The 56330-nt window shown below is 41.5% G+C and carries 64 protein-coding genes, 2 tRNA genes and 1 rRNA gene (2 of these 67 cut by a window edge); 15 read left to right on the top strand and 52 right to left on the bottom strand.

All coding sequences use genetic code 11. From position 1 onward, the window contains the following. A protein-coding gene (gene topA / locus Q8N22_02950) for a type I DNA topoisomerase (GenBank protein ID MDP3052885.1) crosses the window boundary here: on the top strand, positions 1 to 1930 show its 3' portion. 242 nt of this gene lie to the left of the window's left edge; only the last 1930 of its 2172 coding nucleotides appear in the window; its start codon lies off the left edge, out of view; its stop codon occupies positions 1928 to 1930. Between the two features lie 34 nt (positions 1931 to 1964). Here topA and Q8N22_02945 read toward each other — a convergent pair whose 3' ends face one another. The 30 genes from Q8N22_02945 to Q8N22_02800 all read right to left on the bottom strand — a co-directional run bounded on the left by Q8N22_02945 (position 1965) and on the right by Q8N22_02800 (position 20511). Next, a complete protein-coding gene (locus tag Q8N22_02945) occupies positions 1965 to 2474 on the bottom strand; it encodes a hypothetical protein (GenBank protein MDP3052884.1) in 510 nt (169 codons plus the stop codon). 83 nt (positions 2475 to 2557) lie between these two features. Beyond that, positions 2558 to 3316 carry a type I methionyl aminopeptidase gene (gene map / locus Q8N22_02940; protein ID MDP3052883.1) on the bottom strand — a complete coding sequence of 253 codons (759 nt, stop codon included), beginning with the start codon at positions 3314 to 3316 and terminating at the stop codon, positions 2558 to 2560. Position 3317: 1 nt separating this feature from the next. Further along, complete coding sequence (locus Q8N22_02935) at positions 3318 to 4019, bottom strand: nucleoside monophosphate kinase (GenBank protein ID MDP3052882.1); 702 nt, start codon at positions 4017 to 4019, stop codon at positions 3318 to 3320. Beyond that, positions 4003 to 5274, bottom strand: a complete 1272-nt coding sequence (gene secY, locus Q8N22_02930; GenBank protein MDP3052881.1) for a preprotein translocase subunit SecY — start codon at positions 5272 to 5274, stop codon at positions 4003 to 4005. The genes Q8N22_02935 and secY overlap by 17 nt, the downstream gene beginning before the upstream one ends. Positions 5275 to 5331: 57 nt before the next feature. Continuing rightward, positions 5332 to 5754, bottom strand: a complete 423-nt coding sequence (rplO, locus tag Q8N22_02925) for a 50S ribosomal protein L15 (protein MDP3052880.1) — start codon at positions 5752 to 5754, stop codon at positions 5332 to 5334. Positions 5755 to 5789: 35 nt separating this feature from the next. Continuing rightward, positions 5790 to 6233, bottom strand: coding sequence for a 30S ribosomal protein S5 (locus Q8N22_02920; GenBank protein MDP3052879.1), 444 nt, complete (start codon positions 6231 to 6233; stop codon positions 5790 to 5792). A gap of 10 nt (positions 6234 to 6243) precedes the next feature. Beyond that, the gene (gene rplR, locus Q8N22_02915) at positions 6244 to 6591 is read right to left on the bottom strand and encodes a 50S ribosomal protein L18 (protein MDP3052878.1); all 348 of its coding nucleotides are present in this window, start codon (positions 6589 to 6591) and stop codon (positions 6244 to 6246) included. A gap of 2 nt (positions 6592 to 6593) precedes the next feature. After that, a complete protein-coding gene (gene rplF / locus Q8N22_02910; GenBank protein ID MDP3052877.1) occupies positions 6594 to 7166 on the bottom strand; it encodes a 50S ribosomal protein L6 in 573 nt (190 codons plus the stop codon). A gap of 17 nt (positions 7167 to 7183) precedes the next feature. Beyond that, complete coding sequence (gene rpsH / locus Q8N22_02905) at positions 7184 to 7555, bottom strand: 30S ribosomal protein S8 (GenBank protein MDP3052876.1); 372 nt, start codon at positions 7553 to 7555, stop codon at positions 7184 to 7186. Between the two features lie 3 nt (positions 7556 to 7558). Beyond that, the gene (locus Q8N22_02900) at positions 7559 to 7744 is read right to left on the bottom strand and encodes a type Z 30S ribosomal protein S14 (protein ID MDP3052875.1); all 186 of its coding nucleotides are present in this window, start codon (positions 7742 to 7744) and stop codon (positions 7559 to 7561) included. Between the two features lie 4 nt (positions 7745 to 7748). Then, a complete protein-coding gene (rplE, locus tag Q8N22_02895; protein ID MDP3052874.1) occupies positions 7749 to 8246 on the bottom strand; it encodes a 50S ribosomal protein L5 in 498 nt (165 codons plus the stop codon). Next, complete coding sequence (gene rplX, locus Q8N22_02890; GenBank protein ID MDP3052873.1) at positions 8228 to 8533, bottom strand: 50S ribosomal protein L24; 306 nt, start codon at positions 8531 to 8533, stop codon at positions 8228 to 8230. The genes rplE and rplX overlap by 19 nt, the downstream gene beginning before the upstream one ends. A gap of 2 nt (positions 8534 to 8535) precedes the next feature. Continuing rightward, positions 8536 to 8904: a 50S ribosomal protein L14 gene (gene rplN, locus Q8N22_02885; protein ID MDP3052872.1), complete on the bottom strand. Its 369-nt coding sequence runs from the start codon at positions 8902 to 8904 to the stop codon at positions 8536 to 8538. 18 nt (positions 8905 to 8922) lie between these two features. Continuing rightward, a complete protein-coding gene (gene rpsQ, locus Q8N22_02880) occupies positions 8923 to 9165 on the bottom strand; it encodes a 30S ribosomal protein S17 (protein MDP3052871.1) in 243 nt (80 codons plus the stop codon). 10 nt (positions 9166 to 9175) lie between these two features. Next, complete coding sequence (rpmC, locus tag Q8N22_02875) at positions 9176 to 9367, bottom strand: 50S ribosomal protein L29 (protein ID MDP3052870.1); 192 nt, start codon at positions 9365 to 9367, stop codon at positions 9176 to 9178. 3 nt (positions 9368 to 9370) lie between these two features. Then, positions 9371 to 9781: a 50S ribosomal protein L16 gene (gene rplP / locus Q8N22_02870; GenBank protein MDP3052869.1), complete on the bottom strand. Its 411-nt coding sequence runs from the start codon at positions 9779 to 9781 to the stop codon at positions 9371 to 9373. 9 nt (positions 9782 to 9790) lie between these two features. Further along, the gene (gene rpsC, locus Q8N22_02865) at positions 9791 to 10477 is read right to left on the bottom strand and encodes a 30S ribosomal protein S3 (GenBank protein MDP3052868.1); all 687 of its coding nucleotides are present in this window, start codon (positions 10475 to 10477) and stop codon (positions 9791 to 9793) included. Positions 10478 to 10486: 9 nt separating this feature from the next. Then, positions 10487 to 11032, bottom strand: a complete 546-nt coding sequence (gene rplV, locus Q8N22_02860; GenBank protein ID MDP3052867.1) for a 50S ribosomal protein L22 — start codon at positions 11030 to 11032, stop codon at positions 10487 to 10489. A gap of 10 nt (positions 11033 to 11042) precedes the next feature. Then, positions 11043 to 11366, bottom strand: a complete 324-nt coding sequence (gene rpsS, locus Q8N22_02855) for a 30S ribosomal protein S19 (GenBank protein ID MDP3052866.1) — start codon at positions 11364 to 11366, stop codon at positions 11043 to 11045. A gap of 7 nt (positions 11367 to 11373) precedes the next feature. Next, positions 11374 to 12117 (bottom strand): 50S ribosomal protein L2, encoded by a 744-nt coding sequence (rplB, locus tag Q8N22_02850; GenBank protein ID MDP3052865.1) that lies wholly within the window; start codon positions 12115 to 12117, stop codon positions 11374 to 11376. Between the two features lie 4 nt (positions 12118 to 12121). Continuing rightward, positions 12122 to 12397 carry a 50S ribosomal protein L23 gene (gene rplW / locus Q8N22_02845; GenBank protein ID MDP3052864.1) on the bottom strand — a complete coding sequence of 92 codons (276 nt, stop codon included), beginning with the start codon at positions 12395 to 12397 and terminating at the stop codon, positions 12122 to 12124. A 26-nt stretch (positions 12398 to 12423) separates the two neighbouring features. After that, positions 12424 to 13062, bottom strand: a complete 639-nt coding sequence (gene rplD, locus Q8N22_02840) for a 50S ribosomal protein L4 (protein MDP3052863.1) — start codon at positions 13060 to 13062, stop codon at positions 12424 to 12426. A gap of 33 nt (positions 13063 to 13095) precedes the next feature. Further along, a complete protein-coding gene (gene rplC / locus Q8N22_02835; protein MDP3052862.1) occupies positions 13096 to 13545 on the bottom strand; it encodes a 50S ribosomal protein L3 in 450 nt (149 codons plus the stop codon). A gap of 216 nt (positions 13546 to 13761) precedes the next feature. After that, positions 13762 to 14103, bottom strand: coding sequence for a 30S ribosomal protein S10 (gene rpsJ / locus Q8N22_02830; GenBank protein ID MDP3052861.1), 342 nt, complete (start codon positions 14101 to 14103; stop codon positions 13762 to 13764). A 6-nt stretch (positions 14104 to 14109) separates the two neighbouring features. After that, positions 14110 to 15309, bottom strand: coding sequence for an elongation factor Tu (gene tuf / locus Q8N22_02825; protein MDP3052860.1), 1200 nt, complete (start codon positions 15307 to 15309; stop codon positions 14110 to 14112). Between the two features lie 244 nt (positions 15310 to 15553). Further along, the gene (gene fusA / locus Q8N22_02820) at positions 15554 to 17680 is read right to left on the bottom strand and encodes an elongation factor G (protein MDP3052859.1); all 2127 of its coding nucleotides are present in this window, start codon (positions 17678 to 17680) and stop codon (positions 15554 to 15556) included. 65 nt (positions 17681 to 17745) lie between these two features. Next, positions 17746 to 18219, bottom strand: coding sequence for a 30S ribosomal protein S7 (gene rpsG, locus Q8N22_02815; GenBank protein MDP3052858.1), 474 nt, complete (start codon positions 18217 to 18219; stop codon positions 17746 to 17748). Then, a complete protein-coding gene (gene rpsL, locus Q8N22_02810; protein MDP3052857.1) occupies positions 18212 to 18631 on the bottom strand; it encodes a 30S ribosomal protein S12 in 420 nt (139 codons plus the stop codon). Before rpsL ends, rpsG begins: the two co-directional genes overlap by 8 nt. A gap of 229 nt (positions 18632 to 18860) precedes the next feature. Further along, positions 18861 to 19487, bottom strand: coding sequence for a site-2 protease family protein (locus Q8N22_02805; GenBank protein ID MDP3052856.1), 627 nt, complete (start codon positions 19485 to 19487; stop codon positions 18861 to 18863). 262 nt (positions 19488 to 19749) lie between these two features. Then, positions 19750 to 20511: a hypothetical protein gene (locus Q8N22_02800; GenBank protein MDP3052855.1), complete on the bottom strand. Its 762-nt coding sequence runs from the start codon at positions 20509 to 20511 to the stop codon at positions 19750 to 19752. A 24-nt stretch (positions 20512 to 20535) separates the two neighbouring features. Between Q8N22_02800 and Q8N22_02795 the strand changes: the two genes are divergently transcribed. Further along, a tRNA-Pro gene (locus Q8N22_02795) sits at positions 20536 to 20609 on the top strand. A gap of 213 nt (positions 20610 to 20822) precedes the next feature. Beyond that, a complete protein-coding gene (locus tag Q8N22_02790; GenBank protein MDP3052854.1) occupies positions 20823 to 21605 on the top strand; it encodes a TatD family hydrolase in 783 nt (260 codons plus the stop codon). A gap of 233 nt (positions 21606 to 21838) precedes the next feature. Here the strand turns inward: Q8N22_02790 and Q8N22_02785 are convergent, their stop codons facing one another. From Q8N22_02785 to Q8N22_02700, 18 genes are all read right to left on the bottom strand, one after another. Continuing rightward, complete coding sequence (locus Q8N22_02785; GenBank protein MDP3052853.1) at positions 21839 to 22252, bottom strand: hypothetical protein; 414 nt, start codon at positions 22250 to 22252, stop codon at positions 21839 to 21841. Between the two features lie 147 nt (positions 22253 to 22399). Next, the gene (locus tag Q8N22_02780) at positions 22400 to 22795 is read right to left on the bottom strand and encodes a hypothetical protein (GenBank protein MDP3052852.1); all 396 of its coding nucleotides are present in this window, start codon (positions 22793 to 22795) and stop codon (positions 22400 to 22402) included. An 83-nt stretch (positions 22796 to 22878) separates the two neighbouring features. After that, the gene (locus Q8N22_02775) at positions 22879 to 24288 is read right to left on the bottom strand and encodes an amino acid--tRNA ligase-related protein (protein MDP3052851.1); all 1410 of its coding nucleotides are present in this window, start codon (positions 24286 to 24288) and stop codon (positions 22879 to 22881) included. Between the two features lie 34 nt (positions 24289 to 24322). Beyond that, a complete protein-coding gene (locus Q8N22_02770) occupies positions 24323 to 25177 on the bottom strand; it encodes an MBL fold metallo-hydrolase (GenBank protein ID MDP3052850.1) in 855 nt (284 codons plus the stop codon). Continuing rightward, positions 25167 to 26063, bottom strand: coding sequence for a hypothetical protein (locus tag Q8N22_02765; GenBank protein ID MDP3052849.1), 897 nt, complete (start codon positions 26061 to 26063; stop codon positions 25167 to 25169). The genes Q8N22_02770 and Q8N22_02765 overlap by 11 nt, the downstream gene beginning before the upstream one ends. Then, positions 26047 to 27093 (bottom strand): DNA recombination protein RmuC, encoded by a 1047-nt coding sequence (locus Q8N22_02760; GenBank protein ID MDP3052848.1) that lies wholly within the window; start codon positions 27091 to 27093, stop codon positions 26047 to 26049. The genes Q8N22_02765 and Q8N22_02760 overlap by 17 nt, the downstream gene beginning before the upstream one ends. Positions 27094 to 27230: 137 nt before the next feature. Then, entirely contained in the window at positions 27231 to 28364 is a 1134-nt protein-coding gene (locus tag Q8N22_02755) for a DnaJ C-terminal domain-containing protein (protein ID MDP3052847.1), read from the bottom strand. A gap of 21 nt (positions 28365 to 28385) precedes the next feature. After that, on the bottom strand, positions 28386 to 29372 hold the full coding sequence (locus tag Q8N22_02750; GenBank protein MDP3052846.1) for a hypothetical protein: 987 nt from the start codon (positions 29370 to 29372) through the stop codon (positions 28386 to 28388). A 3-nt stretch (positions 29373 to 29375) separates the two neighbouring features. After that, positions 29376 to 31178 (bottom strand): molecular chaperone DnaK, encoded by a 1803-nt coding sequence (gene dnaK / locus Q8N22_02745; protein MDP3052845.1) that lies wholly within the window; start codon positions 31176 to 31178, stop codon positions 29376 to 29378. Positions 31179 to 31186: 8 nt separating this feature from the next. After that, positions 31187 to 31744 (bottom strand): nucleotide exchange factor GrpE, encoded by a 558-nt coding sequence (locus Q8N22_02740; protein MDP3052844.1) that lies wholly within the window; start codon positions 31742 to 31744, stop codon positions 31187 to 31189. A gap of 310 nt (positions 31745 to 32054) precedes the next feature. Continuing rightward, positions 32055 to 32681 (bottom strand): prepilin-type N-terminal cleavage/methylation domain-containing protein, encoded by a 627-nt coding sequence (locus Q8N22_02735; protein ID MDP3052843.1) that lies wholly within the window; start codon positions 32679 to 32681, stop codon positions 32055 to 32057. A gap of 55 nt (positions 32682 to 32736) precedes the next feature. Beyond that, positions 32737 to 33228: a prepilin-type N-terminal cleavage/methylation domain-containing protein gene (locus tag Q8N22_02730; protein MDP3052842.1), complete on the bottom strand. Its 492-nt coding sequence runs from the start codon at positions 33226 to 33228 to the stop codon at positions 32737 to 32739. 2 nt (positions 33229 to 33230) lie between these two features. Beyond that, positions 33231 to 34439 (bottom strand): type II secretion system F family protein, encoded by a 1209-nt coding sequence (locus Q8N22_02725; GenBank protein ID MDP3052841.1) that lies wholly within the window; start codon positions 34437 to 34439, stop codon positions 33231 to 33233. Positions 34440 to 34553: 114 nt separating this feature from the next. Further along, the gene (locus tag Q8N22_02720; protein ID MDP3052840.1) at positions 34554 to 36275 is read right to left on the bottom strand and encodes a GspE/PulE family protein; all 1722 of its coding nucleotides are present in this window, start codon (positions 36273 to 36275) and stop codon (positions 34554 to 34556) included. Between the two features lie 114 nt (positions 36276 to 36389). Next, positions 36390 to 36974 carry a hypothetical protein gene (locus Q8N22_02715; protein ID MDP3052839.1) on the bottom strand — a complete coding sequence of 195 codons (585 nt, stop codon included), beginning with the start codon at positions 36972 to 36974 and terminating at the stop codon, positions 36390 to 36392. A gap of 13 nt (positions 36975 to 36987) precedes the next feature. Further along, a complete protein-coding gene (locus Q8N22_02710; GenBank protein ID MDP3052838.1) occupies positions 36988 to 37515 on the bottom strand; it encodes a type II secretion system protein in 528 nt (175 codons plus the stop codon). A gap of 318 nt (positions 37516 to 37833) precedes the next feature. Beyond that, on the bottom strand, positions 37834 to 38298 hold the full coding sequence (locus Q8N22_02705; GenBank protein MDP3052837.1) for a response regulator: 465 nt from the start codon (positions 38296 to 38298) through the stop codon (positions 37834 to 37836). A 486-nt stretch (positions 38299 to 38784) separates the two neighbouring features. Next, a 16S ribosomal RNA gene (locus Q8N22_02700) occupies positions 38785 to 40399 on the bottom strand. Positions 40400 to 40679: 280 nt separating this feature from the next. On the opposite strand from Q8N22_02700, the gene rpmE reads away from it, so the two are divergent. The 12 genes from rpmE (at position 40680) to Q8N22_02640 (ending at position 51104) form a co-directional block, all read left to right on the top strand. Beyond that, entirely contained in the window at positions 40680 to 40928 is a 249-nt protein-coding gene (gene rpmE / locus Q8N22_02695; GenBank protein MDP3052836.1) for a 50S ribosomal protein L31, read from the top strand. 50 nt (positions 40929 to 40978) lie between these two features. Next, positions 40979 to 41647, top strand: coding sequence for a 50S ribosomal protein L25 (locus tag Q8N22_02690; GenBank protein ID MDP3052835.1), 669 nt, complete (start codon positions 40979 to 40981; stop codon positions 41645 to 41647). A gap of 132 nt (positions 41648 to 41779) precedes the next feature. Then, positions 41780 to 43186 (top strand): lytic murein transglycosylase, encoded by a 1407-nt coding sequence (locus Q8N22_02685; GenBank protein MDP3052834.1) that lies wholly within the window; start codon positions 41780 to 41782, stop codon positions 43184 to 43186. Positions 43187 to 43188: 2 nt separating this feature from the next. Continuing rightward, positions 43189 to 44769, top strand: coding sequence for a 2,3-bisphosphoglycerate-independent phosphoglycerate mutase (gene gpmI / locus Q8N22_02680; protein MDP3052833.1), 1581 nt, complete (start codon positions 43189 to 43191; stop codon positions 44767 to 44769). Beyond that, positions 44766 to 45125 carry a phage holin family protein gene (locus Q8N22_02675; protein ID MDP3052832.1) on the top strand — a complete coding sequence of 120 codons (360 nt, stop codon included), beginning with the start codon at positions 44766 to 44768 and terminating at the stop codon, positions 45123 to 45125. Before gpmI ends, Q8N22_02675 begins: the two co-directional genes overlap by 4 nt. Before the next feature lie 18 nt (positions 45126 to 45143). Further along, positions 45144 to 45356 carry a preprotein translocase subunit SecG gene (gene secG / locus Q8N22_02670; protein MDP3052831.1) on the top strand — a complete coding sequence of 71 codons (213 nt, stop codon included), beginning with the start codon at positions 45144 to 45146 and terminating at the stop codon, positions 45354 to 45356. A gap of 82 nt (positions 45357 to 45438) precedes the next feature. Continuing rightward, complete coding sequence (locus tag Q8N22_02665) at positions 45439 to 46980, top strand: peptide ABC transporter substrate-binding protein (GenBank protein ID MDP3052830.1); 1542 nt, start codon at positions 45439 to 45441, stop codon at positions 46978 to 46980. A 48-nt stretch (positions 46981 to 47028) separates the two neighbouring features. Continuing rightward, positions 47029 to 47619: a glucose-6-phosphate isomerase family protein gene (locus tag Q8N22_02660; protein ID MDP3052829.1), complete on the top strand. Its 591-nt coding sequence runs from the start codon at positions 47029 to 47031 to the stop codon at positions 47617 to 47619. 13 nt (positions 47620 to 47632) lie between these two features. Beyond that, positions 47633 to 47714: transfer RNA gene (locus Q8N22_02655), tRNA-Leu, on the top strand. Positions 47715 to 47790: 76 nt separating this feature from the next. Further along, positions 47791 to 49488 carry a ribonuclease J gene (locus Q8N22_02650; GenBank protein ID MDP3052828.1) on the top strand — a complete coding sequence of 566 codons (1698 nt, stop codon included), beginning with the start codon at positions 47791 to 47793 and terminating at the stop codon, positions 49486 to 49488. A 6-nt stretch (positions 49489 to 49494) separates the two neighbouring features. Continuing rightward, the gene (gene trpS / locus Q8N22_02645; GenBank protein MDP3052827.1) at positions 49495 to 50484 is read left to right on the top strand and encodes a tryptophan--tRNA ligase; all 990 of its coding nucleotides are present in this window, start codon (positions 49495 to 49497) and stop codon (positions 50482 to 50484) included. A 182-nt stretch (positions 50485 to 50666) separates the two neighbouring features. Continuing rightward, on the top strand, positions 50667 to 51104 hold the full coding sequence (locus tag Q8N22_02640) for a Trp family transcriptional regulator (protein ID MDP3052826.1): 438 nt from the start codon (positions 50667 to 50669) through the stop codon (positions 51102 to 51104). A gap of 66 nt (positions 51105 to 51170) precedes the next feature. On the opposite strand, the gene Q8N22_02635 is transcribed toward Q8N22_02640, so the two are convergent. The 4 genes in view from Q8N22_02635 to Q8N22_02620 are tightly spaced (at most 47 nt apart) and all read right to left on the bottom strand, a layout consistent with a single transcriptional unit that may run on beyond the window. Next, positions 51171 to 51521, bottom strand: a complete 351-nt coding sequence (locus Q8N22_02635; GenBank protein MDP3052825.1) for a DUF5915 domain-containing protein — start codon at positions 51519 to 51521, stop codon at positions 51171 to 51173. Continuing rightward, positions 51505 to 54609, bottom strand: coding sequence for a class I tRNA ligase family protein (locus tag Q8N22_02630; GenBank protein ID MDP3052824.1), 3105 nt, complete (start codon positions 54607 to 54609; stop codon positions 51505 to 51507). Before Q8N22_02630 ends, Q8N22_02635 begins: the two co-directional genes overlap by 17 nt. Before the next feature lie 47 nt (positions 54610 to 54656). Continuing rightward, positions 54657 to 55664, bottom strand: coding sequence for a redox-regulated ATPase YchF (locus Q8N22_02625; protein ID MDP3052823.1), 1008 nt, complete (start codon positions 55662 to 55664; stop codon positions 54657 to 54659). A gap of 24 nt (positions 55665 to 55688) precedes the next feature. Further along, positions 55689 to 56330, bottom strand: partial view of a glycosyltransferase family 39 protein gene (locus Q8N22_02620; GenBank protein MDP3052822.1) — the final stretch only. Its footprint extends 1149 nt past the window's final position; 642 of the gene's 1791 nt are visible here — the last part of the coding sequence; its start codon lies off the right edge, out of view — the gene reads right to left on this strand; it ends in the stop codon at positions 55689 to 55691.

Below are 56330 nucleotides of genomic sequence, written 5' to 3'. Positions count from 1 at the left end.
CCCTGACCGCGAAGGCGAAGCCATCGCCTGGCACATCGCCGAGGCCTTAGGCCTTAAAGGAAAAAAAATAAAAAGAATATCTTTTCATGAAATCACGCAAGAAGCAGTGGAAGAAGCGCTGCAACATCCGCGGAAAATTGATGAAAATTTAAGAAAAGCGCAGGAAGCCCGCCGGGTCTTAGACCGGCTGGTCGGCTACGATTTAAGCGGCCTTATCTGGAAAAAAGTCAGATACGGGCTTTCGGCCGGCCGCGTCCAATCCCCCGCCCTCCGCATTATTATGGAGCGCGAGCGGGAAATCCGCGCGTTTAAGCCGGAAAATTATTGGACTATAACGGCTGACTTTAAAAACGATAAAAAAGAAACGCTCTCGCTGGTGTGTTCTAAGGAACCGCGCAGTGAAAAAGATGTAAATGAAATTCTTGAAAAAGGAAAAAAAGAAGGCTGGTCTGTAATCGGCGTTGAAGAAAAAGAAACCAAACGCTCGCCTTTGCCGCCGTTTATCACATCCACTTTACAGCAAACCGCGAGCTCCCGGCTGGGCTTCTCGCCGTCACGAACAATGTATTTTGCTCAAAGACTTTACGAAGCGGGACATATCACTTATATGCGAACCGACAGTTTGAATATGGCGACAAAAGCGATTGAAGAAATATCAAAAACCATATTAAAAAAACTGGGGAAAAATTATCTGGAAAACAGGGTTTATAAAACCCAAAGCAAAAATGCCCAGGAAGCGCACGAAGCCGTCCGGCCAAGCAATTTTTCCGTGGAATCAGCCGGTAATACCGAGGAAGAAGAAAAACTTTATAAATTAATCTGGAAACGGGCCGTGGCTTCCCAAATGAGCGACTCAAAAATACTGAAAACAAAAATTTCCGCCAATATAAAAAGCAAAGATATCCCCGACTTTACCGTGACCGGTTCGCGGACGCTCTTTGACGGCTGGCTCGCGGTTGACCCGGAAGCAAGCGGCAAAGAAATAGAACTCCCCAAAACCAACGAAGGTGATGCTCTGGCTCTGGAAAAAATTGAATCAGAGAAAAAAGAAACCATGCCGTTGTCAAGATATACCGAGGCCGGATTGGTCAAGGAACTGGAAAAACGCGGCATCGGCAGACCAAGCACTTACGCGACAATCATCAAAACAATCCAGGACCGCGGCTACGTGGAAAAAATTCAAAAAACACTTCACCCTACCGACACCGGCGAAGTTGTCAGCGACTTTCTGGAAAAAAATTTCGGCAACATCATTGCCGACTCTTTCACGGCTAAAATGGAAGATGAGCTTGACGAAATCGCGGCAGGGAAAAGAGAATACGCAAAAACACTGGGCGATTTTTATAAACCCTTTTCGGAACAGGTTAAAGAAAAAAGTAGCGCCGAAAAAATAACCACCCTGGGCGAAGCGGATAAAAGCATTGTCTGCCCGGAATGCGGCGGCAATATGGTCATTAAGCTTGGCCGCAAGGGAAAATTCTTGAGTTGTTCGCGATTCCCCGATTGCGCCGGCGCCCGCACAATTGACGGCAAAGCGATGGAACCGCCCAAAGAAACCGGAGAGGCCTGTCCGAAATGTAAAGAAGGCAAACTCATTGAACGCGAGGGAAAATTCGGCAAATTCATATCCTGCAACAGATATCCGAAATGCCGTTATATTAAAAAAGACGAAGCCGCCGAGGCGGCGAAAAGAACCAATGTAACCTGCCCTATCTGTAAAAAAGGAGTTCTGGTTGAGAAGCGAGGCCGGTTTGGGATATTTTACGGCTGTTCGGAATATCCGAACTGCAAATATATTATGAAAACCAAACCCACGGGAAATATCTGCAAAGATTGCGGTTCGCTTATGATGGAAGGCACGAAAACAATCCCGGAACGATGCAGTAATAAAATCTGCCCCAATCACAATCCGCACAAAATAAAATCTTAAAGAAAAAACCGTTCCGATGAATATCGGAACGGTTTCAAACAAAAACCGGAAGGAGTTCTTTGAGCAAATCTTTGCTTGTCTGGCCTGGCTGGTAGAGAATGGCTCGGCATTTTCCGTTGCTGGCGTTATTGATAGCCCGGACTATTTCTTCTTTATCGTCAATATAGAAATTGCAAATGCCCGGAACAACCCTTGCTTTGTAATCAACGCCTTCTTCGTAAAAACTTTCTTTCAGTATCAGATCGTCAACAGAAAAATTATGAAACTTCAGCCATATCTTCAGTTCTTCCCGGTAACTAACATTGGAAGCTGAAATAATCACCAACCGGATTCCCTTCAGCCGCAGCTCGTCCATCAGATTTTTTATTTCCAGGTTCGGCTTGCGAATCAAGAAGTTAAAACCTCTTTGCATAATCCAAGATTCCTGCAAGCGGTAAAGACTTCTTTCGTTGGCCGAATTCAGCTTAGCCGGTTTCAGGTTAAAAGGCAGCAAACTGACAACTCCGTCCAAGTCAGTACCGAATACCACTTCGTCTGAAAACATCTCATATCACCTCCTTTCTAAAATTTACTGGTTATTTTAAAGAGCTTTCATACCTATAATAATAGCATATTTTAGGAATTTGGTCAAAGCGTTAGAATCCGCGGGCCGTTTTCCGTAATCGCTACCGTATGCTCAAAATGAGCCGTTAAACTGCCGTCAGCGGTGGCGAAACTGTCATCTGACCTCTGGACTATCCTCTCTTTGCCAAGGCAAGCCATCGGCTCAATCGCCAAAACCATGCCCGATTTTAAGGCCAATCCTTCGCCTTTATTTCCGTAATTAAAAATGGTCGGATCTTCATGAAGTTTAAAACCAACGCCGTGTCCGGTCAATCCTTTAATGACGCTGAAACCGGATTTTTTAATAATTGTTTCAATAACATATCCCAAGTCGCCCAGATATTTCCCCGGCCGGGCTTCGTTAACGGCGGCTTCCAGCGATTTTTTGACGGCTTCAATTAATTTTTGAGCAACCAGCGAAATCTTCCCGATCCCCAAACTAACCGCGGCATCGCTGATATAGCCCTTATAATCCACCCCCAAATCAATTTTCAGCAAATCGCCGGAACGCAATTTATAAGGCGACGGTAAGCCGTGGACCACCTGTTCGTTTAAGGATAGGCAAAGCGCCGCCGGAAACGGCTTATCGCTGCTTGACGGACGATAGCCCAGGAAAGCCGGCTTAGCGCCGGCTGTTTTGATTAAACGCCTGGCCGAATTTTCCAAAGAATCAAGAGCAACGCCGACCCTGGCTTCCCGGGAAATTTTTTCCAGAACTTCAGCCAGAATCCGGCCCGATTCGGCAATCATTTCAATATCGCGCCCGGTTTTTAATTTAATCATTTTAAAGCTTAAGCTTGGAAACTATTTTCTCAAAAACTATATAAGGCGCGGGTGCGCCGTCTAAAGAAAATATTTTATAATCCTTTTCTTTTAATCTTCCAAAAATAGGCTGGGTTCTATTTTGATATTCCGCCAAGCGGGTTTCAAAAATCTCGGGATTGTCATCTATTCTTTTTTCAAAAGGCCCGGCGCAAACAGCGCAGCAAGGAGTTTTACCCGTATATAAAAATAAAGACGGCTGGCCGCAAATGGCGCAAATTACCCGATGCGAATTTCTTTTTATTGAAATTTCAGGACTTACCCTTAATTCAAAAATAAAAATATTCTTCCGGCCATAAAGTTTTTCCAAAACCCCCATCAAGCCATTATTTTTTTTGTCGCCAAAAGCTTCAAAAATAGTTCTCGGAGAACCTGTGAAAATAACACTACAATCCACTGACGCTATTTTTTTTGTCGCCGCTGAAACTAATTTCAGAACGAAAGACGGAGTGTTAAGCTTGCCCGATTGATTCAATAATTTTTCTTTTTGAATCGTTTTGTTTTTTTGAAACTTAGGGTCGTAAAGCATCTCTCTTAAATGCTGACCGGTGTCAAAATTAACAAAACCGAAATTTTTAGATAAAAGATTTGCCAGCGTTCCCTTCCCCGAACCAGGGGGTCCGTAAAGGATAATTGCCTTATTGCCGCTAAAAGATTCCTTCATATTCTCGGGTTACCAATTGAGAATCTATTTGTTTCATTGTTTCCAAAGCCACTGCCACCACAATCAGCAAAGCCGTTCCTCCGATAGTCATAGCCGAAACACCCATCGCAATCCTCGTGATATTAGGAAGAACAGCTATCAGCCCCAAGAATAATGAGCCGAAAAGAGTAATCCGGGTAACGATTTTGGCGATGAAATCGCTTGTCGGCAAACCAGGCCGTAAACCCGGAATAAAGCCGCCGTTCTGCTGAAGATTTTTGGCGATTTCTTTGGGATCAAAAGTAATGGCGGTGTAAAAATAGGTGAAAACTACAACCAAAAGAAAATATATTATGCTGTAAGTCCAGGTATTGTTGAGAAAATTCGTGACCAAGGAATTTAATTTTAAAGAAAGGTCCACTGAAAAAATGGAAACGGCCTGGGCGATAAACTGCGGAAAAAGCAAAACCGAAATAGCGAAGATAATCGGGATAACGCCGGCTTGATTGGCTTTTAAAGGCAGATAACTCGCCGCTCCGCCGTAAAGTTTTGTTCCCCGCACGCGTTTGGCATAAGAAACCGGAATTTTTCTTTCTCCTTCATTAATAAAAGTCACCCCGGCAATAACTACTACGGCCAAAATCGCAAAAATCACATAAGAGGGTAGAGCCGCCGCATTAAAAGAGAAAAGTATGGAACGAAGGCCGGCCGGCAAACCGCTGACAATTCCGGCAAAAATAATCAAAGAAACGCCATTGCCGATTTTGTATTCGCTGATTAGCTCGCCTATCCACATCAAGAGGATAGAGCCGGCTGTTATCACGATAACGTTCATCAAGAGATTGAACGGGGTCAAGGCAGTGATTACCTGCTGGGCTTTCAATAAATTTAAAAATCCGTAAGCGCTGACAGCGGCTAAAGGCACGGTCAGATAACGTGAATATCGATTAAATTTGGCCCGGCCGGCCGTTCCTTCTTCGTAATAAACTTCTTTGAGCCGCGGAAAAATTATCATCAACAACTGAAGAATAATGGTCGCAGTGATGTACGGCCCCACGCCCAACATCATAATAGATAAACTGGACAAAGCGCCGCCCGAAAATATGTTCATAAGGCCGAATAGTTGGTTGGAGGCAAAAAATTCCCGCAATTTTCCAGGGTCAACGCCAGGAATGGGAATCGCCGCCATCAATCTGAAAACCAGAAGCAAAAAAACCACCATTAAGATTTTGTTGCGCAGGTCTTTGATTTTAAATAGCTGAAGAAATTTGTTCATGTCTTATTCCGTATTTTACAGCACTTTATTCCATTAGGGAACTAACTCTAGTTGAGTTTATTTAATTTTACCGCCGGCGGATTTTATTTTCTCCGCGGCTTTTACTGATACTTCCAAACCCTCAATTTCAAAAGTTTTTTTGACTTCTCCCCCGTCCAGAATTTTCACCCGCTGGTTCTCATTTTTAATAAAACCTTTTTCCAATAAAACTTTTATATTAATTGTTTGATTATTATCAAATTTTTTCTCCAAATCATTTAATTTCAAAATAATAGGTTTTGGGGCCAAAGGTTTATTCTTGAATCCCCGCCGTTTTGGGATTCTGATTATCAAAACTCGTTCGGCCGGAAGGAATTTGGCGCCGGCGCGTGATGACTGTCCTTTTTGTCCCCGGCCGGAATAAGTGCCACGTTTTCCGCCGCGGGCAATCCGTTTCTTATTTTCATTTTTATGTCTCGGTTGTATTTGATGTAATTGCATAGTAAAAATTTATAACGTAAAATGCGAAATTAATTTTAAATTTGTTTTAACGCTTCAATAGTCGCTAAGGCATTGGTTAATTTATTGGAAGTCCGGCCCAAAATCTTAGCCGAAATATCTTTGACACCCGCCAGTTCCAAAACTACCCGGCAGGCGCCGCCGGCAATCAAGCCGTGCCCGGCTTTGGCGGGTTTCAAGCGAACCCGAGCCGCGCTGTATTTCGCTTCCACTTCATACGGAATGGTACGGCCATCTTTTAATTTTATGGTCATTAAATTTTTTAAGGCGTCACGTTTTGCCTTTTCCACGGATTGAGCGACATCCAGCCCCTTGCCCAAACCAACGCCGATTCTCCCTTTTTTATCGCCGATAACCATAGTCGCCCGAAAACGAAATCTTTTGCCTCCGGCCACCACCCGGGTAACCCGAGCAATGTCTAAAACTTTTTCCGTGAATTCTGATTTTTTTTGTGGAATCATATTATTGTAATTATAATTTCAGCCCGCTTTCTTTAAAGGCCTCGGCTAAGGCCTTCACCCGACCGTGATATTGATATGCCCCTCTGTCAAAAATCGCCGATTTTATTCCTATCTCTTTAGCTTTCTTGGCGAGTAATTCTCCCACAGCTTTGGCTTGATTTTTTTTATCTCCGGTTTTTTTAAGCTCCTTGCTGGCGGCGGCGGCCAAAGTCCGGCTGACAGAATCATCAATTAATTGAGCATAAATAGAGCGATGGCTTCGGAAAACGCTAAGCCGCGGCCTTTCCGCGGTGCCGCGAATGCCGGCTCGCACCCGCCTTTCTCTTCTTTCCCTGATTTTATTTATTTGTTCTTTCATATTTATTTTGCTTTTGCGGCTCCCGCTCCTCCGGTCGTAGCTTCAACTTTCTTGCCGGTTTTTCTTTTAATAATTTCTCCCTGGTATTTTATGCCTTTCCCTTTGTAAGGCTCCGGTTTTTTAAAATCTCTGATCTCAGCCGCAATTTTACCTACCAAAGTTTTGTCAACTCCGGAAATTTTAATAATATTTTTGGAAATCTCGGCTTTAATCCCGGCTGGTATAGATAAACGAATGAGATGAGAAAATCCAAGCTTGAACACTAAATTTTCCCCGTCTTTTTCAACTTTATACCCAACACCTTCAATCTCCAGGGTTTTGACAAATCCCTGAGAGAGGCCGATGACGGCATTATTCGCCAAAGATCTCACTGTCCCCCAATTGGTCCGGCTCTCCCGATTTTCGTTTTCAATAGTGAAAGACAAAATTTTGTCTTGGAGAGAAGCCGAAACTCCGGGCAAAATCTCAAGCTCAATAATCTCGCTTTTAGCGTTTTGAAAACTGATTTTATTATCCTTAATTTCGGTTTTTATGCCGTCCGGGATAATGATTATTTTTTTGCCGATTTTAGACATATTCGTATTTCGTAAAATTACCAAATTTTAAAAAGCAACTGGCCGCCTAATTTTTGTTTCCGGGCTTCTTTATCGCTCATAATTCCTTTGGGAGTGGAAATCACTTCCATCCCGTAGCCGCTTTTCACCGACCTGATTTCCTTATAACCGGCATACATTCTTCTTGACGGCTTGCTGACAAATTTAATTCCCTTGACGGCCTTTCCTTCTTTAAGAGTTATTTCAATCACCTTCTTGACCGCTTTTCCTTCGGCTTCAACGCTTTTTAAATAACCCTGCTTTAAAAGCAACTCGGCAATTGCCAAGTCCATTTTAGAGAAAGGAATTTTGAAAAAATTCTTTCCGGCTTCTTGATTATTTTTTATGTTAATCAGTAAATTAATATACATATATTACCAAGATGATTTTTTAACTCCGGGAATTTCGCCCCGACTTGCTAATTCTCTGAAACATATCCGGCAAAGATTGAAATCTCCCATATAACCTCTTTTCCGGCCGCAACGAAAACAGCGTCTGACGACTCTGGTGCTGTATTTCGGAGGTTTTTGCGACCTCGCTATGACTGATTTCTTTGCCATAATTTTATTTTTGATATTTCAGCGGAACGCCCAATGTTTTGTATAATTCCATCGCTTTCTCCCGGATTTTAATTCTGGGGACGATGGTTATCTCCAAACCAAAATCCACTTTGGTGCTATCAGCGTCAATTTCCGGAAAGACCAATTGGTCTTCAACGCCAACCGAAAGATTGCCTGAAGCGTCAACGATTCCCAGCTCCAATCCCCGAAAATCTTTAATCCGAGGCAACACTACATTAACAAAACGGGTGAAAAAATCAAACATTCTTTTGCCGCGAAGAGTAACTTTCAAACCGACAATATCGCCCAATCTGGTTTTAAAACCGGCAATAGCTTTTTTAGCGGGCCGGGTAAGGGGTTTTTGACCCGTAATTAAAGACATCTCCCTGATAATTTCCGGAAGAATTTTTTCTTCAAATTGCCCCTGCTGTCTCAGTTTCCCCACTCCGATATTCACCACAATTTTTTCTATGTTATTTTTTATTAAATTCGGCTTTGGCATTTTTTACAATATCTAAATTTATTATCTTTCTCAAAACGAAAACCGACCCGGGCTGCCAATTTACAATTAGGACAGACAATCATTAAATTGGAAACATTCATCGGCCGGCTAATTTGAATGATTTCGCCTTTTTCGCCCTGCTTCTTTGGCCGCATGTGTTTTTTATAAAGATTAAGTCCTTCAACCATTAATTTCCGGGTTTTTAAATTTACCTTAATCACTTTCCCGGTTTTTCCGCGATCTTTGCCCGTTAATATTTTAACTGTGTCGTTTTTTTTGATTTTCATATTTATACAATTTCTTCAGCCATGGTTATAATTTTTTCAAAACCTTTTTCTTTCAATTCTTGAGGAATCGGGCCGAAAACTCTCGTTCCCCGGGGCTCATTTTTGTCATCAATTAAAACAGCGGCATTTTCATCAAAACGAACATAAGAACCGTCAGGCCGGCGCAACGGCTGGCGCTGTCTGACAACAACCGCTCTTACAATTTCCTTCTTTTTAACAGCTTTTCTGGGTTCGGCGGTTTGCACGGACGCGATAATAATATCCCCGATTCGGGCATAACGCCGCCCCGTTCCGCCTAAAATCCGAAAACAGCGAATTATCTTCGCTCCAGAATTATCAGCCGTTTTTAATATTGTTCGTTCTTGAATCATAAATTTAGTAACTAACGACTAGCCGCTAGCGGTTATTCTGCTAATAATCCGCCATCTTTTATCTTTGCTCAACGGCCTTGTCTCTTCCATAATGACTTCTTCGCCGACCTTATATTCGTTATTTTCGTCATGGGCTTTGAACCGCCGGGTTATTTTGTAATATTTTTTATATTTCGGATGCAATGTTAATCTCGTCACGGCTACCACCCGCGTTTTTTGCATTTTATCGGAAACTATTTTTCCTTTTAATTTTCTGGTCATGATAAAATTATTATTTAATTTTTAAAATCGTTAAAATCTGGGCAATCGTCTTTTTAACCCCCTGGATTTCTTTGATATTCTTCACTTTTCCCGCCGCTAAGTCAAATTTCAAAACTCTTAAGCGTTCCCGATGTCCGACTAAATCTTTCTGAAGTTCAACCGCTGATTTATTTTTTGTTTCTTGAAAAATTTTCTTTTTCATATTTTATTTGCTGATAATTCTTGATTTTAACGGTAATTTTCGGCCTCCCATTTTAAGAGCGTGCAAAGCCACCGCCGCTTCCACACCATCAACTTCAAACATAATCCGTCCGGGCTTAACCGGAAAAACATAATGATCAACCTCGCCTTTCCCGCCGCCCAAAGTAACTTCCGGCGGCATTTTAGTGATAGGTTTGTCGGGAAAAATCCTAATCCAAATTCTACCACGACTTTTTAGGGAATGGCTAATGGTTTTACGGACAGCTTCAATCTGGCGGCCGGTCACCCAATACGGCGTCAGGGCTTGCAATCCAAAACTGCCGAAAGCCAAGCGCGTGCCCCGGCTTTCCGTTAATCTTTTTTTGGAGCGGCCTTTATGCCACTTCCGATGTTTTATTTTTTTTGGTTCAAGCATGATAAAAGTTTAATTTTTAGGCGTCTTACCGCCGAATATTTCTCCTTTATAAATCCAGGTCTTGACGCCGATGGTTCCAAAAGTAGTGAAGGCCGTGGCTTCGCCGTAATCAATATCAGCCCTGAGATTAGTCAAGGGCATTCTTCCGCCGCGGGCCTCCAACCATTCTTTCCGGGCAATTTCCGCTCCATCCAGCCGGCCTGCCAAATGTATTTTAGCTCCTTTAGCTGTTCTATTCTGCATAATGGCGTCTAAATGCTGTTTCATCACCCTTCGAAAACGCAACCTTCTTTCTAAATCAAAAGCGATGGCTTGGGCCTCTACCTGGGCCGAAATCTCGGTTCGTTTTAATTCTTCAATATTAAGATTAAGTTCCGGAATTTCTTTGATTTTTTTCCGGCGCCGAAAATCCGCGATTATTTTTTCAACAACTTTCTTTAGATCTTCTATTCCCTTGCCGCCTTTGCCGATAATCAATCCCGGCCGGGCCGCTTTGATAAAAATCTTACAAAGATTTCCCGCCCGCTCAATTTCAATTCCGGCTATCCCAGCCTTGATGACTATTTTCAAAACTTCCTTTCTTATCAGATAATCTTCTTCCAATAAGTAATTCAGGCTCTTCTTCAAAAACCAGCGATTCTGCCAATTTTTGATAATGCCTAATCTTAAAGAATATGGGTTGATTTTTTGAGCCATAAATTTATTTTATATCGCTTTTCTTCTGAAAAATTTTCTAAAAGCCCCGACTTTTTCAGGTTTGGCTTCCCGGACTATCCGTTGTTTTTCCGATTTCACATTTTCTGACTTTTCCTGTTTTTCCGCTGATAAGGCTTTTTCGGTATTTCTTTTTTTAGATTTTTCCTTTTTGGCTTTTTTGGGTTTGGGAATAAATTTATATTTCAAAGGGATCTCTTTATCCGACTCTTCTAAAACCAAAGAAATATGGCAACTTTTTTTTGCGATCGGACTCATTGCGCCCCGGGCTCTGGTTCGCCAACGTTTTTGGCTGGGACCGATATCCACCCTGATTTCCTTTACTAAAAGTTTTTCAACGTTTAACTGCTGGTTATTTTTGGCGTTAGCCATCGCCGAACGCAATAATTTCAAAATCGGCTTACTCGCCCTGTTCGGCAAAAACAAAAGCTGAGCTTCAGCTTCATTAGCCCGCAGTCCTTTTATTAAATCAGCAACCAGCCGAGTTTTTCGCGGACTAATTTTCAAATATTTTAATTTTGCCGTTTGGGTTTTCATATTTTAATTATTATTTGGCAGGCGGCGTTGACGCTTTGGCTTGATCCTGCTCTTTCTTCTGTTCCAATTCTTTTTGAATCTTACCGCCGTGCTTGACGAATTTTCGGGTCAGCGAGAATTCACCCAACCGATGACCAACCATTTCCTCGCTTATCCTCACGGTTATGAAATTTTTGCCGTTATGAACGCCAAAAGTATAATCAACCATTTCCGGAGAAATTTCCGAATCTCTGGCCCAGGTTTTAATCGGCGTCAAATCGCCCGGCTTTAATTTAGCTATTTTTTCCAATAACTTCTGGTAAACGTATGGGCCTTTTTTACTGCTTCTTGACATAAAAAATTTATTTTCTCCGTTTTATTATTAATTTATTTGACCATTTCTTTTTATTCCGGGTTCTATGACCGCCGGTAATTTTTCCCCATTTGGTTTTTGGCCGGCGAGTTCCCCGAGGTTGACGGCCTTCGCCGCCTCCGTACGGATGATCGCGGGGATTCATTGCAGTACCCCTGACTGTCGGTCTGATACCCAGCCAGCGCGAACGGCCGGCTTTCCCGATTACTTCCAAATTATGCTCCGGGTAAGAAACCCGGCCAATAGTAGCATAACAATCCCATAAAAATTTTCTGACTTCTCCGGAAGCTAATTTCAGTTGAGTATATCCGTCTTCATTGGCCAGAACCTGGGCAACTAAACCCGCTGAGCGAGCTAATTGTCCGCCCTTACCGGGGAAGATTTCAACATTATACACGAAAATTCCCACCGGCATACGTTTCAATTGAGTGCGATTACCCGGCTTTAAAGGAGCATCGGCTGAAGAGATAATTTTATCGCCCACTTTCATTTCCAAAGATGCCAAAATATACCGCCTTTCGCCGTCGGTATAAACCACTAAAGCGATAAGACCGCTACGATAAGGATCGTATTCCAGTGATTCAATCCGGCCAACAATGCCAAATTTGTCCTGCTTAAAATCAACCAAGCGGTATAATTGCTTATGGCCGCCGCCCTGATGGCGAACCGTTATTCTTCCCGAGGAATTTCTCCCGGCTGAATTTTTTATTTTTTTGATTAATTTGGCGCTCATTTTTTTATTTTGGCAAAACATCAATCACCTGTCCCTTTTTTATGGTAACAATAGCTTTTTTAGAGGCCGGCCGGCGGCCGAGACTGCGGCCCAATCTTTTAACTTTTCCTTTTTTGTTGATAATATTCACCGACTCCACTTTCACTTTATAAATAGATTCTATCCCTTTCTTGATTTCGCAAGAACTGGCTTCCCGGTCAACCGAAAAAACATACTTGTTGATATTACTCAAGTCCATTGTCTTCTCGCTGATTATTGGTTTTTTAATTATCATTCTCATAGTTTTTTTGTAATTACTGTAATTACTTAATTACTGATTAATTTATAATGTTTAACTATTGATTCAACGGCGGTTTGGTCCAAAAGAATTTTTCTATATTTCAGCAAATCGTAAACATTGAGCGACTCGGGACTCATAACGCCGACTTTGGGCAAATTTCGCCCGGCCAAATAAATAATTTTGTTTTCGTTGGCGGGAATCAATAAAACGCTTTCCTTGGGCGTAATAAATTTTTTCAACAGCTCGGCTAATTTTTTGGTCTTGCGGTCTTCCAAATTCAAAGTGTCAATAATTTTAATTTCCTGATCGGCTAATTTTTTGGAAAAAATTCCGAAAATCGCCAATTGCTTCATTTTTTGATTTATACTTCTGGAAAAATTTCTTTCTTTTTGAGGACCAAAAGTGACCCCGCCGCCTTTCCATAAAGGTGAACGGCTTGAACCCTGCCTTGACCGGCCCGTGCCTTTTTGCTTCCAGGGCTTCTTACCGCCGCCTCTGACTTCGCCTCTGTCTTTTGTGTCGGCTAAGGTTCTTCGGCGATTAGCGACCTGGACCGTCAATACTTGATGAACCAAGTCCGAATTAAATTTAACGCCAAAAACGGCTTCGGGTAATTCCACTGTTCCAATTTTTTCGTTTTTTTGATTGAATAAATCCGCTTTCATATTAAATTACTGTAATTACAGTAATTACGGCAATTACCGTAATTTCTTTTTTAATGCTTTATGACTGGCGTCTTTCTGAATTTTAATTTCTGAATTTTTATAGCCGGGTATCGCTCCTTTCACCATTAAAACGGCATTTTCTTTATTTAAAGAAACTACTTCAAGATTTCCGATGGTTTTTTGGCGGCCGCCGGTTCGACCGGCCATTTTCCTGCCTTTTAACACCCGCTGAGGCGCGGTTGAGCCGATTGAGCCTGGAGCCCGCAAGCTGTGTTTACCCCCATGACTTTTCGGTCCGCCATGGAAACCCCAGCGTTTGACTACGCCCTGAAATCCTATACCGCGGCTTATTCCGGTTATCTTGAGCAATTCGCCTTCATTAAAAACCGAAATATCGGCAACCTTAATCGGGGTAACCGGAATTACTTTTCCGTCTTTGAAAATCTGGCTCATTTGTAATTTTTTTCCTGTTATTAAACTCATATTTGTTTTAAACCCCGTTAGAAGTCTTGGCCAGAAAAAATTTTAAAATTTTTTCTGTTTTTGGAAAATAAATTAAATTTCCATTCCCGTTAATAATTATTTAGCTTGGAATTCGTCATGACTTCTAACGGGGTAAATCAAAACTGCCCAGGTTTAGCCTCGGCAGTTTTGATTATTTTTTTTGGCTAAATCCTTTATTTCTTACCCCAAATATTACTATAGCTTCACTTCAATATCAACCCCTGCCGGCAAATTAAGATTATCCAGCGAAGCAATTATTTTCTGGCTGGGATTGATGATATCTATCAAGCGTTTGTGCACTCTCATTTCAAATTGCTCGCGTGAATCTTTATGGATAAAGGTTGAACGATTGACGGTATAACGGTGAAATTCAGTCGGTAGAGGAACAGGGCCAACTACTTCTCCGCCCTGACGTTCTATGACTTCAATTATTTGCCGACAAGAATTGTCAATCAGTTTATGGTCGTAAGCCTTGATTTTCAATCTTACTCTTTCCTTTTCTTCCACTTCGGCAACTTTTTTAGAAACTTTCGCCATAAACTCTTACTTTATTATCTTAGTTATGGCGCCAGCGCCTACCGTTTTGCCTCCTTCGCGAATAGCGAAACGTTGTTTTTCTTCCAAAGCCACCGGAGCAATAAGTTTGATACTAAGATTGACGGTATCGCCGGGCATTACCATTTCCGTTCCGGCAGGAAGAGTCGCTTCGCCGGTGATATCACAGGTCCGAATGTAAAATTGGGGTTTATAACCGGTGAAGAACGGCGTATGACGGCCACCTTCTTCTTTACTCAAAATATAAGCACTGGCTTCAAATTCAGTGTGCGGCGTAACACTGCCGGTTTTAGCGATAACCTGACCGCGCTCCACGTCCTCTTTTTTAGAACCCCGAAGCAAAATACCAACGTTTTCTCCAGCGCGACCTTCATCTAATACCTTATTAAACATTTCAATGCCCGTGACTACCACTTTGCTCGTGGGTTTCAAGCCAACCAGTTCAACCTCTTCGTTGACTTTGACTACTCCCCGCTCAACTCTTCCGGTAACCACCGTGCCGCGACCTTCAATGCTAAAAATATCCTCAACCGGCATAAGAAAAGGCTTGTCGGTTTCTCTAATCGGGTCAGGAATATATTCATCAAGCGCTTTGGCTAATTCAAGAATCGGTTTGCACCATTCATCGTCAACTGATTTGGCTTCCAAGGCCTTAAGGGCTGAACCGCGAATAACCGGAATCTCATCGCCAGGAAATTCATATTTTTTCAAAAGCTCTCTCACTTCGGACTCAACTAAATCAATTAATTCCTTATCGTCAACCTGGTCAACTTTGTTCAAAAAGACAACAATATAAGGAACTCCAACCTGACGGGCCAAAATAATATGCTCTCGGGTTTGAGGCATCGGGCCGTCAGCCGCGGAAACCACCAAAATCGCGCCGTCCATCTGGGCGGAACCCGTAATCATGTTTTTGATATAGTCGGCGTGCCCCGGACAATCAATGTGGGCATAGTGTCTTTTCTCGGTTTCGTATTCCGAGTGGTGAATGGCAATCGTAATCCCCCGAGCTTTTTCTTCGGGCGCATTGTCAATCTGATCCACGCCTTCGGCTTTTTGAATAAGACCTTTTAATTTAAGAACATTCATTATCGCCGCCGTTAAAGTCGTCTTGCCGTGGTCAATGTGACCGACAGTCCCGACGTTAACGTGGGGTTTTGATCTGACGAATTTTGCTTTTTCTGCCATATTTAATTTAAATTTTTATTTTGATTTTTTAATAATAAAACGACTTGTTTAGTTTATAGTGAATTTTTTTTTATGTCAACCCCCACACCAATCAAGTTTAATATTACTGGATAATTTTCTTAGAAAGAAAATCTGAGCAAAACAATGAAAAATTTTATTTGGATAAATCTAGTCCATCTAAATTTTCTTTGAAAATTTAGATGGACAAAAACTTAATTGGTGTGGGGGTCAACCCCGCGCCTTTTTATTTTTTGCCCTCGGCAATCCGCTGAGTAATATTATTGGGCACTTCTTCATAGCTGTTAAATTCCATCGTGAAACTGCCGCGGCCCTGGGTCATTGACCTTATATTAGTGGCATAACCGAACATTTCCGACAAAGGAACTTTCACGTCAATGACATTAATTCCAATTCTTTCGGTCATGGCCTCAATCTTGCCCCGGCGGGCGTTAAGGTCGCCAGTGACATCGCCCAAGAAATTCGGCGGGGTAATCACCTGAACTTTCATCATCGGCTCCAGTAAAACCATTTTGGCTCTTTTTACCGCTTCCTGGAAAGCGATAGACCCGGCGATTTTGAAAGCCGCTTCCGAAGAATCAACATCGTGGTAAGAACCGTCATAAAGCGTGACTTTGGTGTCAACAAAAGGATAGCCGGCCAAAACGCCTTTGTCCATCGCTTCTTTAACTCCTTTTTCCGCGGCCGGAATAAATTCCGAGGGAATAGTGCCTCCTTTAATAGCATTAACAAATTCAAAGCCCTTCCCTCGTTCCAAGGGTTCCACTCTCAAAAAGACATGACCGTATTGACCGCGACCGCCGGATTGGCGAATGTATTTGCCTTCGGCTTCAGCCGTTCCAACTATGGTTTCCTTGTAAGCCACTTGAGGCCGGCCGACACTGCATTCAACGCTGAATTCCCGTTTCATCCGGTCAACAATAATTTCCAAATGAAGCTCCCCCATCCCCCAAATAATAGTTTCGCCGGTATCGGGGTCGCCAATCACTTTGAAAGTCGGATCTTCCTCTAAAAGCCTATGCAAAGCCATAGACATTTTTTCCTGGTCAACTTTGGTTTTCGGTTCAATCCGAATAGAAATGACCGGCTCGGGGAAAACAATTTTTTCCAAAATAATCGGGTGCTCGGGGTCGCAAAGAGTATCTCCGGTCGTGGTGTTTTTTAAACCCACAAAAGCCCCAAGGTCGCCCGCGCAAACTTCATCCACTTCTTCCCGGTGATTGGCGTGCATTCGCAAAATCCGGCCGATTCTTTCCTGAGAATTTTTGGAAACGTTTAAAACATAAGTCCCTTTTTGAAGCACCCCGGAATAAACCCGGAAAAAAGTCAGCGAGCCCACAAACGGATCGGTTGCGATTTTAAAAGCCAGAGCGGCAAACGGCTGCCCGTCTTTAGCTGACCTTTCTTCTTCTTTTTGATTATCCGGGTTAATGCCTTTTACCGGCGGCAAATCAAGCGGCGAAGGCAAATAATCAACAACCGCGTCCAAGAGAAGCTGAACGCCTTTATTTTTCAAAGCGCTGCCGCAAAGCACAGGAATTAATTCTCCTTTTAAGGAGGCAACTCTTAGCGTCTTTTTCAAATCCTCTTGGCTGATTTCCTGGCCTTCAAGATAGCGATGTAATAAATTGTCATCGGTTTCGGCAATCATCTCCACTAATTTTTCTCTTTTTTCTTCAGCCGTTTTTTTAAAATTTTCCGGGATTTCTTTAGCAATTATTTTTTCACCATGATCCCCTTCAAAATAAAAGGCCTGCCGTTTTAACAAATCAATAACGCCTTCAAATTTTTCTTCAAGGCCGATAGGCCACTGAAGCACTGCCGGTTTCGGGTGCAAGCGCTCTCTGATGGACCGTAAAGTTTTTTCAAAATCAGCTCCCATCCTGTCAAGCTTGTTCACAAAACAAATCCGCGGCACTTTGTATTTGTCCGCCTGACGCCAGACCGTTTCCGACTGCGGCTCCACTCCCGCCACGCCGTCAAAAACAACCACTCCGCCGTCAAGCACCCTCAGTGAACGCTGAACTTCAACGGTAAAATCAATATGGCCCGGAGTGTCAATAATATTGATTCTGTATTCGTCGCCGCCACGCTCAGCGTGGCTATCTACCCCGCTCAGCGGGGCGCCGTAAGTCGGGGTCCAGTAGCAAGTCGTGGCCGCCGCCGTAATCGTAATTCCTCTTTCTCTTTCCTGCTCCATCCAGTCCATAACGGTATCGCCGGTATGAACCTCGCCGATTTTATGGGAAATTCCGGTGTAAAAAAGAATCCGTTCGGAAACGGTTGTTTTCCCAGCATCAATGTGGGCAATGATGCCGATATCACGATATTTTTCTAAAGGATATTGACGCATAAAAAAAATAGTAATTACGGTAATTGCTGTAATTGCTGTAATTACTGTAATTACAGTAATTACTTTTATCTCGCAAAATGGGCGAACGCTCGGTTAGCTTCCGCTACTCGATGCATGTCCTGTTTCTTTTTAACGGCCGTTCCTTCGTTTTTGGAAGCGGCGATAATTTCTTCCGCCAAGTTTTCAACCATGGTTCTTCCTTTCCGCGCTCGGGCGGCCGCGATAATCCAATGACCAGCCAGGAAGAATTTTCTTTCCGGCCTCACTTCCATCGGCACCTGATAATTAGCGCCTCCGACTCTCCGGGAGGCCACAGCCACCAGCGGACTGACATTTTCCAAGGCCTTTTCAAAAACTTTCATCGGGTCTTCTTTGGTTGTTTTCTCTATTTGTTCAAAGGCCTGATAAACTATTTTCTCCGCTAAAGATTTTTTCCCTTCAAACATCAAATAATTGATAAATCGGCCAACAACTAAACTGTTGAATTTAATATCGGGCTGGCGCAATTTTCTGTTTTTATAAATTTGTTTTTTACGCATTTACTTTAGGTCTTTTAGCTCCGTATTTCGAGCGCTGTTGTTTCCGGTTTTCCACGCCGGTGGTATCCAAAATCCCACGGACAATGTGATATCTCACGCCCGGCAAATCTTTCACCCGGCCGCCGCGAATTAAAACCACCGAATGCTCCTGAAGAAGATGTCCTTCACCGGGAATATAAGCCGTCACTTCCATCCCGTTGCTCAAACGCACCCGGGCCACTTTTCTCAAAGCGGAATTCGGTTTTTTAGGAGTGGTGGTGAAAACTTTCAGGCAAACTCCCCGCTTGAAAGGCGAAACGGAATTAGTTGGGCGATTTTTAAGATAATTGAAATAACGCCCTAAAGCCGGGGTTTTCTTTTTAGCGCTCGTTTTCTTTCTTCCTTTTTTAATTAATTGTCTGATCGTAGGCATATCGCTAAAATTTTAATCTTTCCGCCGAAGACAAATCCGTCTCTGGCAGATAATTTCTAAATAATACTGGAATCAAAAGGATTGTCAACCCCGTTAGAAGCCCTAAAACAGAAAAATTTATTAAATTTTTCTGTTTCTAGATTGAATTAAATTTTTATTTTAAACAGGACTTTGTTGATTGTTGCTTAATTTAGGATTCGTCAGGCTTCTAACGGGGTCAACCCTTTTGTTAAGCACTTCCGATAAAAATCAGGGAAAGCCGATAAGCCAACGGAACAATTAAATACGGAAAAGCAAGAAAAACCCAAATCAGCATCAGGAAAAAATAATTTCCCGTCAAAAAATTTTTAATCCCATAAAATTTATCCGGCAAAAGCGAGAAAAAGATATGATGCCCGTCAAAAGGCGGAAAAGGAGCCAGATTGAAAAAAGCGAATAAAAGATTCAAAAAAACGACGATAAACAAAAAAGTCAAAAGCGAAGAAGATAAAATTCCGAAAAAACCCAGTAATCTTATCAATATAGAAAAAATAACCGCCAGAGAAATATTAGAAAGCGGCCCGGCCAATCCCGTAAGTATAATTCCTTTTTTAACGTTCCGGAAATTATCGGGATTGAAAGGAACCGGTTTGGCATAACAAATCACAAAAGGACTATGAAATAAGATAAGAAACATAGGCAGAAGCACCGTGCCGAACGGGTCAATGTGTTTTAAGGGGTTGAAAGTCAGCCGGCCGGCCAACTTCGGCGTCGGGTCGCCCAATTTATAAGCGGTCAGTCCATGAGAAACTTCATGAATGACCATTGAGGCATATAAAACAATCAGCTGAAAAATTGTGATGGAAATGTCAGACATAAATAATTTAATCCCGAATCTATCAAGGGATTGATTTTATTATAACAACCTTTTAATATAAAGGGTATTATGAAATGTTATTTTTGCGAAAAAATATCCATCATGGGGAGAAGCCGTAAAAAACTTCGCGGCAAATATAATCCCACCGAAAAAACCAGAAAACATCCCAACCTCCAGTGGACTAAATCGGCTTCAGGCAAAAGAGTGAAAGCCTGCACGAAATGCGTTAGAACTCAGGCAAGGGAAAAATAGAATACTTTTTCTAAGATAGCGGTTTGAATATTTTTCTTAAAAAAGTTTTATAATCTTTTGAAAATAAATTTTTGGGATAAATTTCAATAAGGCTCATTTTTCTATCTCTGGCTAAAATTCTTTTCTTTTTGATTAATTGATCATAAACTTTTATTTCTCCGGCAAGGCCAAAATATTCTATCAAAAAATTGCCCGTCTTAAAATCAGCGGTCATTTTTGTGTTTTCATAAGGAAAGTTTCTCTCATGTTTAATGCGGTAGTAGGATAACCAATCATCTACGATTTTTTCCGCAAATGAATCACAAATATGTCCGTCTTTAGCGATGAATTTCTTTGAGAATATAACTTGATTTGGTTCAAATCCGGCTAATTTAATTGCATTATTCCAGCTACCAAAACGTTCTCTAAAAATTCTGAGGGAATTAAACTCGCGCTTGAGAGGAATTCTCCCGTTTTCCGCATAAAATTTTCTTATTTTATCAATCAGATCTTCATTGCGATATTGCAATTGATATTGAAATGGCCTCAATCTCTCTGATATTAATTTTCTTTCTTTGGGCGTAAAGATATGCTTATTACGCCTTCTTTGTATCGCAATTTTCTGTTCGCGCGACAACGCTATCCCCTTCGTCCATAAATCAGCAGAGCCGAGACTAATGCCCAATTCTTTCACAATCTCACGATGAGTTTTTCCCTCCTGCCGTAACGCGACTGTCTTTTCTTTTACCCATAGAGAATATCGCACACCATTCCGATGTTTTGCTTTTCTCATTCTTAAATTATATTATACAAGAAACGGGTTGTGGTGTAATGGTAGCACGAGTCTATGGGGTAGATTTAGCCCGGGTTCGATTCCCGGCAGCCCGACCATTTCAGACATTTTGAAAATTGTTTTGCTTTGCTCGCCGAAGTTCGGCGGGCGGAAACGCGGAGCGAAATCATTCGAGCGATTTCCGCTCGAAAAAGGTTCGAGCTTCGTTCAGTAATTGCGACCAAGTTAAACTTTTTATATAACCTTCGTTTTCACGAAGGTTTTTGTTTTATAACTCGCAAATGCGAAATCCAGTTGCTCTTATAGATAAAATGCGTTATAAATTTATTATGAAATTTTTTGATTCCCACAGCCATCTTAATTTCAAGGCCTTTAATGACGACTATCCGAAAATCATCAAAAAATGCCTTGATGAAAATCTTTGGCTGATTAATGTCGGCTCTAGATATGATACCAGCGAAAAAGCGGTGGCTATCGCCGGAAATTACGAAAAAGGAGTTTGGGCGGCTATCGGGCTCCACCCTACCCATGTCGGAGATGAAAATTTTGATTACCAAAAATATTTAGCTTTAGCAAAAAGTTCTGATAAGGTTGTGGCTGTCGGCGAAACCGGCCTGGATTATTATCGGACAACCGATCCGCAACTAAGAATCAAACAAAAAGAATTATTTTTAAACCATTTAAAATTAGCTCAAGAATTAGATAAACCGCTTATCATCCATTGCCGTGAAGCTTATGATGAACTCATCAAAGAATTGAAAAATACCGAATATCAATTTAAAGGCGTAGTCCATTGTTTTTCGGGCAATAGTCAACAGGCGAAACAATATTTGGATTTAGGTTTGTATCTCGGGTTTACAGGAATAATCACCTATTCTTCCGACTATGACGACATTATCAGAGATATGCCGCTGGAAAAAATATTGATTGAAACCGACTGCCCTTATTTGGCGCCTGTCCCCTACCGTGGCCAAAGAAACGAACCGCTTTATGTCAAGTACACGGCTCAAAAAATAGCCGAAATTTGCGGTCTTTCCTTGGAAAAAGTGGCGGAGCAAACTTATCAAAACGCTATTAGATTATTCGGACTTTAGGTCTTGAAATACCTGTTTCCGACATTCACTTTATGCTATAATGATATTATCCTCGCTAAGTTAAAATCCTGCACAATAAATTTTTAAACGGGAGGACGAATCGTTTTAGCCCTTGGGCTAAAACTGAGTCCACCCACCTGATTTTTTATCAGGATTTTATACAAGGCGAGGTTTTTGTTTGATTCAAAAGAAAAAGAGTTCCGATTAATCGGAACTCTTTTTTGATTTATTATTTATTCTAATCTTAACCTTAGGGTGGCGTAAAGGAATATTTCACCATGCAGTTCTCTTAAAGCTATCCCCACGCCGATAAAACGGTAATTCTTTATACAGGGACGAAAGTTCGGACTAATTGAATTCAGAATATCATAAAGCATTCTCTTCAAGGTTTGTTCAATTGACGACTGATTATAAAAAGCTATTCCGTCCTGCACAAATTCAATTTTTTCAAAAAGTATCGGTCCCGTAAATTCGCCAATAATCTTATAAGGATAACCTTTGAGCATCATCTGCTTGCTGTGGTCAGTCGCGCCTAAAGTCATCTCCTCATCTCTGTCAAATTTTGTCCCGTATATTTCTTCCAGTTCTATGATAAAAAAATTAACCAACCTGCGTATCCAGTCGTAATAAGCGGCAACGGCATCCATAATCCACCTCCCTTTTTAAATTTTTAAAATGCGGTTTTCTTAAATTATTTAGTTTAAGACTCTAATATTAAACTCTAACAAACCCCTCTTGTAAAGAGATTATTTTCTAAATGAAAAGAGCTCTGGCTTATCAGAGCTCTTTTAAAATTAGTATCTTAATCTCAAGGTTGTATAAACCTTTACCCAGCCGTTTCCAATCTGGTTGAGAGCTATCCCGCCGCCTATAACTGGATATTTTTCTAAAGCGCTTCGATGGCCAGCGGGCGAATTCAAAAACTTGTAAGCAATTTCTTCCATTGCTTGCCTGATCGCCCAATCATCATAAAAAACATAATAAGGATCACCCACTAATTCGGCAAACGCTGTATCCCAAAATTCTTTCGGAGCATGATAAGAATAATCCACATTATATTTTCTCATCGCATCGCTGTGCTTAGCCGCCATTTCAGCCATCCTTAAATCGTAAACAAAACCCTTTCTTAACTCTTTCTCAAATATCTTTATTAAAGGCGTGATAAAACCGTTCAGCCAATCATAATACATATCCACCTCCTTTTTTATAAAATTATTTTAAGGTGCGATTCTTATGATGTCTTACTTCAATAATAAATATACCACAATAAAGCCTATTTTTTAGGTATATTATTTTTTTCAATTTTAATTCCCAACTCTCGTAACTGTTCATTTGTTATCTCAGACGGCGCATTCATCATCAAATCTCGGCCGTCGCCGGTTTTAGGAAATGCAATAACTTCGCGAATATTCGGCTCATTTTCCATTATCATAACGATTCTATCTATACCGGGAGCAAATCCGGCGTGTGGAGGAGTACCGTATTTAAATGCCTCAAGCATATGACCAAATCTTTTTTGTTGATCTTCCTCGCCGATACCAAGATAGTCAAACATTTTCTTCTGCACATCGGATTTATGAATTCTTACACTTCCTGAGCTTAATTCGTATTGATTTAAAACAAGATCATATGCTTTTGCTCTAACTGAGAGCAACTCTTTACCTTCCATAAAGTTTTTCAAATCTTCGTCATTTACAGAACAGAATGGATGATGTGTTGCCGACAACTTACCATCTTCTCCTTTCTCAAACATAGGGAAATCAATAACCCAAGTAAATGATAGCTCGTCTTTATCCTCCTTGTTTTTTCTCATATCCGGCTTATCTGATCCAAATTTTTCCGTTGATTCCTTATATGTAATTCTTGGAAATGGAATCTGAGTAATATGTTTTTGGGGATACAATTTCGTGACCATTTCAATAAACATTTTTTCTGTTAATTGAAGGATATCTTCTTGGTCAACAAATGACATTTCATAATCAAGTTGAGTAAATTCCGGTTGTCTGTCGCCTCTCGTGTCTTCGTCTCTAAAACATCTTGCAATTTGAAAATATTTCTCAAAACCAGCAACCATACTCAACTGTTTAAATTGTTGCGGTGATTGCGGTAATACATAAAATTTTCCGTTCTCAAGTCTTGAGGGCACAACATATTCACGAGATCCTTCCGGGGTCCCTTTCATCATAATGGGAGTTTCTATCTCAACAAAACCTTCTTTGTGCATATAATCTCTAAAAAAGGAAATTAATTTATCTCTATTTCGTATATTTTTTTGCATTCTGCTTCGTCGCAGGTCAATATAGCGATAACGAAGACGCGCTTCTTCGTTAATTTCTTTCCCATCTCCGGAAATATCAAAAGGCGGCGTCTCGGCTTTATTGAGCACAGATATTTCAAGAATTTCCAACTCAATATCGCCATTCTGCTTGTCTTTTTGCACAGCTCTTTCTGGCCGTTGGTTTACTTTCCCTCGCACCTCAACAACCCATTCTGTTCTTAATTTTGATCCTACTTCGTGAGCTTTGGAAGCGTTTGGCAAAACAACACCCTGCACCTTACCGGACATATCCCGAAAATCAAAAAAGATAAGCTTGCCCTGGTCCCGACGAACATCAACCCAGCCTTTTATGGTTATTTCCTGGCCAATATAATTTTTGAGATCTTTTATATATATTCTTTCCATATTGTTTTAGTCGCTAGCCACTAGTAAAATTCTATCATTTTTCTTTAAAAACTTGAATTTGAGAAGAATCTTTCGCCACCACAATTTTTACGGTCCCATTATTGTCCGTCCGGTAAATTTGAGCGCCGATTGAAGCCAATCTGTCCAAAACTTCTTTGGTCGGATGGCCGTAAGTATTTTTCCCGACTTCAGTAACCGCAATCTTCGGTGACACGGCTTTTAAAAAATCTGCGATGGATGAATATTTTGAACCATGATGGCCGACTTTCAAAATATCGGCGCTGATGTCAAATTTAGCGGCTAAATATTTTTCCGGCTTGACTCCGATGTCTCCGACAAATAGAGCTTTGAGATTTTGGCTTTTAAGAAGCACCACCAAGCTTGTATCATTTAAATCTTTATTATTGATAAAATTTTTATCCGGGGAAAGAATGTCAAAGTAATTTTCCCGATAGCGAATTCGGTCGCCGGCCGCCAAGCTCACGGCGGGAATTTTGCTATTCTTCAAAACTTCAACCAAGGCCTGCCAAGAATCGGCTGTCCCCTCGCGACCGTTGGAAATGAAAGTCCCGACCCGATAATTTTTCAAAACGTCAATCAAGCCGAGAAAATGGTCAATTTCCGGATGAGAATTAATCACCAAATCAATATATCTGTCGGTCTGAGGCAAAATCGCGGCCAAATCAGTAAGCACTTCATTGTTTGGTCCGCCGTCTATTAGAACCTTGACACCACCGGGCAAAATAACCAATTCGCTGTCGCCCTGACCGACGGATAAAAAATAGATCGTCAGATCATCCGAAGGATTGATGAGAATAATTGTCCGCCAAACCAGAAGATCAAGAGCCAAAAGCAGAACAACAACAAGAATAATGGATTTACTTTTCATCGGACAGCAATTTATGGATTCTCAAGGTGTCGGGATGAAACTCCAGTTCATCATTATTGAAAACCATTCGCGGCTCAAATCCCAAACTGTCTTTCGGGCTTTTTTTAATTCTTTTAATTTGAATTTGTTTCAATATTCGTTCTATAAAATCACCAAACCGGCCGCTTAACATTTTTTCCAAAATAGAAGCAATAAAACTCGGCTCATAAAATCCATGGCGCAAGTCATCGGAATAAACCCCGTTAGAAGTTTTCAACAAAGCTTTTTTCTTTGAAAAATTGGAGCCGCAGGCGAATTCGCTTTCGTTCGTTGAAAAACCCGAAAACTTAGCTGAACTTCTAACGGGGTAAATCCGCTCCCCCATCCAATTATTGGCTTCAAAAAATTCCCTGATTTTTTCTTTTCGGCCGTAAATCGGAACCAAATTCTGATAAAGTTCCCGCCAATAAATATTGTGGGGCGGTTTCAGGCAATAACTCCGCGGAGTGACAAAATGATTAAAACAAATTTTATTACTGGCGGCTTCCCGATGTGAAAGTTTTTGGCGCCCCGCTGAGCGGGGCAGATAGCCACGCTTAGCGTGGCGGCGCCGGCCCAATAAACCGAACATTAAAATACAAAAAAATCTGGCCGTAAAAATTCTGCCGGATTTTGCTCCAACAATAACATCAAAATCCGAATCTTGGTGGACATTCCCCAGCGCCATTGACCCGGCTCCTAAAATAAAATCTATAAAAGGCAAATGCCTGAAAAAATGCGATAGTTTCAGAAACCGCAGCCACTTTTTGTCAAAAAGAACGTCCTGCTGGCGTCTTTTCAAAGAAAAATCACCAGACGGCCTGCCAAGCCGCTCGTAAAATTTCTCAACTTTATTCTCCGTCTTCATTTTCCGGACTTTCTAAATTCAAGGGCTCTACTCCCACTACCTTGCCCGTAATTCTCAAAACGTCTTTATCTATTTTCTTGAATTCCTTTTGTGATTGATTATACATATTAACGGTCGTGCCCAGATGCACTCCTATTTTTTTAGAAAAATCGGCATAACCGATCAAATGCCGTCTTAATTCTTCTACGTTTTTAATAATTGTCTTCGTTTCTTCTTCTATATGCATGGCTTTCAGGCCCTGAAGAACGGTTTGAAGATAAGCTATAAATGACGTTGGCGAAACGATAATCACTTTCTTTTCTCTCGTGGCATACTCTATCAAATCGCGGGTATTAACTTTCAAAGCGCCGATTTTATTAACTAAAAGGTCATAATAAATCGCTTCGCTTGGAATAAACATAAAAGCGAAATCCATCGTATTTTCTTCCGGCTTGATATATTTAGCCGTTTCATCAATGCGTTTTTTGATATCGCTTTTAAAAGCTTCTTCCAGTTTCTGCTTTTGGTTTTCGTCATTAGCTTCTGAAATTCTCTGATAATTTTCCAAACTGAATTTAGAATCAATCGGGATAATTTTATCCTTAATGCGGATTATAAAATCAACTTTCGTGCCGTCTTTAAATTCATACTGGGATTCGTAATTATGAGGAAAAAAATTCTGCAATAACAGTTCCAGGGAGTATTCGCCCAAATTTCCCCGTTGTTTCGGATTCTTTAAAATATCCTGAAGGTCCTCCAACTGCCTTGCGACATCCACCACCTGCTTTTGCCCTTCACCGACTTTAGTAAGTTCCTGGGTGATTTCTTTGATTAACCGGCTACTGCTGTCAAACTGGCTTTGCATACTTTTAGTTGACTCACCAAGTTTATTATCAAGAGTTTTGGTAATTTCACCAATCTGGTTTTGAATCATCAGCAAAGATTGCTCGTCATTTTTCGGCACTGCTAAACGATTTTTCAAAAACCAAAAAATCAGCGCCAAGCCGCCCAATAAAACCAATAAAATAACGATTAAAAAAATGATTTCCATTGCCAAATTTATTAAAATTTATGACCCCTTAGTGAAATAAATTTTATCATAAATTTGAGCACCCCGCCATCGGCGGGGTAAAAGTTTGCTAACTAGCCCATACATAAAGCGTTATGTACTGGGCTGCAGAAAACCCTTTATATCTCCTTGTCTAAATCCTCAATTATTTTTTTGGCTTTTTCGGAAAGATGTTTCGGCAGTTTAAGGTCAAATTCCATATAAAGATTACCCCGGCCCATGCCATGCAAGTGCGGCATCCCTTTGCCGCCAACTTTCAATTTTTCTTTGAAATTAAACCCGGCCGGTAATTCAATATTCAGGTATTCGCCGCTTAAATCATTTATTTTTATTTTTTTGCCCAGCAAGGCCTCGGTGAATTTCAAATCCTGGGACATATACAAATCATCTCCTTCCCGGCGGAAAAGCGGATGGGGTTTTTCTTTAATCCGGACATATAAATCCCCGGTTTCACTGCCCCGCTCGCCCGCCTCGCCCATGCCTTTTATTTTTATAATCTGGCCGTCAGCCACGCCCGGGATAATATCAATATCCACTTCCCTGATGCTGGACTTCTGGCCGGAACCTTTGCATTCCAGGCAAATTTTATTGGGCACTTCGCCCATACCATGGCACTGGGAGCAAACCCGATTCTGGGAAAAATTTCCGAAAAAGGTCTGGCGGTTTTCCTTGATTTCCCCGCGACCGGCGCAAGTTGAGCAAACGCTTTTCCCTTCTTTTTTATCGTAGCCCAAACCTTTACATTTATCGCAAGTGATAAAAGTTTTATATTCCAAATGCCGCCGAACCCCGGAAAAAGATTCTTCCAAACTTATTTCCTGAACTATTTCCATATCCGACCCGCGGCGATAAGTGCGTCTGGGCTGGCGCCCGCTCATTCCTCCGAAAAAAGTCTCAAAAAATTCCCCCAAATCGCCGAGGTCGCCCAAATCTCCTTCAAAATCAAAACCAGGGCCGCCACCTGATGAACCAAACCCCTGTTCAAACCCGGAAGGCCATTCCCCGCCGCCCGCCGACGCTCCTTCAAAAACTTTTCCAAAACGGTCATATTGTTCCCGTTTGCTTTTGTCGGAAAGCACCTGATAGGCCTCGTTGATTTCCTTGAATTTTTCGTTTAATTCTTTGAATTTTTTTTCGTCCTTGCCGGCTTTATGAGGATGATACAAATGAGCCAGCTTATAAAAAGCTTTTTTGATTTCCTCGGCCGAGGAGCTGCGTTCCACTCCTAAAATTTTATAGTAATCCTTGCTCATGCCAAATTTAGAGAAAATTTTTTATATACTGAAAACTTCCTTGCTTCTTGATTCCGATTTAATGCTGACAAACTTGACCGCCAACAGTAATTGATAGATTAAAAACATTAAAATAGAAAGCACCCAATTTATCGGGATGAATAAAAACCTGATGGTAAAAAACAAAGCAACAAAAACTCCGATATATATCCAATTTTTAGCCGTTGGGTCAAGCTGGTCAAATTTTATCACCAAAGAATCATAAACAACCTTGTCAACCGAGTCCTTAAGATTGACCTGATAACCGAGAGCTTTGGTCAAACTAACGCCGAATTCCTGATCAACGGCCGAGGCGATAACCGTTTCTTTGACTGAAGCCGGTAAATTTTTAAAATTTGGGATACTTTGGGATAATTGATTTTCCAGAACGCCGGCCAAAACCTTTTGTAATGGTTCCTGAAATTTAAAATTAGGAACGAAAATACTAATTATTCCTTCATTGGGTTTCAGTATGAAAACCCGGAAACTTTCAAAAGAAATCGGGAAACCGCCCTTGGCAGAAAACAAAAAATAAGCAAAAAGACAAAGCAAAATCGCCGTTGCTAAAGTTATTTTAGACAGAAATATTTTTGATAAGTGAGAAAAATTAATCTTTAAGGTATTATCTGAATCTGTCTTTAATCTGGATATGCCCCAAACCAAAATCAAAAAAATCAAAAACCCGAATCCCAACAAAACCACTGAAAAATAATCGTAAAAAACCGCCAGGCTGACTATCACCGACAAACCGGCCGCCAAACTTGACCATAGTAATTCATTCACAAACAAAGCGGCTAGGAAAGAAATAATAACAAACAAAGCGAGCCCAGCTGAAAACCAAATTAAATTCAGGACGCTAAAACCGGTCATCAGCTGCCGAAAGTAAAAACTCATCAAAAAAGCCGAAACAATCTCCAAAAATAAAAGAGGGATAATTTTAACAGACGATTGATTAAAACCGCCGCTTTCTTTAGAAATTAAATCAGCCATTATTTATTTATTATACAATCCTTTGCCGATGTCTTGAAGAGCTTGAGAAAGTTCGTTGACCGCCGCTTGGATTTCTTCTGTATTATCGCTTTCTTTGGTTGATTTTATTTTTTCTATTTTTGCCGTTAAGGAATCTTTGGCTTCCTGGCCGATTTTTTCGCCGTTTTCTTTCAGCGTTTTTTCCGCCAGATAAATCAATGACTCCGCCTGATTTTTCGCTTCCACTAACTCTTTCTTTTTCTTATCTTCTTCGGCGTGAAGCGCCGCTTCCTGTTTCAACCTCTCCACTTCTTCTTTATTTAATGAAGTGGTCGCCTCAATTCTGATTGACTGGGTTTTGCCGCTGGCTTTATCTTTAGCGGAAACATTCAAAATGCCGTTAGCATCAATGTCAAAAGTGACTTCAATTTGGGGCACGCCCCGAGACGCCGGCGGAATTCCGTCAAGAAAAAATTTGCCCAAAGTTTTATTGTCAGCCGCCATTTCCCGCTCTCCCTGAAGCACATGAACTTCCACCGCCGTCTGGCTGTCAGCCGCCGTGGAAAAAACCTGGGTTTTAGCCGTTGGGATGGTGGTGTTTTTCGGAATCATCGGGGTCGCGATTCCGCCCATAGTTTCAATACTTAGGCCTAAAGGCGAAACATCCAAAAGCAGAATATCTTTTACTTCGCCCTGAAGAATTCCGGCCTGAATAGCCGCTCCGGCCGCTACCACTTCATCCGGATTGACATCTTTATGCGGTTCTTTGCCGAAAAATTTTTTGACCGCTTCCTGAATCGCCGGCATTCTCGTCTGGCCGCCGACCAAAACTATTTGCTCAATGTCCGCGGGTTTGAAGTTCGCTTCTTTTAAAGTTTCATCAACTAATTTTATGGAGCGCTCAATCAAATCGCCGACTAATTCTTCCAGTTTAGCCCGGGTTAATTTCATCAGGAAATGTTTGGGACCGGAAGCATCGGTCGTAATATAAGGAAGATTAATTTCGGTTTCTAAAGCGGTAGAAAGTTCGTGCTTGGCACGTTCAGCCGCTTCTTTTAAGCGCTGTAAAGCCAACGGGTCTTTGGAAATGTCAGCCCCTTCCTGTTTTTTATATTCGGAAACCAAATAATCAATTATTCTTTTATCAAAATCATCGCCGCCCAAATGGGTGTCGCCGCCGGTTCCTTTTACTTCAATGACATCTTCGCTGACTTCCAGAATGGAAATATCAAAAGTGCCGCCGCCGAAATCATAGACAATAATCTGTTCGTTTTTATTTTTATTCAAACCATAAGCCAAAGCCGCGGCTGTCGGCTCGTTAAGAATAAGCCGCACTTTAAATCCGGCGATTTCTCCGGCGTTTTTGGTCGCTTGGCGCTGACTGTCGTCAAAATAAGCCGGCACGGTGATAACCGCTTCATCAATTTTTTCTCCCAGTTTGGCTTCGGCATCCGCTTTGAATTTTTGCAAAATCATCGCCGAAATTTCCTCGGGCTTATACCAACGGTCGCCCATTTTTATTTCCACGCCGCCGTTAGCTCCCTCCTTAATTTCATACGAAAACCAGGTCTTATCATATTGGACGGTTTTGTCGGTGAACCTCCGGCCAATTAAACGTTTCACTGAAAAAATAGTGTTTTTGGGGTTGGTGACTGATTGCCGTTTCGCCAGCAAACCCACCAGCCGTTCCTCGTTTTTGCTCAAAGATACAACGGAAGGCGTCGTCCGGTTGCCCTCGGCGTTTTCAATTATTTTCGGCTCCCCCGCTTCAATAACCGCCATCGCCGAATATGTTGTCCCTAAATCAATGCCTAAAATTTTTGCCATATTTTATTTTATTTAGAAATTCTTACTCTAACCGGCCTGATGACCCGGCCGTTTAATAAATAACCCTTTTCAACTTCTTCAATCACAGTTCCAGACGGCTGATCTGATTCTATTTCTGCCACTGCTTCATGAATATTTATATCAAATTTTTCGCCGGGCGAAGTTTCTATTTCCTCCAAGCCGTAAGATTTAAGAATATCCTTGAGTTGCGAACGAATCAAGTACATCCCTTTTTGCGCCGAACCTTCTTTTTCCGAAGATGCCAATCCCAAATCAAAACTGTCCAAAACCAATAATAATTCTTTAATCAGTCCTTCATTAGCCAGCTTTATCACTATTTCAAACCGCTTAGCCTCATCTTTTTTATAATTGATAAGTTCGGCTTTGGCGCGTTTCCAGCCGTCAAGATATTCATCCTTTTCTTTTTGGCATTTTGATAATTCGTCCTCTGTTTTTTCTTCCTTGCCCGCCGAAGCTGCCTCCTTCGCCGAAGTAGCTTCGGCTATGGAGGCCGAGTCAGCGGAGGCGGGTTTAATTTCTTCTGGTTGAGTTGTTTGTTCTTCCATATCAAAATGAACTATAAATTATAATTTCAAAAAAATCAAAGTCAACTATAAAATTCACCTACTATTGTAATTCCACGATCGTGGAATTACAATAGTAAACTTCCTTTAGGAAAAAACTCTTTCTTAGAGCAAACCAAACTTGTCTGAGAAAATATCCCGCAGTTCCGCTGGGCTTGGCCTCGGAGCGAAGCGGAGAGCCAGCGGAACGAGGGAAAAGAAAATTTTGTCGCTGGAGCAAAATTATTCTGGTCCCGATAAATCGAGGATCCTCGACGAAGTCGGGATTTTCGAGGGCAAGTTTGGTTTGCTCTTAAAATCCCTGAATAATGATTGAGCCGGTACTGGAGGAATAATCAATACCCGTGGAGCTGGCGAATTGATTGCTGAATTCAAGAACTGGCTCCGTCTGACCAACCCCTCCCGACCAATTGGTCTGTTGAGAAATTATATTTCGCCAGCGCGTCAAATAAACAATAAGAGGCACATCCGATGTTTTACCGGCGCTTGGCCACTGGGCATGGCTGGTGATTTTTTGAGTAGAGGGGTCATCAGTGCCGCCACTGGCCACGATAGTATTGGAGGAATCACGGCCGACATCCTCTATGGAAAAAAATTTGGTATAAGTGATATTTCCAACCAGAGTTGTGGTGGTACCGGAAAAAACAGCCAAGACTGTACCGGAAGCCGCCACGTAATATTGGGTGCCGGAACCCTTGCTTAAATTATAAATATTATGCCAGTCGGCTTCGGCCATCGTTTTGGCATCGTCTAATAATTCCTGACTCAGAGAAGAAGCGGCTTGAAAATTTTTACTTTCCAAATTGGAACGCAAAATTGCCACTATCGCCGCAGTCGCCCCGCCTATTAAAATAGCGCCCACAGCCAAACCGACAAGAATTTCTATCAGGGCCTGGCCTTTGTTATTTTTAATGCGCATTCTTCATAAAATTATTTTAACAATAAAAAATCATTAAACAAAATTCTAATCGCCGCTAAAATCTAGACACCTTACCTATGGCGCTGATAGTAATAGTGGAAGACGTATTAGAATCAATTATAAGAGCCAACTTGATAGACGCGGAGGCATTCGGATAACCAGTCACTTTTGAAAAAATAACATCCGTGGAAGTACCAGAAACGGGATTAATAAATTGAACGCCGGAAGGCAAAACCTGGCTGTTAACCAAGGTGCCGGCGGCAAAGCTGGACCCGTGAAAAAGCTGAATCAAACCCTGGGTCGTTGTCGCATTTAAAAAATGAACACCCCATTGGTCTCCGCTTTCCTGACTTATGGAACTAGTTTGGGCCTGCCTGAGAATGGCGACAATTTCATCGGCGGCCGAGGTTAAACTTTGACGGCTGGAATAACTAAAAAGATTAACGCCGCCAATAACCGCGAGGGTCGTCAAAATGGCTATTGTTATTAAAAGCTCAATTAAAGTAAAGCCGCTTTTTTTTGAATCTTGGAATGTTTTATGTTCCATGATTAAAATTTGGTTGTCAACTGATATATAGGAACAATTATAGAAAGGGCAATCGTTCCGACAACGACACCCATACCCATCAAAAGAGCCGGTTCAAGCATGGAAACCATAAACTTGATGGATGTGTCAGTTTCGTTTTCATAAAAATGACTTAGGGTTTTTAAAACATTTTCAATATGACCGGCTTTTTCTGAAATCGCGATTAGATTAACAACCACCCGCGGGAAAATCGCTTCTCTCCGGAAAGAATCACTCACGCTCAAACCTTTAGTTATGCCTTCCCTGGAAATTCTTAAAAGCGCTTCTGCCATTTCTTCGTTGCCAACCGCCTGGGCCGTAAGTTCTATCCCTTGAGTCAGGGGCAAGCCGGCTTCAATTAAAGAAGCCAGGGTCGCGGCAAATCGCTGGAGAGCTATCTTGTTAATAACATCGCGAACTCCGGGAAAATAATTTAAAAGATTAAAAACGTAGCGCCGAAAGGCAACGGAGGTTTTATAAAAATAAAAAGCGGCGATTCCTCCGATAATCAAAAAGAACAATAAAAATAAAGCATATTTTCCGAAAAATCCTCCTACGGCGAAAACAATCCTTGAAAATAGCGGCGGCTTAAACCCGCCTCCCACAAAAACATTGGCAATTTTCGGAAGAGCGAAGGTAACCAAAAAAAATAGGATGAAAAACGAAGTCGCCAGAAGAAAAATCGGATAAATCAAAACCCCCTTGATGCGATTTTTAATATCCTGCTGTTTTTCCAAAGTGACGCTCATATCTTCCAAAACTTTATCCAGATTTCCAGAGGCCTCCCCCGCTTTTATCAAATTGACAAAAACCTTATTAAAAAATCTCGGATATTTAGCGAAAGAAAGATAAAAGGGCTGGCCTTTTTTCAAGTTTGCTCGCACCTCGCTCAAAAACATCTTGACAACCGGCTTGTCAAAATCCGTTATCAGAACCTCAATGGCCTGCAAAAGATCAGTGCCTACCTTCAACATCAACCCCAAATATTTGGTAATGAAAATTTTATCGGTTTCGGTAATCGTGGCGCTCAAAAAACCTCCGCCGCCCGTCTTGACTCCCTTGACAATTTTGACACTGACCGGTTTCAATCCTTTGCCGGCTAAAAATTCCAAAACCTCCGCCACTCCCTGGGCTTCCATTTCGCCTTCAACAATTTTTCCGGAAGGCTCGCTGGCTATGTAGGAAAATCTCATGGTTAATTATTTTTATTTCTTAATTTTATCTATGTTTATCTATTATTATCTCTATTTTTATCTGTTTGACCATAAGATAAATGTTGATAAAAAAGATAAATATAGAGAAAAATATTACTCGCGGATTACCCTCATTAATTCTTCAACTGTCGTAATTCCTAATTCAATTTTCTTAAGTCCATCTTCAAACATAGAAACCATTCCCTCTTTATGAGCCATTCCGCTGATGGCGTCAAGCGAGAAATCCGGACTGACAATCAACTTCCTTATTTCATCGGTGACATTAAGTATTTCAAAAATAGCCATTCTGCCCGAATAACCGGTAGAATTGCAAGCCGGGCATCCCCGACCGCGATAAAAAGCTTTTGGAAGTTTAATATTTTCCGAGCTAAAACCCAAATCAATCAATTGTTTGCGGATAGCCTCTAAAATTTCTTTCTCCGGAATATAAGATTCAATGCAGTCGCGGTGGATCTGCCGAACCAAACGCTGAGACACAATCACATTTAAAACGGCGGCTACCAAAAAAGGAGGAATTTTCATATCCATCAATCGTGGAACAGCGGTCGGCGCGTCATTAGTGTGCAAGCTTGATAGAACCAAGTGGCCGGTAAGAGCAGATTGAACGGCTATTTCCGCTGTTTCGACATCCCGAATTTCACCGACCATAATAATATTCGGGTCTTGCCGCAAAATCGCCCTCAAGCCGTTGGCGAAAGTGATATCCGCCGCGGGATTAACCTGGGTCTGGTTGACATAACGGATGTTGTATTCTATCGGGTCTTCAATAGTGACGATATTGACTTCGGGACGATTTAGGGTATTTAAAACCGAATACAGCGTGGTGGTTTTCCCGGAACCGGTCGGCCCGCAAACTAAAAGCATTCCGAAAGTTTTTTTGATATTTTCTTCCAAAATTTTAATATCGTCTTTAAGCATCCCCAACTCGGCAAAAGAAAGAGGTTTTTGGGCGGCGGACAACAGCCGCATTTCCAGTTTTTCGCCGTAAAAAGTAGGCATCACCGAAACCCGGATATCAATGAATTGCTTACTGCTCTCAAAACGAAAACGGCCGTCCTGAGGCCGGGAATGTTCGTCAACTCTTAAGCCGGACAAAAGCTTAATCCGGGCGACAATCGCCGGCTGAGCCGCCTTGGGAATTCTGATGATTTCATGAAGAATACCGTCAATGCGGAAACGAACCACGACATTATCTTCAGAAATTTCCAGATGGATATCGGAAGCCTGGACAGAAGCCGCATAAGCCAAAAGATTATTCACAATAGCGATAATGGGCAGTTCGCCGGCGGCTACGGCCAGTTCTTCTTCCTTGCGAAGATGGGAGCGCAGAGAGGCCTCAACGTTTTCTTCAATTATTTTTCTGAAATCCTGGGCTAAACGCGCTTCATATAAAGAAAATCCCCAATCAAGTTCGGCGTCGGTAACCAAAAACGGTTTTATCTTAGCTTCAAGACGGCGCTGTAAAAAATCCAAAATATTTAAATTAGTGGGGTCTTCCATAGCCGCGTCCAAAGTGCCGTCGGCTTCGCGGTTAAAAATAATAACCCGGCGCGACTGGGCTAAATCCTGCGGTAAAAGATTCAAAATTGTTTCATCAATTTTTTGGGCTTTTAAATCAATCCGGTTTATTGTTAAAGATTTTGATAAAAGCGTATAAAAATAATCCAAGGTTATAAAGCCCCGGGAAATCAAAAGGTCAACCAGATTCTGTTTCTTTCTATCGGCTTCAACGGCTAAAACATCAAATTCCTCGGCGCTAATCAAGCCCTCGCCGATTATAAGTTTTTTTAATTTTGGAGTATTTAAAGAGAGCATAAGAAATCATGAAACTTGAAACATGTATCATGGAGCATAAATTTTGAATCTTGAATCATAAATTTTGGAATGTTTTATGTTCCATGTTTCATGATCCATGCTTCATGAAAATAATTATACCAGAATTTTCCCGATTATTAAAACTAAAATGGCAACTGGCAGCCAAAGATAATAAAAAGGAAACCGGCGACTTGAAACATGAAACATGAAACATGAAACATGAAAAAAAAGAGTTCCTAAAACTCCTACGGACATAACCGCGATAAAATAAATCATCCAAAGCGGCTGACCCATAATAAATATGGCCAAGGCCCCTAAGTACAGCTCCTCTTCTTCAAAAAATCTTTTTTGATAGCGATGGTTCAATAAATTGGCCAACCATAAAAACAAAAGACCGGCTCCCAAAGAAATTAAATAATTTTTAAAAAAATGAGTGAAACTGTATTTCAAAAAATAAGCGATGGATTGATGGGGCGGAAGAAAAAATTTAGAAATTGGACTCGCCGAAAAAATTTGATATTGCTGATAGGACTGGAAACAAGCCCAGCCCAAAATTAAAATTACTGAAAATAAAAATAAGTATTTGTAGATTCGGATATTATTTGTAGTTTCGGATCGGTCTATACCAAAGCAGCGCCCCTTTAAATAAAGGGACGCCGCTTCAGTTAAGACCAAAATTCCTAACGGGAGATAAAACATCAGTTCGGAATAATTAAAGCGCTAAATTAGTGCCTACTTCATACGCGGTATCACTACGTCCTCCGTCAGATGTCATCAAGGGTATATATTTAGTGCTTTCTAATACGCCACATAATTTAAAGGTAGAAGTAGTAACGCCACTATAGGCATAGGAGAAGGCGGCAGTTTGTGAAGGGTCAAGAGGTAAGGCGCCCAAAGAAGAACCTCCGCTCGTTCCTCCTAAATTAACCACTACCCAACCCGTACCATCAACAGCGGTCGAAGCTGTGATACGCCCGGGCGCGGCGCCGCCGACAAGACAAGCGACACCAGAAGCGCAAACGGCAACGGTACATGTTGAACTCGCTACCATGCTTGGCGAATCAGCAGTGGCTAAATACAAACCAATAGCGCTTTTGACATTGCTTAAGTCGGAAATCCTCTGGGAATCTCTGGCTTGAGCCAAAAGTTGAGCGGGGTTTAAAACCAAAACTGTGGCGGTGGCTAAAATCGCCAGAATGGCGATAACGATTAAAAGCTCAATTAAAGTAAATCCTTTCATAATTCAAAACAGTAATTAAGTAATTTGAGTAATTGGGTAATTACTTATTTACTCAATTACGTAATTACGGCTTAATTAATATCTCGACCTTTTTGATATTATATCTTATAGCCCCCCCCCCGCAATAGCAACTGTGGATAAATGCCGATTTTGTCCGAGCGTCAGCGAGGCTACAAAATCGAGCACCCCCTCACTCGAAATACCATACTTAATATTTTAGATTTAATAAGATAGGGCAATAAACTTTTTTATAATAAATTTCTAGTCCAGTCATTTCGAGTGAGGGGGTAAAGGCTTTCTAAATGGAAATTCCTGCGCTTACGGCTTGGAATTTCCAAGAAAGCGCTTTACGTGGGCGATTAAATCTTCTATGGAAATTCTGGCTTTGACAAAATAATCCACCGTGCCCAACGCCTGGCCGCGGCTAATATCGCTTTCCTGCCCCAAATTGGAAATAATCATTACCGGAATTTTCTGAAGCTCGGGGTCGGCCTGCATTCTTTCCAAAACTTCAAACCCCGACAATTTAGGCAAAATAATATCCAATAAAACCAAATCAAATTTTGTTTCTTTAAGAAATTTTAAGGCCTCTTCGCCGTCTCTGGCAATTTGAGTGACTAATTCTTCTTTATCCAAACGACTCCTAAGCAGGTTAGCCAGGAAGGATTCGTCTTCAACTAATAAAACATTTTTCATTTTTGTTTTGACGGTTAAATAATTTTTTGGTCGCCCTAACCTTATTAAGTTGGATTTATTTTTTATTGTTTTAATTAAATGATCCATGGACAGCTTCCGCTACCCATGCCTTGTTACGACTTCACCCATGTCACCGAGTTCAGGCTGTTCCGATATAATCGGAATTTACCTACTCCCGGCTCCCTTGGTGTGACGGGCGATTGCTTGTTGTAAACTCAACATTGGCGTTCCCATCGCGCCTGCGGATTTCCCGCACGCGACGAGCTCAATAATAAATCAAATATTTTGAATTATTAATGAGAAATCCCTTCATCTAAAATAGATTACTATGGATTAGCTGACTTCTGATAAAGCAATAATTTCATTCTTTATCAGATCTCCCGAGGTTAGTTAATATTCTATTCCAAACATCCCAAAAGAGTTTTTGTTTTTTATCTTCCCTATGCTCACCACCCTCCCATAGGTCGATAAACTCATTTTGTGCTTTGGGCTGTTTTTTGCTTAGAGACCCTCTGCCAATTACCTCGCGATAATTGACTGTCTTTTAGCTACGCTCCGACTCGTTGTCGGAGGAACGGATTTTAACCGTTTAGATTAATAACCTGCTCGGCGCGTTTACTGTGAGTACAGGACTCGAGAACGTATTCACCGCGCCATAGCTGATGCGCGATTACTAGCGATTCCGGCTTCATGAGGGCGAGTTGCAGCCCTCAATCCGAATTGAGATCGGTTTTAGGGATTAGCTCCGCCTTACGGCTTGGCAACCCGTTATACCGACCATTGTAGCATGAGTGTGGCCCAGGGCATCAAAGGGCCGTGCTGATTTGACGTCATCCCCGCCTTCCTCCGCGTTAAACACGGCAGTCTCTCGAGACATATATAACTCGAGACAGGGGTTGCGCTCGTTACCCCACTTAAGGGAACAATTCAAATCACGAGCTGACGGCAACCATGCAGCACCTGTTCTAACGTCCTTGAGAGACTTCCCCGGTTTCCCGGAGAATTCGTTAGAATGTCAAGCCCTGGTAAGGTTCCTCGTTTGTTGTCGAATTAAACCTCATGCTCCACCGCTTGTGCGAGTCCCCGTCTATTCCTTTGAGTTTTAGCCTTGCGGCCGTACTTCCCAGGTGGTTCACTTAACGCGTTAGCTACGCCACTTCGAGGGTCGATACTCGAAATAGCAAGTGAACATCGTTTACAGCGTGGACTACAAGGGTATCTAATCCTTTTTGCTCCCCACGCTTTCGTGCCTCAGAGTCAGGAAAGCCCCAGTCATTTGCCTTCGCCTTTGGTGTTCCGTACGATATCAACGGATTTCACCCCTACACCGTACGTTCCAATGACCTCTGGCATCCTCTAGTAAGACCGTTTTAACCGCCAATTCACCGTTGAGCGGTGAAATTTTACGATTAACGCGTCAAACCTCCTACGCACTCTTTACACCCAATAAATCCGGATAACGCTCGGGGCCTACGTATTACCGCTACTGCTGGCACGTAGTTTGTCGCCCCTTATTCCATAGGTACTATCAACCGAGCACTTAATAGACACAATCAAACAAAATAAACCTAAATTTATTTAATTCAGAAAAATTAGATTATGTGCATTAAGTGCTCGGCTTTATCCCTATTAAAAGCAGTTTACGATCCGAAGACCTTCATCCTGCACGCGGCGTCGCTCCATCAGGGTTTCCCCCATTGTGGAATATTCTCGACTGCTGCCACCCGTAGGCGTACGCACCGTGTCTCAGTTGCGTTGTTGGGGTACAGCCTCTCAGCCCCCCTACCGGTCATAGCCTTGGTAGGCTTTTACTCTACCAACTAGCTGATCGGGCCTAGGCCAATCACAAAGCGATTTCTTGCGAAACCTTTACTCAAATTTCTTGCGAAAAGTGAGACTATTTGGAATTACCCCACCTTTCGATGGGCTATGCCAAACTCTGTGGTATGTACCAGGGTATTACTAACCCGTTCGCCGCTGTATAACACACCTCACTATCGCTCGGTGTGTCGCTGATAAATGCTGATAAAGCCGATTTATGCCGATAATTTAGTATCAGCATCAATCAGCCAAAATCCGCATAAATCAGCGGCACCGAACTATAGTGAGGTGCATTAAACCGCGCGACTTGCATGCCTTATCCACGCCGCCAGCGTTCATCCTGAGCTAGGATCAAACTCTCAAAAAAAGATAGGACAACCAAAAAATTATTTAACCCCGTTAGAAGTCTGTCTTGCGATTTAACTTATTTAATTAAAAAAAATATGGTCTAAAATTAAATTCTCACAAAACGGACAGAAAAAAAATTTAGAATTAAATTTTTCTACTCAAGACTTCTAACGGGGTTAACTTTTTAAGTTATAAAAGAACTTTCACATCTGCCACATTTCCAAATTGAGTATACACAAAAGTATAGGTTTTATAAAGGACTTGTCAAGGAACAGGGGCGGTGATAAAATGAGGCAACTATGAAAGACATTCATCCGAAATATTATCCCGAAGCTAAAATAAAATGCAGCTGCGGAAAAACCTTTACCGTTGGGGCGACCAAGCCGGAAATTGATGTTGAAATCTGCAGCGCCTGCCATCCTTTTTACACGGGAGAGAAAAAAATGATTGACACCGCCGGCCGCGTGGAAAGATTCAAAACCCGGAAAGCCAAAACCAAAACGACTGAAACGCCGAAAAAAATAAGACGCAAAAAAGCGCAGAAGTAAAGGGCTTTGGTGAAATTTATTTCACCAAAGGTTCATAAATTTTAATAAATATGGCAGAACTTAAAGTTCAAATCAGAAATATTTTAGGCAAAAAAGTGCAAACTCTCCGAGAAGAAGGTTTTATTCCGGCCGAACTTTACGGACGGGAAATTAAAAATTTGCATTTAACTATTTCAGCCAAAGAATTCCAGAAAGTTTTCAAAGAGGCCGGGGAAAGCACTATCGTCAATTTGAAAACCGAAGACAATCAAACCTTGCCGGTTATGATTCACGAAATTGAAACCGACCCTCTTTCCGATAAAATTTTACATGTTGATTTCTACCAGATAAAACTAACCGAAAAAATCCGCGTCCATATCCCGATTGAATTTCTCGGCGAAGCGCCGGCCATAAAAGCTTTCGGCGGAATTTTGATTAAAACTCTCCAGGAAATTGAAGTTGAGGCCTTGCCTCAAGATCTCCCTCACCGGATTCAAATTGACTTGGTGTCCCTTGATGAAATAGGGAAAAATATTTCAGTAGAAAACCTTAAATTAAGCGACAAAGTAAAAATTTTCCTCACCCCGGAAACCATTATCGCCACAGTAGTTGAAGCCAAGGTTGAAGAAGTAGCAGTTGAAGAAGCAGTCCCGGCAGAGGAAGCCGCAACCGCTGAAACACCGGGCACTCCGACTAAAAATGAAGCCCCCGTTACTCCGAAAGAAAGTCCCAAAAAATAAATTCAGAAATCGCAATCAATATTTTCCTCCATCTTTCCCGGCCGCAAAACGGCTTTTATCTTGGTTTGTTTATTGAGGATAAACTGATAAAATATAGGAAAAGGCAGAGAAAGATTTATTTTTGAATTTAATATGCGCGATATTACCAACAAAAAACCTTTAATTCTTAATCTCTCCTATTATCGTCAATTTCGCTTTCCTCTCACCCGGATTTTAAAATCCGCGATTATTTTACTGGCAATCAGTTTTTTTCTTTTCAGTTTTGTCTATGCGCCAGTTTATAACTCCCCTTCTTTGACATTTGCGGCTCAAAACGCCCAAACAGAACAACAAAGACAAGAATTGGAAAGTCAGTTGGCGCAACTGGAAAAACAAATATCCGATTACGAAAATACCATCACTCAATATCAAAAACAGGGCCAGACCCTTAAAGGCGAAATCTCGACTTTGGACTCCCGGATCGCCAAACTTAATCTCCAAATCAAAGCCGCTAATCTGAATTTAACAAAACTCAATCAGCAGATTGGCGATACCCAAGCAAAGATCGGCTCAGTTGAACAAAGCATCAACTCCGACAAAAATGCCCTTTCCCAGGTACTTCAAAATATTTATGAAAGCGAAAACCAAAGTTTAATGGAAATTTTTCTTACCAGCCCCCGCCTTTCGGATTTTTTCGGGAATCTGAATGATTTAGCTCTTATCCAAGATAATTTTCAGGCAACGCTAAGCAGCGTAATCCAACTGAAAAACGACCTTTTAGACCAGAAAGAGCAATTGGGGCTGGAAAAAAGCGACGCCGAAGCTCTGAAGGCTTACCAAGCCAGTCAAAAACAAACCATTCAGCAAACCCAGTCTGAAAAAAATAAAATCCTTACTGACACTAAGGGCAAAGAATCTATTTACCAAAAACTGGTTACCGAAACCAAAAAAACAGCCACTCAAGTTAAAAACCAAATCTTTGAATTATTAGGCGGCGGGGAGCTGACTTTTGACAAGGCCTATACCCTGGCAAAGGCGGCCCAGGACGTCACCGGAGTGAGAGCCGCTTTCATCCTGGCGATTTTAGACCGGGAATCCGCCCTGGGACAAAATGTCGGCCGTTGCGCTTATAACCAAATCATGAAAGGCGGGACAACGGCAATGAACCCCAAAGAAATTCCAGTTTTTCTCTCAATTCTCCAATCGCTTAATATCAGTCCCGATTCGGTTCAAATTTCCTGCCCCAATCAAGACGGGACTTACGGCGGCGCGATGGGACCGGCGCAATTTATGCCATCAACCTGGAATATCTATAAAGCCGACATCAGCAACATTTTGGGACGCAGCATTGCCAACCCCTGGAATAACGCCGACGCTTTTATCGCCGCGGCGCTTTATCTAAAGGATGCCGGCGCAACCGCCAACGAAAAAAAAGCGGCCGCCAAATATTATTGCGGCGGGAGATGGAACCGTTATGTCTGTCTTGATGTTTACGGATATAACGTGGTTAAACAGGCCAACGAATTCCAACAGGATATTGATATTCTTAACGCTTCTTAAAAATGAAAAGAAATGTTTTATTAGTTATTTTAGATGGCTGGGGAATCGGGGCTCATGATGAAAGCAATCCTATCTATAAAGTTAACCCCCAAAATATCCAAGATATCAAAAAAAGATTTCCTATCGGCTGTCTTCATGCTTCGGGTATCGGCATTGGCCTGCCTTGGGGAGAAGAAGGCAACAGCGAGGTAGGACACCTTACTTTGGGAGCCGGAAAAATTCTTTATCAACATTTCCCCAGAATTTCTTTGGCGATCAAAGACGGCAGTTTTTTCCAAAACCAAATTCTGAAAAACGCCTTCACTCACGCCCAAAAAAATAATTCCAACATTCATTTGGTCGGCCTTCTAACCAGCGGCAATGTCCATTCTTCTTTTGAACATTTAGCCGCTCTTCTGGAATTCGCCAAAAGAGAAAATTTTGACCGGCTTTATCTCCAGCTTTTTACCGACGGCCGCGACAGCCCGCCGGAATCCGCTCCTGAACTTCTCAAAAATCTGGAAAAAGTCATCCAGGAAAAAAACCGGGGCGTTATCGCCAGCCTTTCCGGCCGTTTTTACGCTTTAGACCGCGCCAAGCACTGGGACCGAACCGAAAAAGTTTATAAAATCTTAACCGGCGAAGGGAGAACCGCCGATAATTATCAGGAATTACTGACTGAAACTTATAACCGAAACCTTACCGATGATTTCGTTGAGCCGACCATCATTGGCTCGCCCCTGCCTACCGGTCAGGCAGGCCATTTCATCCAGGACAATGATGCCGTCATATTTTTTGAATTCCGGGAAGAAAGTCCGCGCCAAATCGTTTCTGCTTTCGCCGAATCGGACTTCCCGAATTTTCCAGTCAAAAAATTCTCCAACCTTCATCTTGTTACTATGACCCGCTATGATGAAAAATTTAATTTGCCGGCTATTTTTCCGCCGGAATCAACCAGTGAAACTCTCGGTAAAATTTTGTCCGATAACAATAAGATACAGCTCCGCATCGCCGAAACCGAAAAATACGCTCACGTGACTTTTTTCTTCAACGGCTACCGCAAAGAACCTTTTCCCAATGAATTCCGCATCCTTGTTCCTTCACTCAACGCGCCCCGTTACGATCAATTTCCGGAAATGATGGCTAAAACCATCACCGACAGAACAATCAGCTCAGTCGGCGAAGGTGCTTATAATTTTATTCTGGTCAATTACGCCAATCCGGACACGATGGGGCATACCGGAAATTATGAAGCCGCCGTAAAAGCCATTGAGATTATTGACCGGGAAATCAGCCGGCTTTTGAAAGCGGTGATGGCCCAGCCCGATACAACAATGATTATTACTTCCGACCATGGTAATATTGAAAAGATGCTTGACCCGTTGACCGGCTTACCGGAAACGAAGCATGATCCTAATCCCGTACCTTTTTATTTGATAGGAAAAGAATTTGAAAAAATAAAAACCGAAGCTGAAATCCGGAAGACAGAAACCCAGATTCTCGGCACCTTGGCTGATGTCGCTCCCACTATTCTGGCTTTGATGGGGCTGCCTAAACCGAAAGAAATGACCGGCAATAATCTTTTACCATTTTTAACGGCATGAAATTCATAGGAAAAATAATTTTATTCATTATCGTTAATGCCATCGCGATTCTGATTGCGGCTCATTTTGTCAGCGGTTTTATTTTTGAAGGAAATCTGACCGACCTTGTAATCGCGGCGGCTATCCTTACTTTATGCAACACCTTCATCCGGCCGCTCCTGAAACTTATTCTCGCCCCTTTAATAGCTTTAACTTTCGGACTTTTGGCGATCGCTATGAACGCCGGCATCCTCTATGTTCTTGACAAATTCAGCGCAAGCCTTACTATAAATGGACCAAGTCCGCTTATTCTCGCTACTTTGATTATCAGTTTCATTAATATCCTGGTTAATCTCTCAACCAAATTAGGCGACTAATTTATTTTATTATTTAATATGTTTCTTTCTTTATTAGAGATAATCGTTGCTGTTTTATTGATAATTTTCATCCTGCTTCAGGAACGTTCTTCAGGTTTGTCGGGAATTTTGGGTGGCGGCGAATCCGGTTCTTATCAGACCCGGCGAGGATTGGAAAAAATTATTTTCTACGGCACCATTGTTTTAGCTGTTGTCTTTATCGTTTTAGCTCTCCTGAGTTTAATAAAGTAAAAGGCTTGGTATAAATTTTCAATTTCTCTCGCTACGCGAGATCTGGCGAAGCCGGATAAATTTCAATTTTTAGTAATTTAGCATGTTCAAAAAAATCATAAGTTCATTCACGCAATTTGAACGCAATATCTTTATTGTGGCAATTTTGGTTTTTCTGATTTCTTCATTTTTCTGGTTGGCGCTTAATATTCAGGAAAGAATTGACTTAACCCCTAAAAAAGGAGGACAATACACTGAAGGGAAGGCCGGCCAACCCACTTTTATCAACCCGATAATTTCCGGCAATGAAACTGATCGCGATATTGCCTCTTTGATTTACAGCCCGCTCTCGGATTTAATCAGCGACTATCAAATTGAAGAAGGAACCAATTATTTGGTCAAACTTAAACAGAATTTGCTTTGGAGCGATGGCCAACCCCTGACGAGCGACGATATTATTTTCACCCTTAAAACCATCCAGGATCCCGATGCCCGTTCCCCGCTTTTCCAAACCTGGCAAGGCATTGTGACTGAAAGAATCAGCGAGCTTCAGGTCCGGTTTATCCTCCGCAATCCCTATGTTTTTTTTGGCGACAATCTTCATAATCTGCCGATTATCCCCCAGCATATTTTTGGGAAAATTCCGGCGGCCAATCTCCGGCTTTCAAATTACAATCTGGAGCCGGTGGGCAGCGGCCCTTATAAATACGACCGCTTCGCCAAAAGAAAAGACGGATTTATCACCCAGTACCAGCTCGTGGTCAATGAAAATTATTCCAGTAAAAAACCCTACATCCAAAAATTCATTTTTAAATTTTATAAAAATGAAGACGATTTAATCAGCGCTTTCAACCGCCGCGAAATTGACGGTTTCGGCGGTCTTAACCCGGCAAAAATTAAAGATTTATCGCTTAATCACAACATCAAAAGTGTCGTCATGTCCAATTATTACGCCGTGTTTTTCAATCAGAACATCAATTCCAATCTCAAAAACAAAAATATCCGTTTGGCTTTAACCCAAGTCATTGATAAAAAACAGATTATCCAAAAAGTATTTAACGGCGAAGCGATGGAAGCCGGCGAACCTCTGGAGACCACCGGCGCTCCGGACTTAACGGCTATTATGGATAAAAAATTAGAGTTCTACTTAATTGTCCCACAAATTGATTTCCTGATTAACACGGCCGAAATCATCAAAGAAGAATGGGCGGCAATAGGCGTAAATCTCAGTTTGATTGTTTTAAACCCCGACGACATTATCAACCAAGTGATCCGGTCGCGCGACTACGAAATGATTCTTTTCGGAATCAATCCCGCAAACAAAGAAGACTTGTTTTCTTTTTGGCATTCTTCCCAAAAATTTTATCCCGGACTTAATTTGGCGATTTATGGCAATCCGAAGGCCGATAAACTAATAGAAGAAATCCGCCAAACCGCCGACCCGGCCGAACGCCAGGCAAAATTAAAAAATCTGGAAACTATCATTGCTCAAGATCTGCCGGCCATACCGCTATACTCCCCGAATTATCTTTATGTCAGCATCCCCGATCTCGGCGGATTCACGGATAAATTTTTGACTACCGCCAGCGACCGCTTCCAAAATGTCAAAAATTGGTACGTGGAAACAGCCTGGGTATTAAAATAATTACTGTAATTACCGTAATTACTGCAATTACAGTAATTAAAAATATATATGAAAAAAAATAAAAAAGCCGACATCCGATTTCTTAATGAAATGAAATCGGTCATCCGCGACCAGGAATGGTTTAAAAAAATCAAAAATCCGGAAAAATTTCCCATCTATGAAATGTATCGGGGGCTAAAAATAAAAAACGGCTGGCGATATGACATTACCGTTATTCCTCCCAAAATGCTGGGTGAAGAATTTGTAAAAACCAAAGGCAACCGCAATTCAAATGGATATCTAGAAATCTATACGGTCTTAAAGGGCGAAGCGATATTTTTACTGCAAAAGATGACAAACGGGAAAGTTAAAGATGTGATAGCCATAAAAGCCAAAAAAGGAGATTTTGTGCTTGATCCGGCGGGCTATTACATCATTTCCATAAATCCCTCTGAAAAAATTCTGGAACTTGGGAACTGGGTTCCTGAAAAAAATAAAAATATCTATAAAGAAATGGAAGAAAAACAAGGAGCTTGTTATCACTACACCAAAAACGGCTGGCTTGAAAATGAAAAATATAAAAAAACCCCAAAAATGGAAATTAAAAAACCCTTGAAATCAATGCCCCAAGACTTGAAATTTCTGAAAAGCAATAATTAACAATTTTATACAAGCCCCTGTGGCGGAACTGGCATACGCGTAGCGTTCAGAACGCTATCCCGTAAGGGTTAGAGGTTCAAATCCTCTCAGGGGCACAACGCTAAGCGTTGTTATCGGGCACGCTAAGCGTGCCACCAATTAATAATTAAAGTCGAAAATAAAAAATTATATATGATAAAAGCAAAAATAGTAAAAAAAGAGGAATCCCGCGAAGAACCCCTTCGCTGGGCGGCTTTGGGCGGTTTGGAAGAAGTCGGCCGGAATATGACTTTTTTTGAATATCGCAACGAAATAATCGTGGTTGATGTGGGATTCCAGTTCCCCGAAGAAGAAACTCCGGGCATTGACTTCATTATTCCCAACACCACCTACCTTGAAGAGCGCAAACAAAACATTAAAGCCGTCTTCATCACTCACGCTCATTATGATCACATTGGGGGCATTCCTTATTTAATGGAAAAACTCGGCAATCCCCCGATGTACGCCGCCGCGCTTACCAAGGAAATTATCAATAAAAGGCAGGGGGAATTTCCCAAAGCGGCCAAACTTAATTTCCAGCTGATAAAAGACAAAGACAAAATTGAATTCTCCAAATATTTTTCAGCCGAATTTTTCGGCGTTGCCCACAACATTCCCGATACTTTTGGTTTTGTTTTAACCACTCCCGTAGGAAAAATGGCTTACGTCGGTGATTATAAATTTGATTACGACAAAGATGGCCAGCCTAAAGGATTGGCCGAACTTAAAAAAATCGGCGACCAAAAAATTCATACCCTCTTTTTGGAAAGCACCAACGCCGAAGAGCCGGGATATTCACTTTCCGAAAGAATAGTGGAAAAAAATTTAGAAGAACTTTTCAAAAAGGCCTCGGGAAGAATCATTATCGCCCTTTTCGCCTCATTAATTAACCGCATTGATGAAATAATAAAAATCGCCGACCGCCTCGGCCGGAAAGTGGCTTTAAACGGCTATTCAATGCGAAGTAATGTTGAAATCGCCCAAAATCTCGGCTACATCAAAGCCAGGAAAGGCCTGATTATCCCCATAGAAGAAGTTAGAAAGCACCCCGATGATAAAATTATGATTTTAAGCACCGGAGCCCAGGGAGAACCCAACGCCGGCTTAATCAAAATTATCAACGGCGAACACCGGTCTGTCAGTTTGAAATCAACCGATACCGTTATTCTCTCGGCCTCGGTTATCCCCGGCAATGAGAGAGGCGTTCAAACGCTCAAAGATGGCATCTGCCGTCAAGGAGCTAAAGTTTATTATTCAAAAATAATAGACATTCACTCCAGCGGCCATGCTCCCCAGGAAGAACTGAAAATGACAACCAAGCTTATAAACCCAAAATTTTTCGTTCCGATTTATGGCTATTTTTTCATGAGAGCCACTAACATTGAAGTGGCCCAACAAGCCGGGATCCCGGCAAAAAATACTTTCCTGCCCTCCAACGGCCAGGTGATGGAATTTTCCCCCGACCAAGCTCATATAACCAAAGAAGAAGTTCCTGTCTCCTATGTTCTGGTTGACGGTTTGGGTGTCGGAGATGTCGGCGAAGTAGTTCTCCGCGACCGGAAGGTTCTGGCTCAAGAAGGAATGGTTGTTATTATCACCACTATTGATCGCCGCACCAACCAGCTGATAAAAAATCCCGACATTATTTCACGAGGATTTATTTATCTGCGGGAAAACCAGACGCTTCTTGAAGAAATCAGACGCAATATCCGCGGAATGATTAGCCGCCTGCCCCGCCAGCCCTTGGATGCCGATTATTTCAAATCCCTTATTCGTGACCAAATCGGCCAGTTTCTGTATAATAAAACCAAGAGACGGCCGATGATTTTACCGGTAGTGATAGAAGTATAAAAAACAATGACTAAAATTGAAATTTTGACAGGCATTCGCCCAACTGGCGATTTGACGATCGCCAATTATCTTGGAGCGATTAAACCTATTGTTGAACTCCAAAACAAAGGCCGATCCCCTTTGGTTTTTGTCGCCGACCTTCACGCCATAACCGACAATGAACCGGCCAATGCAAAAAAATTTGTCAATGAAGTTGTTGCTGATTACATCGCGTTCGGAATAAATCCCGATAAAACTAAAATCTTTTTACAATCTGATATTGAAAACGAGGTATCTGTTTTGACTATGTTTCTATCTCGTTTAATAAACGTGTCTGAACTTTTAAGAGTCCCCACCCTCAAAGAAAAATTAAAAGCCAACGTGCGACCGGAAACAGCGAATACATTTCTCCTTCTTTATCCGGTAATGATGACTGCCGACATATTGCTTCAGCGAGCAGAAAAAATTCCAGTCGGAAAAGACCAGCTCGCGCACTTAGAAGTGAGCCGAGAACTCGCTAGAAGGTTTAATAAAAAATATGGAAAAATTTTCCCGCTTCCACAACCCCTTCAAATAGACGCGCTTAAAATCCTTTCTTTAAAAGGAGAAGGGAAAATGAGCAAAAGCTCTCCGGAAGGAGCCATTTTTCTTACGGATGACGCAAAAACCGTTGCCAGAAAAATTAAAGGCGCGGAAACCGCATTCGAAGGAGCAATGAACGAAAAACTGGAAAGTCACATCCTTGTTGCTAAAAGTTTATGTAAAAATGATCAAGAAAAAGAAGAAATAGATTCTCTAATTAAGGAACACAAAAAAGGCAAACCGGTGATGGGACAATTCAAGCAACTTTTTATTCGTATCACTAATAATTTCTTGGCCGAATTTCAGGCTAAAAAAAGCGAGATGTCTCAAAATAATTCGTTCATCTCATCTATACTGGAAGAAGGCGCCAAAATCGCCCGAGCTAACGCCCAAGAAACTCTGCAACTCGTTAAAAGGGCAATGTATCGCCAATAAACCCCTAGAGTGAGCGACTCGCCAAATCAACTAAAAGCCAAAAAACAATTCGGGTTTTCGGCTTTTTTAAACACCTCGAAATAAAATTTCTTAAACGCCCCTCAAATAAACTATCACGCGTGATAGTTTGAATAAAAATAAATTTTATCTTAAAATTAGCTAAAATAGACCGAACAATATCTATGAAAAAAATCTCTGAATTTAAATCAAGAAAAGAATGGGAGGATTTCCTTTGGTCCAAATTTTTGGAAAATGCCGAAAGAGCGAGGTCTGAAAAACAATTAAAGAATTTTTTAGATAATTTACTAAGCGCCAACGAAAAAAAATTAATTATAAAAAGATTAACGGCTCTGGCGATGATAAAAGCCGGAAAATCCTATAAAGAAATAGAAGAAATTTTATGGATTTCTCCAAGCACTATTAGCGCTCTTAAAAAGAGCATTGAAAAACAATCCGGCTATCAAAGCAATCGTTATTACGCCAAAAAAAGCAAAAGCGAAAAAATAGAAAAACACAAAAAAGGATTACCGCCGCAAAAAACAATCTTAGATTATTGGCTTAATTTCCCTTTTCCAACCAAAGGCGGCAAAAGATGGAAATTTTTAAATTACCAGGGATAAAATAGTATAAATTCAGGTACTATCACGCGTGATAGTACCTGAATGAAAACAAAACAATAAAATTTCTTAAATTTTTCTTACTCCCAGCCAAATCTGCCAGTCGTTCATTTTAGTGCTTGATTCCGCGTCAAACTTGTCCGAATGTCTTAGCTCAATATCATGGGCGTTGATTTCTTTTTTGAGAAAAACATTATTCTTTTCCAAAATCTCTTTTAGTTCCGCCGGGGCTTCAATCATCAAAATAATTTTGTCCTTCGGCTGATAGCCGGCGTCCTGGCGCAAACCCTGAACCAGCCGGGTCAAATCCCTTAAAACACCTTCCGCTTTCAACTCTGGCGTTATTTTGGTGTCCAATTCCAATTCCTCTTTTATTTCGGAATCAAAAATAATTTCTTTGACGTTAATTTCGTCTTTCAAAATATCTAATAGTCCTTTGCTGTTTTTGAGTTTTTGAGTTTTTGAGTTTTAATGACGCCAGCGGCTGTCTCACTTTTATTACGGCTTCCAATCTCTTGGCTAAAGCCAAACTGGCCAACCGCCGCACTTCAACCATTGATTCCAACAAATTCTTATCAATCAGATTTTTATCAGCTTTGGGCCAATCTTCAAGATGAACCGAATTTTGCGTCAAAGTCATATGAATCGCCTCGCTAATAAACGGGGCGAAAGGCGCCATTAATTTGCTGGTTTCCAAAATTATATAACCAAGCACGGCCGAGGCCTGTTTGGAATCTTCACCCGAAAATCTTTTCCGGGAACGCCTGACAAACCAATTTGAAAGGTCGTCAATAAATTCCATAAGAATTCTGGTGGCATCGGTAAGTTCATAGGCCTCCATTTTTTCGGTCATTTTTAAGATGACTTCGTTGAGCCGGGCTAAAATCCATTTATCCAATAAAGAAACGCTTCTGCAGGCAGGCAGGCAGGGATTTATGCGGATATTCCCCGCGTATAGCTGATAAAAATTGAAAACATTCCTGAATTTATCAATCACCTTCCGGAAAATTTCTGCCACGCCTTTTTCGGAAAACTGATAATCCTCGCCGATTTGAGTGGAGCTCAGAAGAAAATAACGCAAAGCGTCAGCCCCGTATTTATCAAAAATTATTTCCGGTTCGGCGTAGTTGCGCAGTTTTTTGCTTAATTTCATTCCACGGGCGTCTAAAACAAGTCCGTTAACAACTACGTTTTTAAAAGCCGGTTTATTAAATAAAGCGCCGGCTAAAACATGAAGAGTGTAAAACCAGCCCCGGGTTTGGTCCAGGCCTTCAGCGATGAAATCAGCGGGAAAAGTTTTTTCCACCAAATTTTTATTCTCAAAAGGATAATGCCATTGGCCGTAAGGCATGGAGCCGGATTCAAACCAGCAGTCAAAAACCTCCGAAACACGCTTGGCCCGGCCTTCACATTCGGGACACCGCAATTCTATTTTGTCTATATAAGGGCGATGTAAATCTAATTTCCCTTCCCCGTCATAAGGTAAATTGGAAAGTTTGATTTCCCGCAGTTCGCCTACTTTAATGTAATTTTCCATTGATTTTACAAGCTCTTTCTCGTTGAGCCCCTGGCTGGCTCCTTCCAAAATCCAGAGCGGATCGCCGTGGCTGACAATCAAAATATTTTTATTTTTATATTTTTTTTCCAATTCCAAAATAGAATCCATCATCCGTTTCCTAATATCGCTTAAATTCTCTCCTCCTTCGGGAGTTTTAGAAAATAAATTTATTTTCTCGCCCATAAAATCGTTGAATTTTTCTATCGGTTGCCCGTTGAATTCCCCGACATTATATTCTCTTAAACGTTCGTCAAAATTAACCGGAATATTAATTTTTTTAGAAACAATCCCGGCGGTTTCTTTGGTGCGCAAAAGGTCCGAAGAAAAAATAAGTTGAATATTTTTTTTGTTTAAAACTTGGGCGATTTTTTCAATTTGTTCCCTTCCTTTGTCAGTAAGTTTGACTGTTATTTTTTCCGGCCAGCAAGAAATAATTTTATGATGGTTTGATTCGGCCTGACCATGCCGCAAAATAAAATAATGATTATTCGCATTAACCGCCGATTGCGCCAACTCTTTCAGGGAACCTATGGCGATATTTTGCTGACAGGACTGGCACTGCCAAATCGGCAACGCCGCGCCCCAGAAACGATTCCGGGAAAAAGCCCAATCCCGCGCTTCAGCCAGCCACTTGCCGAACCTTCCTTCTTTAATATGCTCCGGCACCCAATGAATTTTCTTGTTATTTTTTATTAATTTATTTTTGATTTTGGCAACGGCGATATACCAGGTGCTTAAAGGATAATAAAGCAACGGCGAATCACAGCGCCAGCAAAAAGGATACTGGTGAAGAACGGTTTCTTTTTTGTACAAAAGATTTCTTTTTTCTAAATCTTCAAAAATGACTTTATCGGCTTCTTTGACGAACAAACCGTTCCAAGAATAACCCGGCGTTTTCATTTTCCCCTCTTCATCCACGGTTATTAGAACCGGAAGATTATTTTTTTTGCCCACTTTCATGTCTTCCTCTCCGAAAGCCGGCGCGATATGAACCAACCCCGTCCCCTCTTCGGTTGAAATAAAATCAGCCGGCAAAACCCGATAACAATCATTAACTTTAAATTCCGAACCTGCAAGTTTATAAAGCGGCTCGTATTCCAAACCTGCAAGTTTTTTGCCGGAAATTTTTTCAACAGCTTCAATTTTAACGCCGGTTAAAGCCGGAGGCGCGCTATAAGAAAAAAGATAATCTCCATTCACCGAATATTTCGTATAAATTAAATCCGGATTAACGGCAATGGCGGCATTGGCAGGCAATGTCCAGGGGGTAGTCGTCCAAACCAGCAAATATTCGTTTTTTGAAGATTTCGGATTTTTTATTTTAAATTTCACGTAAACCGATGGGTCTTCGGCTTCCCGGTAGCCCTGATTTACTTCAAAATTGGATAAAGGCGTGCCACAGCGGAAACAATACGGCGTTACCCGGAAATCTTTATAAATCAGTTTTTGTTCCCAAAGTTTTTTAAAAACCCACCAGACCGATTCCATGTAGGAATTGTCCAAAGTGGCGTAAGCGTTCCCATAATCAGCCCAGCGGCCGACTCTTTCAAGAGTTTTTTCCCATTCTTTTTTATAACGGAAAACCGAATCGCGGCAGGCGGCGTTAAATTTTTCAATGCCGAATTTTTCAATGTCTTTTTTGCCCTTGAGATTCAATTGTTTTTCAATCTCGGTTTCCACGGGCAAACCGTGAGTATCCCAGCCCACCCGGCGTTCAACCCTGAAGCCGGCCATTGTCCAAAAACGGGTCGTAGCGTCTTTAATAACGGTGGCTAAAATATGGCCGTAGTGAGGCAAACCGTTGGCGAAAGGCGGTCCGTCATAAAAAGAAAAAAGCGGTTTCTTCGCTCGTCTCTCCAGGGATTTCTCAAAAATTTTATTTTCCTGCCAGAATTTAAGAACTTTTTCTTCAAGCTCGGAATTTTTCAGATTCTTAATGTCTTTCAGCATATCGTTAAATATATAAAAATTATGAGATTTACTCAAGACAAACAAAACTAAGAATGTCTTATTTCCATCACATCGCCATCCTGAACTTCATAATCCTTGCCTTCAATCCTAACCAGGCCTTTTTGTTTCGCCTTTACCCAACTGCCGGCTTCCAATAATTTTTCCCAATTAACCACTTCAGCTCTGATGAATTTATTTTCAAAATCGGTGTGAATAACGCCGGCGGCTTCGGGCGCTTTGGCTCCTTTTTTGACGGTCCAGGCCCGGGTTTCGTCTTCGCCGGTAGTCAAAAAACTGATTAGCCCGAGAATTTCGTACGCCTTTTTGATTAGGTCATTCACGTTTTGCTCCATGCCCAAATCCGATATTAAATAATCAGCTTTGAGGGATTTAATTCCGGCTTTCAATTCCTCGGAAACGTCTCCAACCGCGCCGTTTAAAAGATAAATCTGCGGCTTGGAAGTCAAAAGATTCAATTCTTGGATAACCGGTTCGCTTAATAAATCTTTATCAAGATTAACCGCCAAAATATTTTTATTCAGTTCGTCTTGGATTTTTTTAACCGTTTCAAAATCTTTTATTTTTTTATTGCCACCTGTTTTAATTTCCCCTTCCAGTTTTGCGGCTCTTTTTTCAACAATTTCCAAATCTTTCAAAATCAGTTCCGTGTTAACGATTTCCATGTCTTTTATGGGATCAACTCTGTTTTCAACATGGATAATCTCGCCCAACTGAAAACACCTGACGACCTCAACTACGGCGTTTACTTCCCTGATGTGCGACAAAAACTGATTGCCCAAACCCTCGCCTTTATTGGCGCCTTTGACCAGGCCGGCAATATCGTAAAATTCCACCACCGCCGGAATAATTTTTTTTGAAGCGCTTAATTTCGCCAATTTTTCCAATCGCTCATCGGGAACGGGAACCACGCCGACATTCGGGTCAATGGTGGCGAAAGGATAATTGGCGATATTAACTTCTTGTTTTGTTATTAATTTGAATAACGTTGACTTGCCGACATTAGGCAAGCCGACGATTCCGATTGAGAGTTTCATAAATAAATTGTAAATTTAAAAAAATTAAAGTTTATAAACGAATATTGATGTCCCTATCCGGTAATCCGGCTGAAACGGATTTTTGATTTCCTGCAGCCAGCGATATTCGTCTTCAGATTTTCTTTCAAAACCAGGGGCGGCTTTGGCCAAAGCCGATTGCAGAGTATTAACAGAAACAGCCAGCCATTCAATGCCGATGTCTTGAGGATTGCCGCGATTGGACCACCAATTTTCCATTTTATCGCCTAAATAATATTTGGTATCCCCGCCGCCGAAATAATCAACGGCAATTTTTTGAATGCCTTTTTCTTCAACGAAAACCGTCAATCGCTTCAAATCCTGACCCCAATCGTAATTGGAATCCGTCACATAGCGATATCCTCCGAAAACGCCACCGCCGAATTGATTGAAATAAGAAAGATAAAAAGGATAGGCAAAAATCGTTTCCAAAAGATACCAAAAAAGTAAAACGAAAATCAAGGAAATCTTGAAAGAATGTTTCCAAAATTTATTATTTACCCAACTCTTTAATCCGGCGGCCGCCAAAATATAAATAAAAGGCATGGTCGGCAGGATATGGCGGACGCCGATATTCAACTTGCCTTGCATGCTGTAAAGCCAATAAAAAATAATAAAAAAGAGCATCGCGAATTCCGGCAAATGAGT

This window comes from bacterium, from assembly GCA_030693325.1.
Classification (GTDB): Bacteria; Patescibacteriota; Minisyncoccia; order UBA6257; family MFKM01; genus MFKM01.
The sequence above is the reverse complement of the archived record's forward strand: the minus strand, read 5'-3'. Positions and strand labels throughout refer to the sequence as shown.

Excerpts from the sequence above, each read along its gene's own strand:
- rpmE (MDP3052836.1), top strand. The coding sequence starts at position 40,680 with ATGAAAGACATTCATCCGAAATATTATCCCGAAGCTAAAATAAAATGC.
- fusA (MDP3052859.1), bottom strand. The coding sequence starts at position 17,680 with ATGCGTCAATATCCTTTAGAAAAATATCGTGATATCGGCATCATTGCC.
- trpS (MDP3052827.1), top strand. The coding sequence starts at position 49,495 with ATGACTAAAATTGAAATTTTGACAGGCATTCGCCCAACTGGCGATTTG.
- Q8N22_02805 (MDP3052856.1), bottom strand. The coding sequence starts at position 19,487 with ATGTCTGACATTTCCATCACAATTTTTCAGCTGATTGTTTTATATGCC.
- rpsL (MDP3052857.1), bottom strand. The coding sequence starts at position 18,631 with ATGCCTACGATCAGACAATTAATTAAAAAAGGAAGAAAGAAAACGAGC.
- rplD (MDP3052863.1), bottom strand. The coding sequence starts at position 13,062 with ATGAAAGCGGATTTATTCAATCAAAAAAACGAAAAAATTGGAACAGTG.
- Q8N22_02640 (MDP3052826.1), top strand. The coding sequence starts at position 50,667 with ATGAAAAAAATCTCTGAATTTAAATCAAGAAAAGAATGGGAGGATTTC.
- Q8N22_02750 (MDP3052846.1), bottom strand. The coding sequence starts at position 29,372 with ATGGCTGATTTAATTTCTAAAGAAAGCGGCGGTTTTAATCAATCGTCT.
- dnaK (MDP3052845.1), bottom strand. The coding sequence starts at position 31,178 with ATGGCAAAAATTTTAGGCATTGATTTAGGGACAACATATTCGGCGATG.
- rplB (MDP3052865.1), bottom strand. The coding sequence starts at position 12,117 with ATGAGCGCCAAATTAATCAAAAAAATAAAAAATTCAGCCGGGAGAAAT.
- rplV (MDP3052867.1), bottom strand. The coding sequence starts at position 11,032 with ATGAAAACCCAAACGGCAAAATTAAAATATTTGAAAATTAGTCCGCGA.
- Q8N22_02785 (MDP3052853.1), bottom strand. The coding sequence starts at position 22,252 with ATGGATGCCGTTGCCGCTTATTACGACTGGATACGCAGGTTGGTTAAT.
- Q8N22_02780 (MDP3052852.1), bottom strand. The coding sequence starts at position 22,795 with ATGTATTATGATTGGCTGAACGGTTTTATCACGCCTTTAATAAAGATA.
- Q8N22_02775 (MDP3052851.1), bottom strand. The coding sequence starts at position 24,288 with ATGGAAAGAATATATATAAAAGATCTCAAAAATTATATTGGCCAGGAA.
- Q8N22_02730 (MDP3052842.1), bottom strand. The coding sequence starts at position 33,228 with ATGGAACATAAAACATTCCAAGATTCAAAAAAAAGCGGCTTTACTTTA.
- Q8N22_02790 (MDP3052854.1), top strand. The coding sequence starts at position 20,823 with ATGCGTTATAAATTTATTATGAAATTTTTTGATTCCCACAGCCATCTT.
- Q8N22_02735 (MDP3052843.1), bottom strand. The coding sequence starts at position 32,681 with ATGCGCATTAAAAATAACAAAGGCCAGGCCCTGATAGAAATTCTTGTC.
- rplF (MDP3052877.1), bottom strand. The coding sequence starts at position 7,166 with ATGTCTAAAATCGGCAAAAAAATAATCATTATCCCGGACGGCATAAAA.
- rpsC (MDP3052868.1), bottom strand. The coding sequence starts at position 10,477 with ATGGCTCAAAAAATCAACCCATATTCTTTAAGATTAGGCATTATCAAA.
- Q8N22_02935 (MDP3052882.1), bottom strand. The coding sequence starts at position 4,019 with ATGAAGGAATCTTTTAGCGGCAATAAGGCAATTATCCTTTACGGACCC.
- Q8N22_02675 (MDP3052832.1), top strand. The coding sequence starts at position 44,766 with ATGAAATTCATAGGAAAAATAATTTTATTCATTATCGTTAATGCCATC.
- Q8N22_02945 (MDP3052884.1), bottom strand. The coding sequence starts at position 2,474 with ATGTTTTCAGACGAAGTGGTATTCGGTACTGACTTGGACGGAGTTGTC.
- Q8N22_02660 (MDP3052829.1), top strand. The coding sequence starts at position 47,029 with ATGAAAAAAAATAAAAAAGCCGACATCCGATTTCTTAATGAAATGAAA.
- Q8N22_02710 (MDP3052838.1), bottom strand. The coding sequence starts at position 37,515 with ATGAAAGGATTTACTTTAATTGAGCTTTTAATCGTTATCGCCATTCTG.
- Q8N22_02920 (MDP3052879.1), bottom strand. The coding sequence starts at position 6,233 with ATGATTCCACAAAAAAAATCAGAATTCACGGAAAAAGTTTTAGACATT.
- rpsQ (MDP3052871.1), bottom strand. The coding sequence starts at position 9,165 with ATGACCAGAAAATTAAAAGGAAAAATAGTTTCCGATAAAATGCAAAAA.
- Q8N22_02685 (MDP3052834.1), top strand. The coding sequence starts at position 41,780 with ATGCGCGATATTACCAACAAAAAACCTTTAATTCTTAATCTCTCCTAT.
- rplR (MDP3052878.1), bottom strand. The coding sequence starts at position 6,591 with ATGAAAGAACAAATAAATAAAATCAGGGAAAGAAGAGAAAGGCGGGTG.
- Q8N22_02690 (MDP3052835.1), top strand. The coding sequence starts at position 40,979 with ATGGCAGAACTTAAAGTTCAAATCAGAAATATTTTAGGCAAAAAAGTG.
- Q8N22_02900 (MDP3052875.1), bottom strand. The coding sequence starts at position 7,744 with ATGGCAAAGAAATCAGTCATAGCGAGGTCGCAAAAACCTCCGAAATAC.
- Q8N22_02725 (MDP3052841.1), bottom strand. The coding sequence starts at position 34,439 with ATGAGATTTTCCTACATAGCCAGCGAGCCTTCCGGAAAAATTGTTGAA.
- secG (MDP3052831.1), top strand. The coding sequence starts at position 45,144 with ATGTTTCTTTCTTTATTAGAGATAATCGTTGCTGTTTTATTGATAATT.
- Q8N22_02755 (MDP3052847.1), bottom strand. The coding sequence starts at position 28,364 with ATGAGCAAGGATTACTATAAAATTTTAGGAGTGGAACGCAGCTCCTCG.
- rpsG (MDP3052858.1), bottom strand. The coding sequence starts at position 18,219 with ATGCGTAAAAAACAAATTTATAAAAACAGAAAATTGCGCCAGCCCGAT.
- Q8N22_02715 (MDP3052839.1), bottom strand. The coding sequence starts at position 36,974 with ATGTTTTATCTCCCGTTAGGAATTTTGGTCTTAACTGAAGCGGCGTCC.
- Q8N22_02705 (MDP3052837.1), bottom strand. The coding sequence starts at position 38,298 with ATGGATCATTTAATTAAAACAATAAAAAATAAATCCAACTTAATAAGG.
- Q8N22_02625 (MDP3052823.1), bottom strand. The coding sequence starts at position 55,664 with ATGAAACTCTCAATCGGAATCGTCGGCTTGCCTAATGTCGGCAAGTCA.
- Q8N22_02770 (MDP3052850.1), bottom strand. The coding sequence starts at position 25,177 with ATGAAAAGTAAATCCATTATTCTTGTTGTTGTTCTGCTTTTGGCTCTT.
- rplX (MDP3052873.1), bottom strand. The coding sequence starts at position 8,533 with ATGAAAATCAAAAAAAACGACACAGTTAAAATATTAACGGGCAAAGAT.
- Q8N22_02760 (MDP3052848.1), bottom strand. The coding sequence starts at position 27,093 with ATGGAAATCATTTTTTTAATCGTTATTTTATTGGTTTTATTGGGCGGC.
- rpmC (MDP3052870.1), bottom strand. The coding sequence starts at position 9,367 with ATGAAAAAGAAAATTTTTCAAGAAACAAAAAATAAATCAGCGGTTGAA.
- Q8N22_02650 (MDP3052828.1), top strand. The coding sequence starts at position 47,791 with ATGATAAAAGCAAAAATAGTAAAAAAAGAGGAATCCCGCGAAGAACCC.
- map (MDP3052883.1), bottom strand. The coding sequence starts at position 3,316 with ATGATTAAATTAAAAACCGGGCGCGATATTGAAATGATTGCCGAATCG.
- Q8N22_02720 (MDP3052840.1), bottom strand. The coding sequence starts at position 36,275 with ATGCTCTCTTTAAATACTCCAAAATTAAAAAAACTTATAATCGGCGAG.
- rpsS (MDP3052866.1), bottom strand. The coding sequence starts at position 11,366 with ATGTCAAGAAGCAGTAAAAAAGGCCCATACGTTTACCAGAAGTTATTG.
- gpmI (MDP3052833.1), top strand. The coding sequence starts at position 43,189 with ATGAAAAGAAATGTTTTATTAGTTATTTTAGATGGCTGGGGAATCGGG.
- Q8N22_02740 (MDP3052844.1), bottom strand. The coding sequence starts at position 31,744 with ATGGAAGAACAAACAACTCAACCAGAAGAAATTAAACCCGCCTCCGCT.
- rplE (MDP3052874.1), bottom strand. The coding sequence starts at position 8,246 with ATGCCAAAGCCGAATTTAATAAAAAATAACATAGAAAAAATTGTGGTG.
- Q8N22_02765 (MDP3052849.1), bottom strand. The coding sequence starts at position 26,063 with ATGAAGACGGAGAATAAAGTTGAGAAATTTTACGAGCGGCTTGGCAGG.
- rplN (MDP3052872.1), bottom strand. The coding sequence starts at position 8,904 with ATGATTCAAGAACGAACAATATTAAAAACGGCTGATAATTCTGGAGCG.
- secY (MDP3052881.1), bottom strand. The coding sequence starts at position 5,274 with ATGAACAAATTTCTTCAGCTATTTAAAATCAAAGACCTGCGCAACAAA.
- rpsJ (MDP3052861.1), bottom strand. The coding sequence starts at position 14,103 with ATGGCGAAAGTTTCTAAAAAAGTTGCCGAAGTGGAAGAAAAGGAAAGA.
- rplW (MDP3052864.1), bottom strand. The coding sequence starts at position 12,397 with ATGAGAATGATAATTAAAAAACCAATAATCAGCGAGAAGACAATGGAC.
- Q8N22_02630 (MDP3052824.1), bottom strand. The coding sequence starts at position 54,609 with ATGCTGAAAGACATTAAGAATCTGAAAAATTCCGAGCTTGAAGAAAAA.
- Q8N22_02800 (MDP3052855.1), bottom strand. The coding sequence starts at position 20,511 with ATGAGAAAAGCAAAACATCGGAATGGTGTGCGATATTCTCTATGGGTA.
- rplC (MDP3052862.1), bottom strand. The coding sequence starts at position 13,545 with ATGAGTTTAATAACAGGAAAAAAATTACAAATGAGCCAGATTTTCAAA.
- tuf (MDP3052860.1), bottom strand. The coding sequence starts at position 15,309 with ATGGCAGAAAAAGCAAAATTCGTCAGATCAAAACCCCACGTTAACGTC.
- Q8N22_02665 (MDP3052830.1), top strand. The coding sequence starts at position 45,439 with ATGTTCAAAAAAATCATAAGTTCATTCACGCAATTTGAACGCAATATC.
- rplO (MDP3052880.1), bottom strand. The coding sequence starts at position 5,754 with ATGCAATTACATCAAATACAACCGAGACATAAAAATGAAAATAAGAAA.
- rplP (MDP3052869.1), bottom strand. The coding sequence starts at position 9,781 with ATGCTTGAACCAAAAAAAATAAAACATCGGAAGTGGCATAAAGGCCGC.
- rpsH (MDP3052876.1), bottom strand. The coding sequence starts at position 7,555 with ATGTATATTAATTTACTGATTAACATAAAAAATAATCAAGAAGCCGGA.